At 71.2% G+C, this 55,803-nt stretch carries 53 protein-coding genes and 1 pseudogene (1 of these 54 only partly in view); 32 read left to right on the top strand and 22 right to left on the bottom strand.

From position 1 onward, the window contains the following. Together ACWDRB_RS44605 and ACWDRB_RS44600 are read right to left on the bottom strand one after the other, a co-directional pair. Nucleotides 1–700 carry the 5' portion of an exonuclease SbcCD subunit D gene (locus ACWDRB_RS44605; protein ID WP_449904667.1) on the bottom strand. Its footprint begins 440 nt before the window's first position, so only the first 700 of its 1,140 coding nucleotides appear in the window; the start codon lies at nt 698–700; its stop codon lies off the left edge, out of view. Between the two features lie 14 nt (nt 701–714). Next, a complete protein-coding gene (locus ACWDRB_RS44600) occupies nt 715–2,442 on the bottom strand; it encodes an ATP-binding protein (RefSeq protein WP_449904665.1) in 1,728 nt (575 codons plus the stop codon). Nucleotides 2,443–2,637: 195 nt separating this feature from the next. On the opposite strand from ACWDRB_RS44600, the gene ACWDRB_RS44595 reads away from it, so the two are divergent. From ACWDRB_RS44595 to ACWDRB_RS44550, 10 genes are read left to right on the top strand one after another with little or no spacing between them, the layout of a single operon-like run. Then, a complete protein-coding gene (locus ACWDRB_RS44595; RefSeq protein WP_350732207.1) occupies nt 2,638–3,405 on the top strand; it encodes a GntR family transcriptional regulator in 768 nt (255 codons plus the stop codon). 24 nt (nt 3,406–3,429) lie between these two features. Then, nucleotides 3,430–4,716 carry an ABC transporter substrate-binding protein gene (locus ACWDRB_RS44590; RefSeq protein WP_449904662.1) on the top strand — a complete coding sequence of 429 codons (1,287 nt, stop codon included), beginning with the start codon at nt 3,430–3,432 and terminating at the stop codon, nt 4,714–4,716. Continuing rightward, nucleotides 4,713–5,630, top strand: coding sequence for a carbohydrate ABC transporter permease (locus ACWDRB_RS44585; RefSeq protein WP_449904660.1), 918 nt, complete (start codon nt 4,713–4,715; stop codon nt 5,628–5,630). The genes ACWDRB_RS44590 and ACWDRB_RS44585 overlap by 4 nt, the downstream gene beginning before the upstream one ends. Beyond that, nucleotides 5,627–6,427 carry a carbohydrate ABC transporter permease gene (locus tag ACWDRB_RS44580; RefSeq protein ID WP_350732213.1) on the top strand — a complete coding sequence of 267 codons (801 nt, stop codon included), beginning with the start codon at nt 5,627–5,629 and terminating at the stop codon, nt 6,425–6,427. The genes ACWDRB_RS44585 and ACWDRB_RS44580 overlap by 4 nt, the downstream gene beginning before the upstream one ends. Then, nucleotides 6,424–8,400 carry a GH36-type glycosyl hydrolase domain-containing protein gene (locus tag ACWDRB_RS44575; RefSeq protein ID WP_449904657.1) on the top strand — a complete coding sequence of 659 codons (1,977 nt, stop codon included), beginning with the start codon at nt 6,424–6,426 and terminating at the stop codon, nt 8,398–8,400. Before ACWDRB_RS44580 ends, ACWDRB_RS44575 begins: the two co-directional genes overlap by 4 nt. Continuing rightward, nucleotides 8,397–9,260: an ROK family protein gene (locus ACWDRB_RS44570; protein ID WP_449904655.1), complete on the top strand. Its 864-nt coding sequence runs from the start codon at nt 8,397–8,399 to the stop codon at nt 9,258–9,260. Before ACWDRB_RS44575 ends, ACWDRB_RS44570 begins: the two co-directional genes overlap by 4 nt. Then, nucleotides 9,257–10,021 carry an SIS domain-containing protein gene (locus ACWDRB_RS44565; RefSeq protein ID WP_355202383.1) on the top strand — a complete coding sequence of 255 codons (765 nt, stop codon included), beginning with the start codon at nt 9,257–9,259 and terminating at the stop codon, nt 10,019–10,021. Before ACWDRB_RS44570 ends, ACWDRB_RS44565 begins: the two co-directional genes overlap by 4 nt. Continuing rightward, on the top strand, nt 10,018–10,710 hold the full coding sequence (locus ACWDRB_RS44560) for an SDR family NAD(P)-dependent oxidoreductase (protein ID WP_449904653.1): 693 nt from the start codon (nt 10,018–10,020) through the stop codon (nt 10,708–10,710). Before ACWDRB_RS44565 ends, ACWDRB_RS44560 begins: the two co-directional genes overlap by 4 nt. Beyond that, the gene (locus tag ACWDRB_RS44555; RefSeq protein ID WP_350732222.1) at nt 10,707–11,930 is read left to right on the top strand and encodes an FAD-dependent oxidoreductase; all 1,224 of its coding nucleotides are present in this window, start codon (nt 10,707–10,709) and stop codon (nt 11,928–11,930) included. Before ACWDRB_RS44560 ends, ACWDRB_RS44555 begins: the two co-directional genes overlap by 4 nt. Beyond that, nucleotides 11,927–12,874: a phosphotriesterase family protein gene (locus ACWDRB_RS44550; RefSeq protein ID WP_449904651.1), complete on the top strand. Its 948-nt coding sequence runs from the start codon at nt 11,927–11,929 to the stop codon at nt 12,872–12,874. The genes ACWDRB_RS44555 and ACWDRB_RS44550 overlap by 4 nt, the downstream gene beginning before the upstream one ends. Nucleotides 12,875–12,930: 56 nt before the next feature. Here the strand turns inward: ACWDRB_RS44550 and ACWDRB_RS44545 are convergent, their stop codons facing one another. Together ACWDRB_RS44545 and ACWDRB_RS44540 are read right to left on the bottom strand one after the other, a co-directional pair. Next, nucleotides 12,931–13,938, bottom strand: coding sequence for a HEAT repeat domain-containing protein (locus ACWDRB_RS44545; RefSeq protein WP_449904649.1), 1,008 nt, complete (start codon nt 13,936–13,938; stop codon nt 12,931–12,933). 46 nt (nt 13,939–13,984) lie between these two features. Then, on the bottom strand, nt 13,985–14,812 hold the full coding sequence (locus tag ACWDRB_RS44540) for a poly(ethylene terephthalate) hydrolase family protein (RefSeq protein WP_364256190.1): 828 nt from the start codon (nt 14,810–14,812) through the stop codon (nt 13,985–13,987). Between the two features lie 76 nt (nt 14,813–14,888). On the opposite strand from ACWDRB_RS44540, the gene ACWDRB_RS44535 reads away from it, so the two are divergent. Together ACWDRB_RS44535 and ACWDRB_RS44530 are read left to right on the top strand one after the other, a co-directional pair. Continuing rightward, nucleotides 14,889–16,193, top strand: coding sequence for a M28 family peptidase (locus tag ACWDRB_RS44535; RefSeq protein WP_363969351.1), 1,305 nt, complete (start codon nt 14,889–14,891; stop codon nt 16,191–16,193). 66 nt (nt 16,194–16,259) lie between these two features. Beyond that, a complete protein-coding gene (locus tag ACWDRB_RS44530) occupies nt 16,260–17,135 on the top strand; it encodes a dioxygenase family protein (RefSeq protein WP_449904646.1) in 876 nt (291 codons plus the stop codon). Nucleotide 17,136: 1 nt separating this feature from the next. On the opposite strand, the gene ACWDRB_RS44525 is transcribed toward ACWDRB_RS44530, so the two are convergent. Further along, entirely contained in the window at nt 17,137–18,390 is a 1,254-nt protein-coding gene (locus ACWDRB_RS44525; RefSeq protein ID WP_449904644.1) for an epoxide hydrolase family protein, read from the bottom strand. Between the two features lie 43 nt (nt 18,391–18,433). Next, nucleotides 18,434–19,513 (bottom strand): hypothetical protein, encoded by a 1,080-nt coding sequence (locus ACWDRB_RS44520; protein WP_449904642.1) that lies wholly within the window; start codon nt 19,511–19,513, stop codon nt 18,434–18,436. 77 nt (nt 19,514–19,590) lie between these two features. Here ACWDRB_RS44520 and ACWDRB_RS44515 point away from each other — a divergent pair, with 77 nt between their 5' ends. Then, nucleotides 19,591–22,182, top strand: a complete 2,592-nt coding sequence (locus tag ACWDRB_RS44515; protein ID WP_449904640.1) for a LuxR C-terminal-related transcriptional regulator — start codon at nt 19,591–19,593, stop codon at nt 22,180–22,182. On the opposite strand, the gene ACWDRB_RS44510 is transcribed toward ACWDRB_RS44515, so the two are convergent. Then, nucleotides 22,159–22,620 carry a GNAT family N-acetyltransferase gene (locus tag ACWDRB_RS44510; RefSeq protein ID WP_449904638.1) on the bottom strand — a complete coding sequence of 154 codons (462 nt, stop codon included), beginning with the start codon at nt 22,618–22,620 and terminating at the stop codon, nt 22,159–22,161. The genes ACWDRB_RS44515 and ACWDRB_RS44510 overlap by 24 nt on opposite strands. A gap of 252 nt (nt 22,621–22,872) precedes the next feature. Here ACWDRB_RS44510 and ACWDRB_RS44505 point away from each other — a divergent pair, with 252 nt between their 5' ends. From ACWDRB_RS44505 to ACWDRB_RS44485, 5 genes are all read left to right on the top strand, one after another. Then, a complete protein-coding gene (locus ACWDRB_RS44505) occupies nt 22,873–23,886 on the top strand; it encodes a LacI family DNA-binding transcriptional regulator (RefSeq protein ID WP_449904636.1) in 1,014 nt (337 codons plus the stop codon). 77 nt (nt 23,887–23,963) lie between these two features. Continuing rightward, the gene (locus tag ACWDRB_RS44500; protein WP_449904634.1) at nt 23,964–25,841 is read left to right on the top strand and encodes a DUF2264 domain-containing protein; all 1,878 of its coding nucleotides are present in this window, start codon (nt 23,964–23,966) and stop codon (nt 25,839–25,841) included. Between the two features lie 93 nt (nt 25,842–25,934). Beyond that, nucleotides 25,935–26,405 carry a MarR family winged helix-turn-helix transcriptional regulator gene (locus ACWDRB_RS44495; RefSeq protein ID WP_449904632.1) on the top strand — a complete coding sequence of 157 codons (471 nt, stop codon included), beginning with the start codon at nt 25,935–25,937 and terminating at the stop codon, nt 26,403–26,405. An 88-nt stretch (nt 26,406–26,493) separates the two neighbouring features. Beyond that, nucleotides 26,494–27,585: an NAD(P)/FAD-dependent oxidoreductase gene (locus ACWDRB_RS44490; RefSeq protein WP_449904630.1), complete on the top strand. Its 1,092-nt coding sequence runs from the start codon at nt 26,494–26,496 to the stop codon at nt 27,583–27,585. 56 nt (nt 27,586–27,641) lie between these two features. Continuing rightward, complete coding sequence (locus ACWDRB_RS44485) at nt 27,642–28,550, top strand: LLM class flavin-dependent oxidoreductase (RefSeq protein ID WP_449904628.1); 909 nt, start codon at nt 27,642–27,644, stop codon at nt 28,548–28,550. Here the strand turns inward: ACWDRB_RS44485 and ACWDRB_RS44480 are convergent. Further along, on the bottom strand, nt 28,486–29,046 hold the full coding sequence (locus ACWDRB_RS44480) for a hypothetical protein (protein ID WP_449904626.1): 561 nt from the start codon (nt 29,044–29,046) through the stop codon (nt 28,486–28,488). The two genes, ACWDRB_RS44485 and ACWDRB_RS44480, sit on opposite strands and share 65 nt — an antisense overlap. Before the next feature lie 376 nt (nt 29,047–29,422). Between ACWDRB_RS44480 and ACWDRB_RS44475 the strand changes: the two genes are divergently transcribed. Beyond that, nucleotides 29,423–30,619 (top strand): AAA family ATPase, encoded by a 1,197-nt coding sequence (locus ACWDRB_RS44475; protein ID WP_449904624.1) that lies wholly within the window; start codon nt 29,423–29,425, stop codon nt 30,617–30,619. On the opposite strand, the gene ACWDRB_RS44470 is transcribed toward ACWDRB_RS44475, so the two are convergent. The 4 genes from ACWDRB_RS44470 to ACWDRB_RS44455 form a co-directional block, all read right to left on the bottom strand. Further along, nucleotides 30,548–31,795, bottom strand: coding sequence for an MFS transporter (locus tag ACWDRB_RS44470; RefSeq protein ID WP_449904622.1), 1,248 nt, complete (start codon nt 31,793–31,795; stop codon nt 30,548–30,550). The two genes, ACWDRB_RS44475 and ACWDRB_RS44470, sit on opposite strands and share 72 nt — an antisense overlap. After that, the gene (locus tag ACWDRB_RS44465; RefSeq protein WP_449904620.1) at nt 31,792–33,111 is read right to left on the bottom strand and encodes a cytochrome P450; all 1,320 of its coding nucleotides are present in this window, start codon (nt 33,109–33,111) and stop codon (nt 31,792–31,794) included. Before ACWDRB_RS44465 ends, ACWDRB_RS44470 begins: the two co-directional genes overlap by 4 nt. A 384-nt stretch (nt 33,112–33,495) precedes the next feature. Further along, nucleotides 33,496–34,023: a hypothetical protein gene (locus ACWDRB_RS44460; protein ID WP_449904618.1), complete on the bottom strand. Its 528-nt coding sequence runs from the start codon at nt 34,021–34,023 to the stop codon at nt 33,496–33,498. Between the two features lie 79 nt (nt 34,024–34,102). Next, nucleotides 34,103–34,828 carry a LuxR C-terminal-related transcriptional regulator gene (locus tag ACWDRB_RS44455; protein ID WP_449904616.1) on the bottom strand — a complete coding sequence of 242 codons (726 nt, stop codon included), beginning with the start codon at nt 34,826–34,828 and terminating at the stop codon, nt 34,103–34,105. A 139-nt stretch (nt 34,829–34,967) separates the two neighbouring features. On the opposite strand from ACWDRB_RS44455, the gene ACWDRB_RS44450 reads away from it, so the two are divergent. Together ACWDRB_RS44450 and ACWDRB_RS44445 are read left to right on the top strand one after the other, a co-directional pair. Next, a complete protein-coding gene (locus tag ACWDRB_RS44450) occupies nt 34,968–36,851 on the top strand; it encodes a hypothetical protein (protein WP_449904614.1) in 1,884 nt (627 codons plus the stop codon). Nucleotides 36,852–36,989: 138 nt separating this feature from the next. Next, nucleotides 36,990–37,631 carry a class I SAM-dependent methyltransferase gene (locus tag ACWDRB_RS44445; protein WP_449904612.1) on the top strand — a complete coding sequence of 214 codons (642 nt, stop codon included), beginning with the start codon at nt 36,990–36,992 and terminating at the stop codon, nt 37,629–37,631. An 11-nt stretch (nt 37,632–37,642) separates the two neighbouring features. Here ACWDRB_RS44445 and ACWDRB_RS44440 read toward each other — a convergent pair whose 3' ends face one another. After that, the gene (locus ACWDRB_RS44440) at nt 37,643–38,623 is read right to left on the bottom strand and encodes a C40 family peptidase (RefSeq protein WP_449904610.1); all 981 of its coding nucleotides are present in this window, start codon (nt 38,621–38,623) and stop codon (nt 37,643–37,645) included. Between the two features lie 298 nt (nt 38,624–38,921). Between ACWDRB_RS44440 and ACWDRB_RS44435 the strand changes: the two genes are divergently transcribed. Both ACWDRB_RS44435 and ACWDRB_RS44430 read left to right on the top strand, forming a co-directional pair. Continuing rightward, nucleotides 38,922–39,320 carry a hypothetical protein gene (locus tag ACWDRB_RS44435; RefSeq protein WP_364256253.1) on the top strand — a complete coding sequence of 133 codons (399 nt, stop codon included), beginning with the start codon at nt 38,922–38,924 and terminating at the stop codon, nt 39,318–39,320. 92 nt (nt 39,321–39,412) lie between these two features. Then, entirely contained in the window at nt 39,413–40,030 is a 618-nt protein-coding gene (locus ACWDRB_RS44430; RefSeq protein WP_449904608.1) for a DUF305 domain-containing protein, read from the top strand. A gap of 71 nt (nt 40,031–40,101) precedes the next feature. On the opposite strand, the gene ACWDRB_RS44425 is transcribed toward ACWDRB_RS44430, so the two are convergent. Beyond that, nucleotides 40,102–40,572 carry a cytochrome P450 gene (locus ACWDRB_RS44425; protein ID WP_449904606.1) on the bottom strand — a complete coding sequence of 157 codons (471 nt, stop codon included), beginning with the start codon at nt 40,570–40,572 and terminating at the stop codon, nt 40,102–40,104. Nucleotides 40,573–40,601: 29 nt separating this feature from the next. Here ACWDRB_RS44425 and ACWDRB_RS44420 point away from each other — a divergent pair, with 29 nt between their 5' ends. Continuing rightward, on the top strand, nt 40,602–40,742 hold the full coding sequence (locus tag ACWDRB_RS44420; RefSeq protein ID WP_449904604.1) for a hypothetical protein: 141 nt from the start codon (nt 40,602–40,604) through the stop codon (nt 40,740–40,742). 42 nt (nt 40,743–40,784) lie between these two features. On the opposite strand, the gene ACWDRB_RS44415 is transcribed toward ACWDRB_RS44420, so the two are convergent. Continuing rightward, nucleotides 40,785–41,318: a MarR family winged helix-turn-helix transcriptional regulator gene (locus ACWDRB_RS44415; RefSeq protein ID WP_449904602.1), complete on the bottom strand. Its 534-nt coding sequence runs from the start codon at nt 41,316–41,318 to the stop codon at nt 40,785–40,787. 107 nt (nt 41,319–41,425) lie between these two features. Here ACWDRB_RS44415 and ACWDRB_RS44410 point away from each other — a divergent pair, with 107 nt between their 5' ends. After that, nucleotides 41,426–42,361 (top strand): NADP-dependent oxidoreductase, encoded by a 936-nt coding sequence (locus ACWDRB_RS44410; protein ID WP_449904600.1) that lies wholly within the window; start codon nt 41,426–41,428, stop codon nt 42,359–42,361. A gap of 43 nt (nt 42,362–42,404) precedes the next feature. Beyond that, nucleotides 42,405–42,689, top strand: a complete 285-nt coding sequence (locus tag ACWDRB_RS44405) for a hypothetical protein (RefSeq protein ID WP_449904598.1) — start codon at nt 42,405–42,407, stop codon at nt 42,687–42,689. Nucleotides 42,690–42,813: 124 nt separating this feature from the next. On the opposite strand, the gene ACWDRB_RS44400 is transcribed toward ACWDRB_RS44405, so the two are convergent. The 4 genes from ACWDRB_RS44400 to ACWDRB_RS44385 all read right to left on the bottom strand — a co-directional run bounded on the left by ACWDRB_RS44400 (nt 42,814) and on the right by ACWDRB_RS44385 (nt 48,048). Beyond that, nucleotides 42,814–45,057: a hypothetical protein gene (locus ACWDRB_RS44400; RefSeq protein ID WP_449904596.1), complete on the bottom strand. Its 2,244-nt coding sequence runs from the start codon at nt 45,055–45,057 to the stop codon at nt 42,814–42,816. 252 nt (nt 45,058–45,309) lie between these two features. Further along, nucleotides 45,310–46,134: an LLM class flavin-dependent oxidoreductase gene (locus ACWDRB_RS44395; protein ID WP_449904594.1), complete on the bottom strand. Its 825-nt coding sequence runs from the start codon at nt 46,132–46,134 to the stop codon at nt 45,310–45,312. Then, the gene (locus ACWDRB_RS44390; protein ID WP_449904592.1) at nt 46,131–47,018 is read right to left on the bottom strand and encodes an alpha/beta fold hydrolase; all 888 of its coding nucleotides are present in this window, start codon (nt 47,016–47,018) and stop codon (nt 46,131–46,133) included. Before ACWDRB_RS44390 ends, ACWDRB_RS44395 begins: the two co-directional genes overlap by 4 nt. A 136-nt stretch (nt 47,019–47,154) precedes the next feature. Continuing rightward, on the bottom strand, nt 47,155–48,048 hold the full coding sequence (locus ACWDRB_RS44385; RefSeq protein WP_449904590.1) for a LysR family transcriptional regulator: 894 nt from the start codon (nt 48,046–48,048) through the stop codon (nt 47,155–47,157). A gap of 85 nt (nt 48,049–48,133) precedes the next feature. Between ACWDRB_RS44385 and ACWDRB_RS44380 the strand changes: the two genes are divergently transcribed. After that, the gene (locus ACWDRB_RS44380; protein WP_449904588.1) at nt 48,134–49,357 is read left to right on the top strand and encodes an MFS transporter; all 1,224 of its coding nucleotides are present in this window, start codon (nt 48,134–48,136) and stop codon (nt 49,355–49,357) included. A gap of 661 nt (nt 49,358–50,018) precedes the next feature. Here ACWDRB_RS44380 and ACWDRB_RS44375 read toward each other — a convergent pair. Both ACWDRB_RS44375 and ACWDRB_RS44370 read right to left on the bottom strand, forming a co-directional pair. Next, nucleotides 50,019–50,432, bottom strand: coding sequence for a hypothetical protein (locus ACWDRB_RS44375; RefSeq protein WP_449904586.1), 414 nt, complete (start codon nt 50,430–50,432; stop codon nt 50,019–50,021). Nucleotides 50,433–50,543: 111 nt separating this feature from the next. After that, a pseudogene (locus ACWDRB_RS44370) lies at nt 50,544–51,068 on the bottom strand (class I SAM-dependent methyltransferase); the annotation flags it as partial. Nucleotides 51,069–51,453: 385 nt separating this feature from the next. Here ACWDRB_RS44370 and ACWDRB_RS44365 point away from each other — a divergent pair. From ACWDRB_RS44365 to ACWDRB_RS44355, 3 genes are all read left to right on the top strand, one after another. Further along, a complete protein-coding gene (locus ACWDRB_RS44365; RefSeq protein WP_449904867.1) occupies nt 51,454–51,711 on the top strand; it encodes a tyrosine-type recombinase/integrase in 258 nt (85 codons plus the stop codon). Between the two features lie 150 nt (nt 51,712–51,861). Next, nucleotides 51,862–52,080, top strand: a complete 219-nt coding sequence (locus tag ACWDRB_RS44360) for a hypothetical protein (RefSeq protein WP_449904584.1) — start codon at nt 51,862–51,864, stop codon at nt 52,078–52,080. Then, on the top strand, nt 52,077–52,664 hold the full coding sequence (locus ACWDRB_RS44355) for a hypothetical protein (protein WP_449904583.1): 588 nt from the start codon (nt 52,077–52,079) through the stop codon (nt 52,662–52,664). Before ACWDRB_RS44360 ends, ACWDRB_RS44355 begins: the two co-directional genes overlap by 4 nt. 394 nt (nt 52,665–53,058) lie before the next feature. Here ACWDRB_RS44355 and ACWDRB_RS44350 read toward each other — a convergent pair whose 3' ends face one another. Next, nucleotides 53,059–53,904, bottom strand: coding sequence for a glutamate ABC transporter substrate-binding protein (locus ACWDRB_RS44350; protein WP_449904580.1), 846 nt, complete (start codon nt 53,902–53,904; stop codon nt 53,059–53,061). Nucleotides 53,905–54,320: 416 nt separating this feature from the next. On the opposite strand from ACWDRB_RS44350, the gene ACWDRB_RS44345 reads away from it, so the two are divergent. Together ACWDRB_RS44345 and ACWDRB_RS44340 are read left to right on the top strand one after the other, a co-directional pair. Then, a complete protein-coding gene (locus ACWDRB_RS44345; RefSeq protein WP_449904577.1) occupies nt 54,321–54,470 on the top strand; it encodes a hypothetical protein in 150 nt (49 codons plus the stop codon). A gap of 439 nt (nt 54,471–54,909) precedes the next feature. Beyond that, nucleotides 54,910–55,641 (top strand): SPASM domain-containing protein, encoded by a 732-nt coding sequence (locus tag ACWDRB_RS44340; protein ID WP_449904575.1) that lies wholly within the window; start codon nt 54,910–54,912, stop codon nt 55,639–55,641. Nucleotides 55,642–55,803: the final 162 nt, after the last annotated feature.

The raw sequence follows: 55,803 nt of genomic DNA, 5'->3' as shown, positions 1-55,803 counted from the left end.
ACGGGCCGGGGATCTGCTGGCGGCGGTGCAGGTGGCCGAGGGCGGCGTACTGGGTGGCGGTCGGGAACGCGGTCGGCTCGAAGTAGTAGGAGAAGATCGACTGCGCCTCCCGCTCGCCGCCGCCGAACGCCCCGCCGGGCAGGGTGCCGTGGGTGGTGACCAGGTTGACGGTGTCGGCGTGGAAGCCGGCGGTGAGCGCGCCGATCAGCTCGCCGATGCGGGCGGCGTAGTCGCGGTTGTGGTCGGCGGCGGTGCCGGTGAGGACCTCGGCGGCGCGTACGACGTAGCGGTGCGACAGGAACGGCAGCACCGCCAGCCGCACCGGCTCGCCCGAGCGCGCCGTGAAGGCCAGCGTGCCGCCCGCGTCCGGGCGCCGGAACGAGCCGATGACGTGCAGGCCCAGCTTGCCGAGCACCGGCCGGTAGACCTCCAGCAGCTGCGGGTTGTCGTGGTTGCCGGCCAGCACGATCACGTCCCTGCCGTCGCCGCGCAGCGCCATGAGCGCGTTGAGCACCAGCGACTGGGCCTCGGGCGTGGGCGCCGAGGTGTCGAACAGGTCGCCGGCCACGATGACGGCGTCGACGTCGTGGGTGCGGGCGGCGGCGACCAGCTCGCGCAGGACCTCCCGGTGCTCGTCGAAGCGGGGGCGGCCCTTGAGCACCTTGCCCACGTGCCAGTCCGCGGTGTGCAGGATCTTCACGAAACCACCTGTGGTCAGAAGGGCGGGATGTCGTCTTCGACGCCGGGCAGGCCCTGGAACGGATCGGCCGAGACCTTCGCCGGCTCGGTCGCGGCCTCGGCCGGCCGGGTCGCCCAGGCCGGGAAGGGGAAGGCGACGGCCAGCGGGACCGGGATCTCCGGCTGGGCGACGAACATGGTGCCGGGCTTGGCGATCGTGGCGCGCTCCCTGACGGCCGGGGGCAGCCAGCCGTACTCGGACCGGGCGGCCTCGGCCGGGTCGAGGCGGCCGGCGACGCGTACGGCGCTGTTGGAGACGATGCGCCGCTCCACCTCCGAGGCGGTCTGCTGGGCGCCGATGAGGATGACGCCCAGCGAGCGGCCCCGCTCGGCCACGTCCAGCAGGATCTCCTTGATCGGGGAGTCGCCCTCGCGCGGGGCGTACTTGTTGAGCTCGTCGAGCACCACGAACAGCAGCGGCCGGGCCGTGCCCGAGGACTCCTTGCGGTGGAACTCGCCGCGCAGCACCACGCCCACCACGAACCGCTGCGCCCGCTCCGGCAGGTTGTGCAGGTCCACGATCGACACCTGCGCGTCGGAGGTGCGGACCGAGTGGTTGCGGTAGAACGGCAGGTCGCCCCGGACGATCGGGGACAGCGGCCGCACGGCGCTGCGGAGCCTGCGCAGGAACGCGTTGACGGTGCCGAGCGGCGTCTGCGCGCCGGTCCACTCGCCGCGCGTGCCCTCGTCCTGGAGCTCGTCGGACAGCAGCTCGACGAGGTCGGTGAACGTACGGCAGGACGTGCCCCGCACCATGATCGCGCCGCCGTCGCCGACCGGCTCGGCCCACGCCTTCAGCCGGGCGGCGACCTGGCCGACCAGCAGGGAGTAGCCGGCCCGCTCGTCGTCGGAGTCGGCGAACACGAAGCGCAGCAGCTCCTCCTGGCAGAACTCGACCAGCGTCCAGTAGAAGGAGCTCACCCCCTGCGTGCGCGCCGAGACGTGCGGCACGCCGTTGGGGTCGTTCGGCCGGGGCGGGGCGAAGACGTGGACGCTGCCGAACGCCCTGGCGGGCAGCCCCAGCCGGGCGTAGACGCCTCTGGCGCGCTCGTCGAGCCGCACGTTGTCGTGGTCGAGGAAGAGCAGGTCCTCGCCCTTGACGGAGAAGATCAGCGCCTTGGTGTTGGCGGCCTCTCCCTCCAGCACGCCCGAATTGAAGATCGAGTAGAGCAGGAAGGTCGCGAAGGAGGTCTTGGTGGCCACGCCGGAGACGCCGGAGATCGACACGTGGGCGCCGCGGGTGCCGTCGAGGAAGTCGAAGTTGACGTAAAGCGGCTGGCCGTCGCGGCCCATGCCCAGGGGGATGCGGCGGTCCATCACGTCGAAGTAGAGGGCCTGGTCGCGGTCGCCCGAGCCGGCCAGGAAGACCTTGGAGCCGGGCAGCGGCGGCACGAACACCTCCGGCTCGACCCGCGTCACCCGCACCTCCGCCACCTCGACCACGGCGGCCGGCAGCGCGCCGTCGGCGATCAGGAAGACGTCGGAGTCGTACGCGGCGCCCTCGTGCCTGGCCTCCACGGTCGTCACCACGCCCGCCACGAGCACGGTACCGTGGCCGGGCACCTCGCGCCTGGTCACCACCACGTCGTCGAGCTGGACGACCTTGCCCGGCTCCAGGCCGACCCAGAACGACAGCGGCGAGGCCGCCTGGGTGCCGAGCACCCGCCCGACGGCCTCACCCGCCGTGGCTGCCGCCTCTGTCACCTGATGGTTTACCGCCCCGTTGACCGTCACTCATCCCTCCGCCCCCACGAAACGCCCTTCTAAAGGAGCGTAGTGGCCCCGAGGTGTGCGTCCGGCGCATTTCACGTGCGCTCGCGTCCTGCGGGATCACATGGTTGACACTCGACCGGTGAGCAGAAAAGATACGGTCGTCCGTACAACTGAGGCGGAGACGTCATGACCGACTGGGAACGCAGGCTGGCGCTCGACCCGTCAGCCGCGGTGCCGCTCTACTACCAGCTGCGCGAGCGCCTGCGGGCGGTGATCCGCGACTGCGAGCCCGACACGATGATCCCCGCGGAGAAGGACCTGATGGTCTACGCGGGCGTGAGCAGGGCGACGGCCCGGCGGGCGATCGGCGACCTGGTCCAGGAAGGGCTGCTGGTGGCCAGGCAGGGGAGCGGCACCTACACCGCCCCGCAGGCCGTGGCCCCCGAGCTGGGCTCGCGGCCGGTCGGGTTCACCGAGACGATGGCGCGGCTGGGCCGCAAGCCCGCGACGCGGCTGCTCAAGGCCCACCTCCAGCAGGCCGGGTCCGACGCCGCCGCCGCGCTCGGCGTGCGGGAGGACCAGGAGATCGTCTTCGTCGAGCGGCTGCGCCTGCTCGACGGCGTGCCCTGCATGCTGGAGAGCGCCCACCTGCCCGTCGAGCTGGTCCCCGGCATCCTCGACGAGGACCTCACCGGCTCCCTCTACGACCTGCTGCGCACCAAGTACGGCCTCACCCCCGCGAGCGGCCGGGAGACGATCGGCGCGGTCAACGCCGACTACCGGCTCGCCGAACTGCTGCGCGTGCCCATGGCCGCGGCCCTGCTGGCCACCGCCCGCAGCACGTGCACCGAGAGCGGGATCGCCCTCGAATACACCATCCGCCACGCCCGCGGCGATCTCACCGTGTTCTCCGTGGAGCTCAACGACCCCAACAACGCACTCATGGGCCAGTAAAACCCCCATACCGGGAGGTCGAGCATGACCAGGTTGACCCGCCGTGCCCTGCTCAGAACCGCCACCCTCGCGACGGCGTCCGGCCTGCTCGCCGCCTGCGGCTCCGAACCGCCCGCCACGGTCCCCGCCGACGGGGTGCCGCGCGGAAAACTCTCCGTCTGGCTGCACCAGACCAAGGCGTACGACAAGGTCTTCAACCCGCTGCTGCGCAGCTACATGCAGGAGTTCGGCGGCGTCGACATCACCCCCTTGTACGTGCCGGTCGACAAGCTCGACGCCAAGCTGCTGACCGCGTTCGCCGGCGACGTCCCGCCCGACCTGGTCAAGATCGGCGGCTGGACGATCCCGGGCCACGCCCGCAAGGGCCGCCTCGCCCCGATCATCCCCAAGGCCATGGGCGTGGCCGACGAGAAGGCGCTGGTCCAGGCGTACGACGAGCACGCGATCGGCTCGCTGTCGTACGAGGGCAAGCTGTACGGCGTCCCCATCGACTACACGATCTGCTACCTCTACTACCGCAAGGACAGGTTCGCCGAAGCCGGGCTCGACCCGGACAAGCCGCCCACCACCTGGGAGGAGGTCGCCGAGTACAGCAAGCGGCTGACCTCGGCCGACGGCAAGAAGGTGGGCCTGCAGTGGATCCTGGGCAGCCCGCAGTGGACGCTGATGCAGCTGCTCGCCCTGGTCAAGGGCAAGGGCGGCACGATACTCAGCCCCGACGCCACCAAGGCCACGCTCGCCTCGGACGCCGGGGTCGAGGCCCTGCGCTACTACGGCAGTCTGGGCAACCCCAAGCTGTCGAACCCGCTGTCCGGCTTCGGGCTGTTCGCCACCGGTGAGGCGGCCATGCTGGTGTCCGGGCTGTTCGCGATGGACCTGTTCCCGACGCTGAACCCCAAGCTGACCTTCGGCAAGGGCTTCGACATCGCGCCGATGCCGCGCTGGGAGTCGGGCCGGCCGGTCGCCCCCGCCTACACCTGGGGCTGGGCGGTCGCCCAGAAGTCCAAGCTCCAGTACACCGCCTGGCACTTCATCGACTACCTCCAGCGCGAGGACGTCGCCGCCAAGCAGCTCAAGGACGCCAGCCTGCTCACCCCGGTCAAGGGCTGGGAGAAGCTGCCCGGGGCCGACCAGAAGGCCATCGACATCATGGCCGCCTCCGCCCCGCACGCCGACTTCGGCCCGCAGACGCCCGTCTGGAACGAGATGGCCAAGGCGCTCACCGACGCCGGCGACGCGGTGGCGTTCGGCAAGAAGACGCCCGAGCAGGCCGCGGCCGACTTCGACCAGGCGATGCGGATCGCCCTATGACGCTGTCGCTGGGGCTCGCACCTCGCGTCGCGCGGGTCTCGGGCCAGGGGCAGCGCTGGGCGGAGGCGCGCACCGGCGCCCTGCTGTCCCTCCCCGCCGCCCTGTACTTCCTGGTCTTCTGGGTCGTGCCGTTCGTGTCGGCGGTCTACCTCAGCTTCACCAGCTATGACCTCGCCGGCGCCCCCGAGTGGACGGGCCTGGACAACTACCGCAGGATGCTGGAGGACCCCGGCTTCTGGAACTCGGCCAGGGTCACCGCCGTCTACACCGCCGGCTCCGTGGTTCCGTCGATCGTGCTCGCCCTGGCGATCGCCGTGCCGCTGAGCAAGCCGGGCCGCTACAACGCCTTCCTGCGCGGGCTGATCATGATCCCGGCCGCGATGCCGCTGGTGGCCACCTCGCTGACCTGGTCGGTGATCTTCGCCGAGGACGGCCTGGCCAACGCGCTGATCGGGCTGGCCGGCGCGGAGCCGAAGCCGTGGCTGACCGACGAGGGCCTGGCGCTCTGGGCCCTGGTGATCATGACGACGTGGAAGCACCTCGGCCTGTTCGTGATCATCCTGACGGCGGGCCTCCAGGGGCTGCCGCTGAGCGTCTTCGAGGCCGCCGGGCTCGACGGGGCGGGGCCGGTGCGGATCTTCTTCCGCATCACGCTGCCGCTGATGCGCCGCACGCTGCTGTTCGTGCTGGTCATCGCGGTGGTCGGGGCGATGCAGTCGTTCGTGCCGGCCTTCCTGCTGACCAAGGGCGGCCCGGCGGGCGCGACCGAGGTGCTGCCGCTCTACATGTGGGCGACCGGCTTCACGTTCGAGCGCATGGGCTACGCGTCGGCCATCGCGATGGTCCTGCTCGCGGCCATGCTGGCGCTGTCGATCGCGCAGTTCCGCGTGCTGCGGGGAGGCGATGACGGGTGAAGGTCTTACGCGGGACCGTCTTGACGCTGGTCGTGGCCGTCATGTTGCTGCCGGTGTACGCGATGTTCGCGGTCTCCTCGGCTTCGGACGCGAGCGATCTCGGCGGGCTGTCGTTCGACGTCTCCCAGCTGGGCGCGCACGTGGCGCAGCTGTTCGGCCAGGGCGGCTTCCCGCTCTACCTGCGCAACAGCCTGATCCTCTCGCTCGGCATCGCGGTGCTCGAGGTGATCCTGTCCGCCGCCGCCGGGTACGCGCTCGCGCAGCTCCGTTTCCCCGGCAGCCGCGCGCTGTTCGCGGTGATCGTGGGGACGCTGTCGCTGTCGCCGATCGTGGTGCTCGTGCCGATGTACCTCATCGTCAAGGCGCTGGGCTGGATCGACACCTTCCAGGGCATGATCGTGCCGTTCATGATGAGCGCCTTCGGGGTGTTCCTGGTCCGCCAGTTCGCCCTGGCGCTGCCGCGCGAGCTGCTGCTGTCCGCGCGGGTGGACGGGGCGAGCGAGCTGCGCATCTTCGCCCGCATCGGCGTGCCCCTGCTGCGGCCCGCGCTGCTGACGCTCTTCCTGCTGCAGTTCCTCGCGCAGTGGGACAACCTGCTCTGGCCGCTCATCGTGGCCAACAACCCGGGGCTGTGGCCGCTGCCGGTGGGGCTGTCGCAGCTCCAGACCGAGTACGACTTCAGCATCGGCCTGGTCAGCACCGCCGCGCTGATCACGGCGGTGCCGCCGCTGGCGCTGATGTTCCTGCTGCAGCGCTACTACGTCGCCGGGCTGACCCTGGGAGGGGTGCGCAAATGAGCTCGTACGGGGAGTGGACGACGGCGTACGGGCTGCCCGCGTTCGCGTACACGCTGGACCAGGAGCGGGACCCGCGCGCCGAGTGGGACCCCGTGCTGGACCCGCCCACGCGGCGGCACTTCGCGCACGTGGGCAACCGGCGGATCACGCTGGTGTCGGACAACTACGGGCTGAGCGACCTGTTCGACGAGCACACCGGCCTGCTGTGGCTCACCCGGGGGACCGGCGTGACCCGCATCGGCGAGCTTTCCACCGATATTTCGGGATCTGAGCGGATCTTCGGGCCGACCTTCGCCGTCGTCCGGGTGGCCGACGAGCGGGTGGCGCTGGAACGCACGGTCCTCTGCCCGGAGGGCGAGCAGCCGTGGGTGCTGATCCGGCTGCGGGTGCGCAACCTGCTCGACGCGCCGGTACGGCTGGAGGCGACCGAGGAGTGGGCGGCCAGGCCGGCCCGGGTCGAGCTCATCACCGGCGCCGCCGACGCCGACGACCCCGGGCTCGAACTGGAGCTGGTCGGCGGCGCCAGGACGCGGACCGGGCGGCTCGTGCTCCCGCTGGAGCTGGCGGCGGGCGAGGAGCGGGTGCTGGACCTCCGTTACGGCCTGCTCGGCCTCTCGTCCGGGACCGCGACGTTCGAGGAGAGCCTGGAGGCCCTGCGCGCCCGGCTGCCGCGCGCGTCCGCCGCGCGGGCGCCCGAGGCCGAGCGGGAGATCCCTTGGCACGCAGCCCTGCTCACCGGCGCGGCCTGCGCCGACGGCGTGCTCGGCGGCCATACCCTCGACCAGGGATCCTGCTACTCCTTCCGGCACGGCTTCAACGGCGCCGCCCGCGACCCGCTCCAGCACGCGCTCCCGCTCGTCTACATCGAGCCCGACCTGGCGCTGTCCGTGCTGCGCAACACGTGCGCGTGGGGCGGACCCGACGGCGACCTGCCGTATGCGCTCGGACCGGACAAGCGGCCCTGGACCGACCTGTTCCGCCCGTCGGACCAGAACCTGTGGGCCCTGTGGCTGGCCGCCGAGTACCTCAGCGCGACGGGCGACGAGGCCGCCTTCCGCGCGGACGTGCCGTACCACCCGGTCCACGAGACCCCTGGCGTGCCGCTGCTGGAGAACCTGCGCAGGCAGTTCAGGTTCTTCGCCGAGGTGGTCGGACGGGGTGAGCACGGGCACGTCCGCATCCTCAACGCCGACTGGAACGACATGGCCATCACCGAGAGCGGCGTGCCGCGCGAGGTGATGATCGCCCAGGGCGAGTCCGTCCTCAACTCCGCCATGGCCGCCTGGGTCCTGCCGCGCTACGCGACGCTGGCCGAGCGGCTCGGCGACCACGCGACCGCCGCCGAGGCCCGCAAGCTCGGCGAGGAGCTGCGCGACCTGGTCGCGGGGGAGTGGAACGGGCGCTGGTACCGCCGCGCGTACGGCCCGGGAGCGGTCGTCGGCGACGACGATCTGTGGCTGGAGGTGCAGCCCTGGGCCATTTTGTGCGGCGCCGCCCCGCCTGAGCGGGCCGTGGAGCTGCTGCGCACGATCGAGCGCACTTCAGCCGCCGATTCCCCTTTGGGCGCCCGGCTGCGCTGGCCCGCCGCCGACGCGTACGGCCCCGGCGGGGTCGGCACGATCTGGTACGCGATCAACATGACGCTCGTCTGGGCCGCCGCCGAACACCTCCCCGACCTGGCCTGGGACTGGTGGCGGCGGATGACGCTGGCCGCGCACACGGCCGCCTACCCGGACGTCTGGGAGGGCACGCTGTCGGGCCCCGACGCCTACCTGGCCCCCGAGACCGGCCGCCCCGGGCGCACCTGGGACCTGGCCGAGGTCGGCGTCGCCATGCAGGCGTACCCGGTCGCCAACCTGCACAGCCACTCCCAGCCGCTGCTGGCCTACCTGCGGCTGCTCGGCGTCGAACCCTTCCGGCGGCCGCGCGGCGGGGCCCGCTTCGCCTCCCGGGCGCTGGAGGTCGGGCCGTGACCGCGCTCGGGATCGATGTCGGCGGCACGTACATCAAATGGGTGACGCTGGAAGGCGACGCGGTCTCCGGCTCGGGCACCGTCCCCACGCCGCCCGGCCCCGACGAGACGGTGAAGCTCGCGGCCTCGCTGGCCCCGCACGCCGGGTCCATCGGGATCGGGCTCCCCGGCCACGTGGACCGCGACACCGGGACCGCCCTGTTCGTCCCGAATCCGCCGGGTGACTGGGACGGCTACCCCGTGGGGGACCGGCTGCGCGCGCTGACCGGGGTCCCCGTCTCCGTCGTCAACGACGCCCGCGCGTTCGCCCGCGCCGAGCTGGCGCTGGGCGCCGCCCGCGGGCTGGCCGACGTGCTGTTCGCCGTGCTCGGCACCGGCGTGGGCGGGGCCGTGGCGTTGCGCGGGACCGTCCTCGTCGGGCCGCGCGACAACCTCGGCGAGATCGGCCACCTGACCGTCTCCCCCTGGGGGCCGGTCTGCTGCTGCGGCAACCGGGGCTGCGTGGAGACGTTCGCCGGCGGGCCGGGCATCGTGCGGGCCTTCCGCCCGGGGACGGCGACGGCCACCGCGGCGGAGGTCGCCGAGGCCGCCAGGGCCGGGGACGAGCGCGCGGCCCAGGTGTTCGAGCAGGCCGGATGGGCGCTCGGCGTGGCGCTGGGCGACGCGGCCGCGTTCTTCGGCGTCGGCTCGGTGGTCGTCGGCGGCGGCGTCTCCGGCGCGCTCGACCTCATGCGATCCACCCTGCACCACGAACTCGCGCGCAGACGACCGCTGATCGGAGACGTCACGGTGCTGCCCGCCGTACTCGGCCCGATGGCGGGGGCCATCGGCGCCGCACTCTATGGGAGGAGATCTGGATGAAGTGGATAAGCCGCGCCATGGAGCTGCTCGGCGAGATCGAACGGACACAGGAGGACGCCCTCGCCGAAGCCGCTCGCATCGCCTCTGAGGCGATCCTCGGCGGAGGAGTGGTGCACACGTTCGGAACCGGACATTCGCGGATGGGCGTGGAGGAGATGTTCCCCCGCTACGGCTCCTACCCCGGCTTCCACCCCATCGTCGACCTGTCCACGACCTTCTACACCCAGGTGGCCGGCTCGAACGGGATGCGCCAGGCCATGTTCATCGAACGCGTCGAAGGGCTGGCCGAGGCCATCCTGGGCAACTTCGAGCTGCGGCCGAGCGACGCGGCCATCGTCTTCAGCGTCAGCGGGCTGAACGCCGTGCCCATCGAGATGGCGATGGGCCTGCGCAAGGCGGGCCTGTCCGTCGTGGCCGTGACCTCGATGAACGAGACCATGGCCGTCGAGCCCGGACACCCCAGCGGCACCCGGCTGGCCGACCACGCCGACGTGGTGGTCGACCTGCGCACCCCGGTCGGCGACGCGCTGTGCCACGTCGAAGGGCTGGCCGAGCCGGTCGGCCCCGGCAGCACGCTGGCGGCCGTCTCCGTGGTCAACGAGATCAAGGTGCGCACGGCCGAGCTGCTGGTCGCGGGCGGCTGGACGCCGCCGGTCATCTCCAGCGCCAAGCTCGTCGGGGGACCCCGCTCCGAGGAGCTCTTCGAGGCCGCCTACCTCGAACACGCCCGCCGCGCCGCCGCCGTGCTCAGGAAGCCATGAGCGCCGTCCTGGTGGCGGGCTCGGACGGCGGCATCGGCCGCGCCTGCGTGGAGGCGGTCGAGGCGTCCGGCACGAGCGCGTACGGCGTGGACCTCGCCGACGGCGTCGACATCACCGAGCCCGGCGGGGTCGAGAAGGCGCTGGCCCAGGCCACGGCCCGGCACGGGCGGCTGGCCGGAGTCGTGCACGCGGTCGGCATGTCCGGCCGCAGGCTCGGCGACGGCGGCGTGACCGAGTGCACCGACGAGGCCTGGCACGAGGTGCACCGGGTCAACCACGAGTCGGTGTTCCGGCTGCTGCGCGCGGCGATCCCCGCGCTGCCCGAGGGCGGGTCGATCGTGGTGATCGGCTCGGCGCTCGGCACGTCGATCGACGACGACTTCCGCACCGTGGCCTACGCCTCGGCCAAGGGCGCGCTGATCCCGCTGATCAGGACCGCCGCCCGCGAGGCCGCGCCGCGCGGGGTGCGGGTCAACCTGGTCTCGGCCGGCCTGGTGGCCACGCCGATGAGCGTCCGCGCCCGCACGTCCGCCGCCGTCCAGGCCAGGATGCCCGCGCTCATGCCCCTCGGCGCGAGCCCCTGCGGGCCGGAGGAGGTCGCGCAGGCCGTGCTGTGGCTGCTCTCGCCCTCGTCGGGGCGGACCACGGGCGCGGTCATTCCCGTCGACGGAGGGTGGCATCTGCGGTGAACGTCCTGTGGGAAGGCGATGTGGTCGTCGCCGGCGGCGGCAGCGCCGGGTGCGCGGCGGCCGTGGCGGCGGTCCGCGCCGGCGCGTCGTGCCTGCTGGTGGAGCCGGCCGGCTTCCTCGGCGGCACCGGCGTCGCCGTGCTCGACACGTTCTACGGCTTCTACGCCCCCGGCCCGGTCTCGCGGCGGGTCGTCGGCGGGATCGGCTGGGAGGTGTGCGAACGGCTCTTCTCCGCTGGAGCCGCCTTCGAGCGACCCAACACGTACGGGGCCGGCACCGGCGTCACGTACGAGCCGGAGGAGCTCAAGCTCGTCTGGGACGAGCTCACCTCCGGCGCGGGCGTGCTGCTGCACGCGCGGGTGTGCGCGTACGTGCCGGGGACCGGGGTCGAGGTGGAGACCGTGGCCGGCCGGTTTCTGGTCAAGGCCCGGGTGGTCGTGGACGCGACGGGCGACGGCGAGGTGGCCTGGCGGGCCGGGGCCACGCTGGAACGGCCGAGCATGCGCTCGCAGCCGATGACGGCCACGTTCCGGATGGGCGGGGTGGACCTGTCGGCCACCAGCACGGCCGAGCTGCACGCGCTGATGGCCGACGCCGACCTGCCCAGGCGCGAGGGCTCCGTGCACAGGACCGTCAACGACGGGATCGTGCACACCAACCTGACCAGAGTGATCGGGCTCGACCCGACCGACCCGTTCGAGCTGTCGCGCGCCGAACGCGAGGGACGTGCGCAGGTGCGGGAGTACGTCCGTTTCCTGCGGGCCAAGGTGCCCGGGTACGAGTCGGCGGTGCTGCTGAGCACGTCCGTACGGATCGGGGTGCGGGAGTCGCGGCGCCTCGTCGGACGATATGTCCTGACTTCTGATGATGTGTTGGCCGGGAGGGATTTTCCGGACACGATCGCCCGGTGCGGCGCCCCCATCGAGGACCACGCCGCCGGGGCGGCCACCCGGTGGGAGTACGTGCACGACTACGGCACCTACGGGATCCCGTACCGGTGCCTGCTGCCGGTCGAGGTCGACGGGCTGATCGTCGCGGGGCGATGCCTGTCGGCCACGCACGACGCGCACGCCTCGGCCCGGTCGATGGGGCAGTGCATGGCGATGGGGCAGGCGGCCGGGACGGCGGCGGCGCTGGCCGTACAGGCCGGGGTGGAGCCCGCGGCGGTGGACGTGGACCTGCTGCGCGCCCGGCTTCGTGAGGAAGGAGCGCTCCTGTGACGGTTCGTACGGTGCTGGGGGACGTCGAGGAGATCGGCCTCACCTATGCGCATGAGCACTTTTTCATGACCGGTGACTGGCCCGTCCGCAACGAGCCCGACTACCGGCTCGACTCCCTGGACGCGGCCGTCGCGGAGGTGACGGCGGCCCGGCGGCTCGGGCTGTCCGCGGTGGTCGAGATGACGCCGCTCGGGTTCGGCCGCAGCCCGTCGCTGATGAAGGCGCTGGCCGAGCGGACCGGGCTGCACGTGATCGCGGTGACCGGCTTCCACAAGAGCACCTACTACAGCGACGCCCACTGGCTGCACCACTACTCGACCGACGAGATCGCCGAGCTGCTGGTGGCCGAGATCGAGCTCGGCATGGACGAATACGGGCTGGTCGGGCCGCTGGTGCGGCGGTCGCCGGCGCGGGCGGGGGCCATCAAGATCGCGACCTCGTACCACGCGTTCGGGCGCGGGGTGGAGCGGCTGATCGGCGCGGTGGCCGCGGCCGCCCTGCGCACCGGCGTGCCGGTCGTCACCCACTGCGACAAGGGCACGATGGGGCACGAGCTGCTGGACGCGCTGTCCTCGCACGGCGTGGAGGCCGATCGGGTGGTGCTCGGGCACATCGACCACAATCCCGACGCCGGATATCTCACGTCATTGGCGGAGAGGGGGGCGTACCTGGCCTTCGACCGCCCCGGGCGGATCAAGTACGGGCCCGACAGCGAGGTCGTCGCGCTCGTCGCCGAGCTGGCCGGGCGCGGGCTGGAGGATCGGCTGTTGTTCGGGATGGACCTGGCGCGGCGGTCGTACTGGCCGGGGCTGGGCGGCGGGCCGGGGCTGACGTACCTGCTGGAGCGGTTCGTGCCGCGGCTGGAGGCGGAAGGGCTCGGCGAGGCGGCCAAGTCCGCGCTGATCGCCAACCCGCGCGCCGCCTTCGCGCTACGGCCGCGCTGATCGCCAACCCGGCGCCGCCTTCGTGCTGCGGGCGGGCCGTCAGGCGAGTCGCGGGCTCAGGCGGCGTCGCTCGGGGACTCGCTTGGTGAGAGTTCGGCGGCGACGAGGTCGGCGGCGCGCACCGGGTCTCCGCTCACCCGGTCGCGCAGCCGCTCGACCGACCAGCTGTAGCCGGATGCCGCCAGGGTGAGCCCGGGCTCGCAGAGCTCGCCGTACACGCCGAAGTCGAGCTCGGGCAGGCGGGCGTGCAGGGCCTCGGCCAGACCGGCGGCGAAGGCGTCGCGCGCCGCGCGCCGCGCCGGATCGCACTCGCCCAGCGCATCGGTGACGCCCTGGTCCTCCTCGAAGTCCTCCAGGTACGGCACCAGCACCGGATCCCCGAGGCAGGCGATCGCCGTCAGCGTGTTGGGGCTGAACCCGCCGTTGTCCAGCAGGCGGGCGGCATGCGGCACGACGCGGCGATCACGACGGCGGGCCAGCCCGGCGATCGCCTCCTCACGCGCCTCGGTGTCCTGATCGCCGACCCGGGCCCACAGCGCCTCCCGGATCGCCCGGCTGTCCGCCTGGCACTGGGTCCCCAGGGCGAACGTCGCCCAGTCCCGTACCTCGTCCTCGGGGTCGGTGGTCAGCCGGATCAGCGCCTCGATCACCGCGTCGTCGTCCGCGCGGCCCAGCGGCAGCGACCACGCGACGTAGAAGCGCACGTCCTCGTCGGGGTGCTCGGCCAGGCGCAGCAGCTCGGGCACGGCCCGTTCGTCGCCCGTGCAGCCCAGCGTCCGCGCGATCGAGGCGTGCACGGCGTCTTCGGTCTCGGTCGCGACCAGCTCCAGGGCCGCGAGCAGCACCGGCTCCCGCAGGGACTCCTCGACCTGCGCCACGCTGCCCAGCAGGTCGCAGCCGATCCTGCGCTCGGCCGGATCGGGCGACCGCACCAGAGCGAAACCCCGCCCCGCCGCGGTCTCCCGATCCTGCGTGGCCTTGCCCACGAGCTCCCACGCCTGGTCGTAGTCGCCCGGACAGGTGGCGTTCCTGATCAACTCGACCGCTTCGGCGATGACGTCCATGGGAGGCATGGTCGCGCGCCGAGCGCCGTGCGGCCATCCGTTTTCCTCAAGGCAGGTTCTTCTCGACCTGGTTCTGCCAGTTGGCGTTGGTGTTGATCTCGGGCGAGGTGCCCGCGAAGGCGCCGCGCGCGTACGTGTCGCCCTGGAGCTGGTACATCAGCCACGCCGTCACGTAGCCGAGGAAGCCGCCGCCCGTGCCCTGGATCGTGTTGTGGCCGGCTCCCTTGAGCAGCGCCTTGGCCGCCGCGCCCGGGACCTGGTCGTAGTACGTCTGCAGCGCCGAGTTGGGGGAGATGATCGTGTCGCTGGACCCGCTGACGAACAGCACGGGGCAGGTCAGCTGGTCCACGTGGAACGCGTCGCCCGCGCTCACCCAGATCGGGGCGGGCAGCGCGATGGGGACGACGGTGTCGATGAGCCCGCCGGACTTGGTGGCGGTGTTCACCGAACCGCCCGCGCCCTGGGAGTGACCGACCGCGCCGACCTTGGTCACGTCGAGCTTGCCGTAGAAGACGCTGGAGCTGTCGGTGTTCCGGTCGATCAGGTACTGGGCCGCGGCGATCATCTCGGACCCGGTGCCCGTCGTGGTGTCGGTGGAGGCGACCACGGCGAACCCCCAGGAGGCCAGCTGGTTGAGCAGCCCCGGATACTGCGTGGGCACCGCGTTGGTCCCGTTGCCCCAGGTGATGATCGGGTGCTTGAAGCCGCCCGCCCCGAGGTCGGCCGGATAGTAGAGCTTGTATCCGGTCGCGTCGGCGGTCGCGACCGTCCACGGGCCCGCGACCTTGTAGTGCGCCTCGATGGTGTCCGCGGCCTGGGCGGGCCTGGCCAGGAGCCCGAGTACGAGCGCGACGGCGGCCACGACGAACTTCATACAGCCTCCATAATTTGTACGGATGACCGAAACTCTCGCTTCACAAGTGGGTCGTGTCAATGGTTGGATCGTGGCCATGGAGCACGTGCCCTCCGCGGCGGAGATGCTGGGCTGGATCGAGACCGTCGTGGGGCAGGGCGTCCGCCGCCCCGGCTACCCGGCGGACGCGTGGACCGAGCGCTGGCTGGCCGAGCGCCTGGCGGAGTTCGGCCTGGAGGTCACGCTCGAGCCGGTCGAGGTGCCGCGCTGGCAGCCGGGCACCGGGCTGCTGCGCCTCGACGACGGCACCTCGTGGACCGGCATGCCGCTGCCCCACACCGCGCCGACCGGCGGCCTGCGGGGCCGGATCGCGCGGCTCGCCGACGCCCGGCCGGGCGACATCGTCGTGGACGAGGTGACCTTCAGCGAGCTGCCGCAGTCGTACGTCAAGACGCTCGCCACCTCGGCGTACGACCCCGAGGGCGTCTTCGACACCCTCGTCCAGACGATCCCGTTCGGCCCGCGGATGATGGAGGTCGTCGAGCCCGCCCTGGCCGCCGGGGCCGCGGGCTTCATCGGCGCGCTGACCGGCCTCCCCTGGGAGACCCGCGACTACTACGTGCCGTACGACGCGGTCGAGCGGCCCATCCCCGCGCTGTGGCTGTCCGGGACGGACGCCCGCCGGCTCCTGGCCCGCCTCCCGTGCGAGGGGGAGCTGATCGCCGAGTCCGCCACCGACACCGTGATCACCCACAACGTGGTCGCCACCCTCCCGGGCAGCTCACCCCACACGGTCATCGTCGCCTCGCACCACGACGCCCCGTGGGCCTCGGCCGTGGAGGACGCCTCCGGCCTGGCCCTCGTCCTGGCCACCGCCCGCCACTGGGCCCGCGTCCCGGCCGAGGAGCGCCCGCACAACCTGACGTTCCTGCTCACCTCCGGGCACATGGCCCACGCGGCCGGCACCCGCGCCTTCATCGACCGCCACCGGCCGGAGCTGGCCGGCGTCGTGCTCGAACTGCACCTGGAGCACGCCGCGCTCCGCTGCGAGGCGGTGGACGGCACGCTCGTGCCGACCGCCGAGCCCGAGGTCAGATGGTGGTTCACGACACGAGCCCCCCGGCTGGAGAAACTCGTCGCCGCGACGCTGGAGGCGGAGGACCTGCGGCGGTCGTTCGTCCTGCCCCCGGACGTGTTCTCGCCGATGCCGCCGACGGACGGCGCGTTCTTCCACCCCGAGGGGGTGCCGCTGGTGCACTTCCTGTCGGCGCCGATGTACCTGTTCGACTCGGCCGACACGATCGACAAGATCGACGTGGCGGGGCTGGAGCCGCTGGCCCGCGCGGCCGTCCGGATCGTGGCGGGCACCGCCGGCTGGACCCCGGCGGACCTCCGCGGGTAGCGGCGCCCCGCCGGCCATGGTCATGCTGGGGGACAACGCCCCCACTGCCGCCAGGACGTGATCACGATGTCACAGACTCCCGTTCGGTTCTCCGAAGAGCGTTCCGAGGACGTCGTCGCGGCGTCGTTCGCCGGTGCCCGTGACGCCCGGCTGCGGCAGGTCCTCACCAGCCTTGTCCGCCACCTGCACGCCTTCGCCAAGGACGTCGAGCTCACCCAGGCCGAGCTCGACGCGGCCGTCGGCTTCCTCACCAGGACCGGGCAGACCTGCGACGACACCCGCCAGGAGTTCGTCCTGCTGTCCGACGTGCTCGGCCTGTCGATGCTCGTCGACACCATGGCCAACCGGGCGCCCGCCGGGGCCACGGACTCCACCGTCCTGGGGCCGTTCCACATGGTCGAGTCCCCGCCGCGGCGGCTCGGGGATCCGATCTCCCTGGTGCCCGGCGGCGAGCCGACGCTCGTCACCGGGCAGGTGCTCGCGGCCGGCGGCGACCCCATCCCGGGCGCGGTCGTGGACGTCTGGCAGGCCGACGAGAAGGGCTTCTACGACGTCCAGCGGGACGACGTCCCCACCGGGCACCTGCGCGGCCTGTTCACCTGCGACGACCAGGGACGGTTCGCGTTCCGCACGATCCTTCCGGCTCCGTACCCGATCCCCGACGACGGGCCGGTCGGGGAGCTCCTGGCGGCGGCGGGCCGTCACCCCTACCGGCCCGCGCACATCCACTTCATCGCCGGCGCCGACGGCCACGCGCCGCTCACCACGCACGTGTTCGTCTCCGAGTCGCCTTACCTCGACTCGGACGCGGTGTTCGGCGTCAAGGACAGCCTGGTGCTGGACTTCGTCCGCGCCGAGGACGCGGACCTGGCGGCGGCGTACGGCGTGCCCGTCCCGTTCCGCCACGCGCACGTGGAGCTGCGGCTGCGCGAGAGCCGGTGACCTACCGGCGGTCGCGGAACGTGCGCCGCAGGTCGTCGACCCACTCCCCGGGGATCTCCCACGGGATGAAGTGGCCGCCGTGGTCGTGCACGGTCAGGTTGACGTGGTTGTACCAGGCGCCGCGGTCGCTGCCGGCGAAGTGCCGCACGCGCTGGTCGGTGGTGACGCCGGGCGGGTTCTCGTAGCCGACGAAGGTGATGCCGGTGGGGGCCTCGACGGGCGGCTGTCGGTCGTGGGAGGGGGTCCAGGGGTAGCGGTTGTTGTTGGCGTACGTGCGGATCGAGGTGCCGATCGAATTGCTCACCCAGAAGATCATGGCGTGGGTGAGCAGGTCGTCCTTGGTGAAGACCGACTCCAGGTCGCCGCCGTGGTCGCTCCAACTGGCCCAGCGCTCCAGGATCCAGGCGAGCATTCCGGCGGGCGAGTCGGTCAGGCCGTAGGCGAGCGTGCTCGGGGCCAGGACGTGGGCGGCGAGATGGACGGCGAAGCGCCTGTCCAGGGCGACGATCCGGGCGTGGACGTCGGCGGGCAGGCCGTCGGGGATGGGCTGCCCGCCGCTGAGGTCCCAGGCCCGGTCGCCGTTGAACAGCGTGAGCTTCTGCCCGGAGCCGATGTGGATGCCGTGCAGCTCGGCGGCGTACTTGTGCCCGAGCTGCCCCGTGACCATGGCTCCGACGTCGCAGCCGGCGGCGGCGTACCTCTCGTGGCCGAGGACCTGGGTCATGAGGATGTGCCAGAGGTCGGCGACCTTCCAGAAGTTCATGTCCGGGTGGTCCGGCAGCGGCGTGGAGAAGCCGAAGCCGGGGAACGAGGGGACGATGACGTCGAAGGCCTCGGCCGGGTCGCCGCCGTGCGCGCCGGGGTCGGCCAGCGGGTCGATGACCTTGGACCAGTGCCAGAACGTCCATGGCCAGCCGTGGGTGAGGATCAGCGGCGTCGGGCTCGGGCCCACGCCGGGCTTGCGCATGAAGTGCACGGGGACGCCGTCGACCTCGACGCGGTAGTGCTCGTAGGCGTTGATCGCGGCCTCGGCCTTGCGCCAGTCGTAGCCGGTGTGCCAGTAGTCGACGAGCTCCCGCAGGTAGTCGCGGTTGACGCCGTAGCGCCAGTCGTCGTTGCCCGCGTCGTCCGGCCAGCGGGTCAGCTCCAGGCGCCGCCGCAGGTCGGCGAGCACGTCGTCGGGCACGTGGATCGGCTCCGGCGCCAGCGGGCTCCGGGTCTCGTCGCTCATCGTCGTCTCCTGCTCAGGTGCCATCGACGGGAAAATATATCAGAGATTTATTTAATTTCGTGATGCATCAGAGCGCGAGGCCGAGGTCGGCGATGAAGCGGGCCAGGCCGACACGCTTGCGGAACAGTTCGCGCAGGTCGTCGGTGACCGGCTCGCCGAGGCGCTCGGCGGGGATCGCGGTGAAGGCGCTGCGCAGGACCAGCGTCGTGACATACCCGGCCGCGGCGTCGCCGTGGGGGACGCCTTCGTCGGCCAGCCCTCGCTGGTACGCGGCCAGGATCGCGCGATGGATCACGGGCAGCTCGCCGGGCTCGGTCAGGCCGTCGTGCGCCAGGCCCACGAGCAGCTGGCCGAGGTCGAAGCCGATCGGCACCGGGTCCTGCCAGCCCCAGTCGATGGCCACGAACCGGCCGGGGTCGTCGGCGGGCACGAGGAGGTTCTGCGGCCCGGCGTCGCCGTGCGCCATGGTGTGCGGCAGGCGGTCCGCGGCCGCGAGCAGCGCGGGGATGCGGCGGGCCAGGGTGTCCAGGTCCATCTGCAGGAGCGGGTCGGCGTGCGCGGCGACGAGCGGGTGCCGCCAGAGGGCGGGGTCGCGCAGGATGGGCAGCGAGTGCTGGGTGAGCAACTGGCCGACGTAGGTCCGCAGCGCCGTACGGGGGCGGGAGTCGTCGGCGGGACGCTGCCCGGCGAGCCGGCCCAGCGCGCGGGCCGCGGCGGCGTACCTGGTCAGGTCCCACTCCCCGGGGGCGGTGCGGACGTCCTCCAGCCACAGGTCGAGGCGTTCGTCGCCGAGGTCGTCGACCAGGAACAGGCGGGGCAGCCGCAGCCCGGGCGGGAGGGGCAGGCCGGAGGTGTACACGTCGGCCTCGGTCCGCCACGGGAACCCGGCGACGAACTCCGTGCGGGCGGGCTCGGGGATCACGTCGATGTTCGCCCAGTGCCGGGCGGAATGCAGGGATTTGACGAAGAAGGACCAGGTGCGGCCGGACGCGGTCGTGCCGCTGACCCGGCGCAGGCCGCCGGTGGACGGGGTGCCGGACGTGTGGTCGATCGGCTCCACGCGGATGGACTCCACCTCGGCGCCCTCATCGTCCAGATATTTCCGTACAAGAGGGGTGAGGTGGGCGCGGGATGGCATCGCGGTCATGTGCAGAACCGTCTCCCGCCCCGCGAGGTCCCGCATAGAGCATGGCCTACTCAAACGTTCGCCCGTACCATCCCTCTGTGCGTCATCTGTGGCCCTTCGCCGGTCGGGAATCCCAGCTCGCGGCGATCCGATCGGCGGTGGAGGCCGGCGGCGCCGTCGTGGCCGGGCCGGCGGGCGCGGGCAAGAGCCGCCTGGCGGCCGAGGCACTGTCCGGCGCCGGCGACGTGACCTGGATCCTCGCCACCGCCGCCGCCTCGGACCTCCCGCTGGGCGCCATGGCGCACCTGCTGCCCGCCCAGCCGCCGCACGGCAACGTGATCCGCTGGGCCGCCGACGCCCTGGACCGCGAGCGGCTGGTGCTCATGGTCGACGACGCCCACCTGCTGGACCCGGTCTCGGCCGTACTGGTGCACCACCTGGTGACCGGCGGCCGGGCACGCGTGCTGGCGACGACACGCAGCGGGGAACGCGCGCCCGACGCCGTGACGGCGCTGTGGAAGGACGACCTGCTCCCGCGTCTGGACCTGGCCCCGCTGACGCTCCGGGAGGCGGGCCTGGTCCTGGCCGGAGCGCTGGGCGGGCAGGTCGAGGCGCCCACGGTCCGGCGGCTGTGGCGGGCCAGCGAGGGCAACGCGCTGTTCCTGCGCGAGCTGGTGCTGGCCGGCGAGTCGGGCGGCGCGCTCGCCGAGCGGCGCGGGGTGTGGCACTGGTCGGGCGAGATCTCGGTGACGACGCGGCTGCGCGAGCTGATCGAGAGCCGGATCGGCGACGTCGACCCCGGCGAACGGGCCGCGCTGGAGCTCGTCGCCCACGGCGAGCCGCTGTCCGTGGACGCGCTGTCCGCGCTCGCCCCGCTGGACACCCTTCGGCGTCTGGAGGATCGCCAGCTCGTCACGATCTCCCCGGAGCCCCTGCCCGCCAGACCCCTGGAACCCTTGTATTTTCCTGAGCCGCTGTCCGTACGGCTCGCGCATCCGCTCTACGGAGAGGTGATCCGGGCCGGGTGCGGCACGTTGCGTACCCGCGAGGTGCTCAGGAGCCTGGCCGACGAGGTGGGCGGCCGCACCGGCGCGGACCCGCTCCGCGTCGCGGTCTGGCGGCTCGACAGCGGGACGGCCGGCGACCCCGCCGCGCTCGTCGAGGCGTGCAACATCGCGCGGAACGTCCGTGACCTGCGGCTCGCGGCCCGGCTCGGACGGGCCGCGCTGGCGGCAGGGGGTGGGTTCACGGCCGCCCTGGCGCTGGCGTCGGTGCTGTTCTACGACGACCGGTACGACGAGACCGAGACCGTCCTGCCGGACCTGGCCGACGCCCCGACGGACGACATGACGCGGGCCGACCTGATGTCCGTGCACGCGCTCAATCTCTTCTGGGGGCTGGGCCGCGCAGCCGAGGCCCGGGCCATGCTGACGGACGCCTGCGCCACGATGACCGCTACGGAGCCGCGCCAGGGCCTCCTGGTGATGCGCGGCTCCATCGAGTACATGATGGGCATGTTCGACCAGCTCGGGCGGTCGGTCGCGGAGATCCGCCGGATCGCCCCGCTCAGCTCCCGGTTCGAGCTCGGGCTGGCCCCGCTGGAGGGAGGCAGGCTCGTCCACGAAGGACGCGCCCGGCAGGCCGTCGCCCGCGTGGACGAGGCGCTCGGCAGCGTCGGAGACCTGCCCGGAGGGCTGCCGTCGGTCACGGCCACGCTGGCGGAGACGGGGGTCGGCGCCGCCGTTCTCGCCGGCGACCTGGCCGCGGCGCACCGGTTCGCCGACGTGGGGTACCGCATCGGCGAGGACTATGTGGGCTGGGACCGTGCGCTGATCATGTTCGGGGCGCTGCGCGGCCGAGTGGCCAGGCTCCAGGGGCGGCCCGCCGAGGCCGTCCGGCTGTGCAGGCAGGCCGCCGTGCGGCTGCGGGGCCGTACGCTGCACGGCGGGCTGTGCCTGGCCGAGCTGGCCCACGCGTACGCGCTCACCGGCGACGTGGCCGCGGTGCGGGCGACCACGGAGCTGGCCGGAGAGCTGGGCCTGCGGGTCGGTCACCAGGTCGAGTTCGCCTTCCGGCTGGCGCGGCCGTGGGCGCTCGCGGCCGACGGCGACCTGGCCGGGGCGGTCGAGGCGGCGCTCGAGACCGCCGACGCGGCCGGGGAGCTCCGAGCGTACGAGCTGTACGCCCTGCACGACGCCGTCCGGCTCGGCGCCTCCGGCCTGGTCGCCGACCGGCTCGCCCGGCTGGCCGCCTCCGTGGAAGGCGACCTGGCCCCGATCCTCGCCCGGCACGCGGCGGCCGAGGACGCTCCCCAGGAGCTCGACGCGGTGTCGCTGGCCTTCGAGTCGCTCGGCATGCTGCTGCACGCGGCGGAGGCCGCCGCCCAGTCCGCGGCCGCGTACCGGAGGCAGGGGCTGCCGCGGCGGCAGCGGGCCGCCGAGATCCGCGCGTGGCGGCTGGCCCGCCGCTGCGAAGGCGCCCGCACCCCGGCGCTGACCGGCCTGGCCGCGCCGCAGCTGACCGCCAGGCAGCGGCAGATCGCACAGCTGGCCGCCTCGGGCCTGAGCAACCAGGACATCGCCGACCGGCTGGTGCTCTCCCGCCGGACGGTCGCGAACACGCTGGTGCAGGTCTACGAGCGGACCGGACTGAACAGCCGGGCCGAGCTAGCCGACCTGCTCTTCACCTGACCGGGGCGGGCTCACGTAGTGGTACACCAGCGCCGGCTCACCGGCCGCGTTGAGCCAGCGGGCGCGGCCGCTGCCGACCCTGCGCCAGCCGGAGCGTTCGTAGAACGCTATGGCGGCCGTCCCCTCGGAGGAGACCTCCAGCTTGAGAGGGGTTTCGACGGCGGCGCGCACGGTGTCGAGGAGCCGGGCGGCCAGGCCGCGCCCGCGGGCGGCGGGGGTGACGAACAGGCGGGTGACCTCCATGCCCCGAGTGAGCGCCACGTGGCCGAGCACCGCCTCCGCCTCGACGGCTATCCACGCCCCGATCAGGCCGTCCGGCGTCAGCCAGCCGGCCGGGTCGCGCGGCCAGTCCACGGGGTAGCGGTCGCTGGCCTGGACCTCGGCGAGGGCCTTCGTGCAGGCGTCCAGGTCGTCGGGGGTTCTGTCGCGGATCTCCACGCGGGCCAGCCTACGAGGCCCAGGGGCGGGCGCTGCCATCAGCGGCCGGTCACGGGAGCTGGGGGTGAGCGGCTCCTCGCGATCGGTGCGGCTCTTCGTTGCCGGAGTCGGTCGGGCGGGCTTGCGGCGTACGCGCCGGAACCGCGGTCGTGCGATATCGTTAAACCGCTTTAACAGCGGGGATAAGGGGGATGGATGCCTCGCCGGGCCGTTCCTGAGGATGGTCGGCCCCGTCCCTCGACGATCCGGGACGTGGCCAAGCACGCCGGTGTGTCGGTGGCGACCGTGTCGCGGATCCTGTCGGGCTCGTACCCGAGCGCTCCCGCCACCCGGAGCAAGGTGATGCGGGCGGTCCGGGAGCTCGACTACGTGGCCAACGCGCACGCGCGAGGGCTGGCGGGGGCGCGGCCGAAGAGCGTGGCGATCGTGGTGAACTCGGTGGTGTCCCCGCATTACGCGCATGTGGCGCAGGGCGTGCAGGACCAGGCGGTGCGCGAGGGCCGGCTGTGCATCGTGGGCACCACGGGCGGGGACGCCGAGCGGGAGCTGGCCATGGTGCGGCTGCTGCGGGAGGAGCACGCCGAGGCGGTCATCCTGGTCGGCAACATGCCGATCGACGACGCCTACCGGGAGCGGATGGCGGACTACGCGCGGGCGCTGGCGGTGGCGGGGTCGCGGCTGGTGTTGTGCGGGCGTCCGGCGCTGGGGGAGGAGGTGCCGGCCATCGTGGTGGAGTACGACAACACCGGTGGCGCCCACGCGATCACCAGTCATCTGCTCTCGGCCGGTCACCGGCGGATCCTGTTCCTCGGGCGGCGGGCCGGTTACACGACGCCGGAGAGCCGGATCGCGGGCTATCGGGCGGCGCTGGCCGCGCACCGGGTGGAGCATGACCCCGGGCTCGAGGTGGACAGCGTGGTGATGGACCGGCGCGACGGCTACCGCATGATGCGGGAGCGGCTGGAGGCGGGGCCGCGTGACTTCACCGCGGTGTTCGCCGGGAACGATCTGCTGGCGGCCGGGGCCCGGGCGGCGTTGCGGGAGCGCGGCCTGCGGGTGCCGGACGACGTGTCGCTGGTCGGCTTCGACGACCTTCCGCCGGCCGACGACATCGACCTGACCACCGTGCACGTGCCGCACGAGGAGCTGGGCCGGACCGCTGTGCGGCTGGCCCTGGACACCGACACGGCCGGGATGAGCCGGCACGTGATGCTCGGCACGCACATCATCGTCCGCGACTCCGTCCGCCCTCTTCTGCACGTCTGAGACAGAGTTAAACCGTTTACAGGGACGGTGCCACTCCGTCGAAGGTATGCCCAGGTGGATGCCGTAGTATCCGGTTCATGTCCTCCCCCCTGCGCCTCCCGCCTGCCGACCCGCAGCTGTCCGATTTCACCGGCTGGACCCGTGCTCACTGGGAGAGCGTGGCGGACCACCTGCTCGACTCCGTGGCGCCGTACGCCACGGACGGTTTCGCCCAATACCGCCTGCCCGGGCGGGCGAGCCGGTCGGGCACCGTCAGCGACGGGCTGGAAGGGTTCGCCCGCACGTTCCTGCTCGCGGCCTTCCGCATCGCCGGGGCGGGTGGCGACGTGCCGCCCGCCCTGCTGGAGCGCTACGCCGCGGGGCTGGTGGCCGGCACCGATCCCGCGCACCCGTACGCCTGGCCGCCCCTGACGGACATGTCGCAGCCGCTCGTGGAGGCCGCCTCCATCGCGCTCGCGCTGCACGAGACCCGGCCCTGGCTGTTCGACCGACTGTCACCGGAGCAGCGGGAGCGGGTGGTGGCCTGGCTGGCCGGGTTCGTCGGGCGGCGCACGCCGGACAACAACTGGGTGCTGTTCCAGGTCGTCGTGGAGCAGTTCCTCGCCGAGGTGGGCGGGCCGCACGACCCCGGCGAGATCGCCGGCGGGCTGGAGCGGATCGAGGAGTGGTACGTCGGCGACGGCTGGTACTCCGACGGCAAGGGCAAGAACTTCGACTACTACTCCGGCTGGGCGATGCACCTGTATCCGTCGCTGTGGGCGCGGATGGCCGGCGACACCGCCCGCGGGCGGCTCTACGCGGACCGCCTGCATCGGTTCCTGGAGCACTACCAGCACCTGTTCGCCGCCGACGGCGGGCCGGTGCACCAGGGGCGGTCCCTGATCTACCGGTTCGCCACGGTCGCGCCGCTCTGGCTGGGCGCGCTGACCGGAGCCTCGCCCCTGCCCCCGGGGCGGACCAGGCGGATCGCGAGCGGCGTGCTGCGCCACTTCGTCGAACGCGGCGCCCCCGACGAGCGCGGCCTGCTCACCTGCGGCTGGTACGACGCCTTCCCGCCCGGCACCCAGGACTACTCCGGCCCCGCCTCGCCGTACTGGGCCAGCAAGGCCTTCCTCGGCCTGCTGCTGCCGCCCGGGCACCCGGCCTGGACGGACGCCGAGGCGGCCGCGCCGGTCGACCGCGCCGACCAGGTCGTGGCGATGTCCCCGCCGGGCTGGCTGCTGCACGCCACCCGCGAGGACGGCGTCGTCCGGCTGGTCAACCACGGCAGCGACCGCGACCGCGTCCAGGACCCCGCAGGACCGCCGGACCCGCACTACCTGAGGCTCGCCTACACCAGCCACACCGGACCCGACATCGGCGAGCAGGCGGTCGACGGGCAGCTCGCCGTCGTCTCACCGCAGGGGGCGCCCTCCCGGCGGCGCCGCATCGAACCCCTCGCCGTGAGCGAGCGCTTCGCCGCCTCGGCGTACCAGGACGGGCCCGTCCGCGTGGTGACCGCCTCCGTGGTCGACGGCGCGGCCGAGATCCGGATCCACCAGGTCACGGCGCCCGCCGGACACCAGGTACGCGACGGCGGCCACGCGGTGGCCGGTCCGCGGCCGCCCGAGGCCCGGTCCGGGGACACCTGGGCGCTGGCCCGGCGCGCGGACGGCCTGACCAGCGTGGTGCGCGGGCTGCACGGCTACACGGGGGCGGGCGTGGCGAGCGGGCACGGCGTGAACGCCTTCGGAGCGCACTCCGCCACGCCGTACCTGATCCGCGACGCCCACCCGGGCGGGACCGCCGTGTACGTCAGCCTGGTCCTGCTCACGGCGGCCGAACGGGAGCCGGCGACGCCGGAGGTGCTGGTGAACGGGGACGAGGTCACCCTGCGTCCGCCCGCCGGGGATCCGATCACGGTCCGCCTCGGCGCCGGCACCCTGGTCATGCCCGCGGGCCGGCAGGGGGAGTAGCACGTGCACGAGACCTATGTGACCACCCGCCTCTGACCCGAAGGGGTAGTTCGCCCTACGAATTGTCAGGCATTTGAATGTTACCCTGAACGCGTGGAAAAGCATGATGAGGGGCGGATCGGGGTGGTGGCCGCGCTGGTGCGGTCCACGTTCCTGACGAACGCCGTGTACGCCGAGTCCGCCAGGGAATATGGCCTCACCTCGCAACAGGGGCAGTTGTTGTGCGTGCTGATGGCGCAGCCGTACGGCATGAGCGAGCTGGGCGCGATGCTGGGGCTGGCCAAATCCAGCCTCACCGGCCTGGTGGACCGCACCGAGCGCAACGGCCTGGTCCAGCGCAGACCGGACCCGCACGACTCGCGCGCGCTGCGGATCGCGCTGACCAGGAAGGGTTCCGAGCTCGCCGCGGAGTTCTACACGGAGACCTGCGCGCGGATCGAGAACCTGACGGCGGGCCTCGCCGCCGCCGACCGTGACGCGCTCGCAGACCTGCTCGGCCGGGTCGTGCAGGACAACAAGGTCCCCGTGGTCTTCCTGGAGCCCGGCGAGGGGGCCCACTCGTAAAGCCGCCCCCCGAGTTGCAGTTCGTGTAGCGAACTAATATGGTTCGTAGCACGAACTCAACCTATTCTGTTGATCGGGGCGTGCAATCATGAGTCGTAAAGTTGTGGTCGTCGGCGGTGGTTACGGCGGTTCGGCGCTGGCCAAGGCGCTGGACGCCGAGGCCGAGGTCGTCCTCGTCGATCCCCGGGACGCGTTCTTCAACACGGCCGGGTCGCTGCGGTCGGTGACCCGGCCGGAGTGGGGGAGCAACATGTTCTTTCCCTACAGCGGGTTCCTGACCCGGGGCACGGTGATCCGCGACCGTGCGGTCTCCGTGGATCCCGGCGGCGTCACCCTGGCCTCGGGGCAGCGGGTCGAGGCCGACTACCTGGTCCTGGCCACCGGCTCCAGCTACACCTACCCGGCCAAGCCCGTCGCCGACTCCACCGAGCAGGTCCTGGACGACCTCCGCGCGACCCACAAGGAGCTGGCCGGCGCCGAACACGTGCTGATCCTGGGCGCCGGCCCGGTCGGTCTGGAGCTGGCCGGGGAGATCAAGGAGGTCTGGGCGCACAAGCACGTGACCGTCGTCGACCCGGCCGGGCAACTCCTGCCGGCGTTCGAGCCGGAGCTGCGCCAGGACCTGCACCGCCAGCTCGATGAGCTCGGCATCCACCTGCGGCTGGGCACCCACCTGACCGTGCCGCCGGCGACCGAGCCCGGCGAGGCCGGGACCTTCACCGTCACCACCGCCGATGGGGAGGAGATCACCGCCGACATCTGGTTCCGCGCCTACGGCGTGCGCGTCAACAGCGACTACCTCGCCGACGGCCGGCTCACCACCCGCACCCCGCAAGGGCAGGTGCGGGTCACCGAGACGCTCAACGTCCACGGGTACGACCACGTCTACGCGATCGGCGACATCACCGACGTGCCCGAGGCCAAGATGGCCGGGTACGCGATGCAGCACGCCGAGGTGGTGGCGGGCAACATTCTCGCCCAGCTGCGCGGCGAGCGGCCCACCGCCGCCTACCGGCCCCTGCCCCACCCCATGATCCTGCTCCCGCTCGGACCGCGCGGCGGCGTCGGCCAGCTGCCCAGCCCCGACGGCCCGGCCGTCGTCCCGGCCGAGACGGTGTCGGCGTACAAGGGCGCCGACCTGTTCACCGGCCGCTTCACCGAGCAGTTCGGCGCCGCCTGAAAGGCCTCCCGGCCGCGGCAGGTGTGATCATGAAATTCGATAGGAAAGGCAGAACCTTGTCCGGACACGACGTAGTCTTCGGCTTCGGCGCGCACAGCGGCGTCGACGAGGGGCCGGAGCTGCTGCGCATGGCCCAGCAGGCCGACCGCGACGGTCTCGACCTCCTGTCGCTGTCGGACCACCCCTACATCGGCAGGCGCCTGGACGCGTACGCCGCCCTCGGGTTCATCCTGGGGAGTACGCAGCACGTCGCCGGCCTCGTCAACGTCACCAACCTGCCGACCCGCCCCGCTCCCATGCTGGCCAGGACCGTCACGTCGTTGTCGGCGCTGTCGCGGGGCCGGGTCGTGCTGGGCATGGGCGCGGGCGGGCTGTGGGACCGGATCGCCGACATGGGCGTGCCCCGGCTGTCGCCGGGCGCCGCCGTGGACGCCTTCGAGGAGGCGATCGTCCTGGTCAAGAAGCTGTCGGGCGGCGGCCCGCCGGTCACCTTCGAGGGCCGCCACTACCAGGTGCACCAGATCGAGCCGGCTCCCGTGGCTGCTCCTCAGGTGTGGACGGGATCGAACGGCGCGAAATCCCTGGCCGCCACCGGCCGGGTGGCCGACGGCTGGCTCCCCGGCCACGCGGCGGACTGGCTCAGCGAGCGCTACCGGACCTCGCGACCGATCATCGACGAGGCGGCGGCGGCCGCGGGCCGGGATCCACGCGAGATCCGTACGATCTACAACTTCCCGGGCCGCATCACCGACCGGCCGCTGCCCGCCACCCGTGACGGCGACGGCCGCTGGATCGGCGGCTCCGTCGGCCAGTGGGTCGAGGAACTGACCGGGGCCGTGCTGGAGCACGACGCGTCGGGTTTCATCCTCTTCTCGGCCGATCACGGCGTCGCCGATCTCGTCACCCTCGGCCGCTGGGCCGGGGAGATCGTCCCGGCCGTGCGCGAGGCGATCCGGGCCTCCTGAGGCGGCGCGTCAGCCGTACGCCCGGGAAGAACGTGAGGGCGTAACCCGCGAAGAGCAGGTCCACCACGAAGAACGCCCCCAGGGCCCAGAGGTCGTGGCTTCCCGGGGCGTGGACCTTGCCGCCGCCGTGGCCCGCGTACAGGGCCGGAGCCTGGTCACCGGCGGACAGCTCGTCCTCGTCGCGGCCGTGGAGCCAGGCGTCGGCAAGGCGCAGGCCGCCGTCGTCCGAGCGGAACGAGCCCTGCCACGAGCAGATGCCGTAGATGGAGCATTCGAGATGCTCGGCCGTGAACGTCCCCGTGGTGCCCTCGCCGCGCGCCGCCCGGATCTCCGGCGCCGCCGCGAGCACGGCGAAGTACGCGCTCACCACGGCCAGCGCCAGCATGCCGAGGCCATAGAGCTCGACGACGCCGAGCCGGAGCCCGCCCCCACGGGCCCCCGCCTTCGCCCTGCGTGTCTTTCCGGCCGATCCGCCGGGCCCCCGTCCTTGCCGCAACGCCCACCTCCCGGTCGGGTGTGTGCTTCCCCCTTCAGCATGCACCCGCCGGGAGGACGGGGGTGGCTCAGCCGAGCAGCTCGGAGCCGGAACTTCAACTGCCGCACGGTCGACGGTGCGGCGGCATTCGCGCGGCGCTCCCCGCGGAATTCGCCCGGCGATATACGGAGAGTGGTCACCTGAACGCGTATCTTTTCCGGGCCGCCCACGGTAATTCCAGGCCGAACTCGAGAAAGAAACGGGCGCGGCGGAGAAGTCAAATTCCGGACATCGGACTCCGGCATAAGTCGTGACTCGGCGGGGGACAAAATGCTCATGCGAAGCACGCCGGGGCCCTATTTACGCGCATTCCCCACGACGTTATCAGTCGGCCGTAATGCGCGCGCCGACGCCCGGTAACGCCGTTTACCCGGAAGACCCCGACCAGGAAATTCCGGGTCCCGAGGGCTGCTCGGTCGCGGAGCAGCTGTTACAGCGCCTGGTGGCGCTGCGCCGATGGTCGGGGCAGCCGTCGCTGCGCAGGCTCCGCATCCTCGGCGGCTCGGTGGAGCTCGCGGACGGCACCTGGGTCGACGTGCTCCCGGAGACGACGGTCTCGGCGGTGCTGCGCGGTCACGGCCCGCGCGGCCTGCCGCGGCTGGCCCTGGTGGAGGCGTTCGTACGGGCCTGCCTGATGTCCTGCGGCCAGCAGCGGCACGCGGCCGAGCAGGTGCGGCGGTGGCGCCGGGCCTGGCGGGCGCTGGCGGCGGGCGAGGAGGGGGCGCCCGGGCCGGCCGAGCGGGATCCGGCGCCACCGCTGGCGGACGAGGAGGGGGCGCCCGGGCCGGCCGGGCGGGATCCGGCGCCACCGCTGGCGGACGAGGAGGGGGCGCCCGGGCCGGCCGGGCGGGATCCGGCGCTGCCGGTGCCGCGCCAGCTGCCGCGCCCGATCCGCGGGTTCGCCGGGCGGGAGCCGCAGCTGGCCCAGCTGGAGGAGTGGTCGCGGCGGCCGTACGGCGACCTGGCGGCCGGCCCGCTCGTCCTCGTGACCGGGCCGCCGGGGATCGGCAAGTCGGCGCTGGTCGTCCAGTGGGCGCACCGGTCGGCGGCGCGGTTCCCCGACGGCCACCTTTACGCGGATTTATCGGGAGACGCTGGGGCTCATCCGGTGATCGTCAGGTTTCTGCGGGCGCTGGGTGTGCGGGTGGCGCCCGACGACGAGGAGGAGGCCTCCTGCCTGTACCGGAGCGTGCTGGCCGGCAAGCTGATGCTGGTCGTGCTGGACAACGCCCGGTCGGTACGGCAGGTGCGCCCGCTGCTGCCCGGCTCGCCCACCTGCACGGTCGTCGTGAGCGCGCGGACGTACCTGAGCGACCTGGTGATCCGGGAGGGCGCGCTGCCGATGGAGCTGAGCGCGCTGAGCGACCACGACGCGTTCCGGGTGCTGTCGGCCGCGCTCAACGTCGAGTTCGCGCACCGGGACCGGGAGGCGTGCCGCCGGTACGTGGTCGAGGCCGGAGGCTCACCGCTCGCCCTGCGGATCCTGGCCGAGAGCCTGATCCGCGAGCGCAACGTACCGAGGCTGAACGCCTGAGAGCGCGAACACCCCGGCGGCCAGCAGCCCGCACAGCGCCGCCCCCGTGATCACGGCCGTGGTCGGCGCGAACTCGGCCGCCAGCCCCGCCACGGCGAACCCGAGCCCCTGGAAGAACATCATCCACGAGGCCCGCACGCTCAGCGCCCGCCCCAGCAGCTCCTTCGGCGCGGCGTCCAGGAGCATGCGGTCCAGGCCGAGCTGGAACGACGCGCCCAGGCCCGCGACGAACAGCACCCCCGCCGCCACCGGGATCGGCGGCCGGAACGCGAAGGCGAGCAGGGGCGCGAAGCACAGCGCGGCCAGCGCCGCCATCAGCCTGACCTGCCGCCCGGCGGACAGCGTCCAGTTCCCGGCGAACTCGGCGGCCACCGTGCCCAGCGGCAGCGCGGTCAGGAGCAGACCGGCGCCCACGGTGTCGTCCGCCGACAGCTCCGCCGCGTACGGCACCGCCAGCGCCTCCGGCGCGACCGCGAACGCGGGCACCGCCCAGGCGAACACCAGCAGGCGCCGCAGCGGCCGGACCGCCATGAGCCGGCCGATCCCCGACAGCGAGTCGCGCACCAGCGACTGCCCGGAGCCCGCGGCCGCCGGGCGCTCCCGCGTGCCGAACCGCAGCAGCGCGGCGGACAGGCCGAACGACACGGCGTCGGCCAGCAGCAGCGTGCCGGGCGAGACCACGGTCAGCGCGATGCCGCTCACCGCGAAGCCGCCGATCTGCGCGACCTGCGCCACCACCCGCATCAGGCTGCGCCCCGGCACGTACGCGTCGCCCGGCAGCACCTGCGGCATCGTGGCGGCCCGCGCGCCGCCGAACACCGGCCGGATCAGCCCCAGCGCGAACCCGAGCGCCAGCAGCGCCGCCGTCGGCGCGCCGGGCACCGCCATCGCCGCCGCCAGCACCGCCGAGATCAGGTTGCAGCCGACCAGCAGCCGCCGGTTCGGCACCCGGTCCACCAGCGCCGACAGCAACGTCCCCGCGACCAGCTGCGGCAGCATCGGCAGGGCGAACGTCACCGCGGCCAGCAGCGGCGAGTCGGACCGCAGGTAGACCAGCACGGTCAGGGCCAGCTGGGCCAGGACGCTCCCGGTCATCGACACAGTGTGCGCGGCGAAGATCGCGCGGAACTCGCCGATGGCCAGGGCGTCCCGGAAGCGGCCGGCCTTGGCCGTCATGCCCCCACCACGGTCCGTCCCGCGTGGGTGCGCCTCAACCTGACCCGCAGCGCCAGCGGCTCCAGCACCGGACCGGCGACGGCGTCGGAGTCCTGCAGGTCGAGCCCCTCGATGTCGTAGTGGGCCGCGATGTGCGCGGTCCCCACGATGGCCTGGTAGATGCCCAGGTGCATGCCGAGGCAGACCCGCGGCCCGGCGCCGAACGGGAAGTAGGTGAACCGGGGCTGCTGCGTGGGTTCGAGCCAGCGTTCGGGGCGGAACTCCTCCGCGTCCGGCCAGAACCGGGGGTCGCGGTGGATGAGGTACGGGCTGAAGCGCACGTCCATGCCGGGCCGCAGGGTGTAGCCGCCGAACGTGCAGGTCTTGCGCACCTTGCGCCCCATGAGCCAGGTCGGCGGATAGAGCCGCATGACCTCCTTCGTCACGGCGTCGGCGTACGGCAGGCTCCGCTCGTTGGCGAGGCCGCCGGAGTCGGCGATGACGGCCAGCGCCTCCTCCCGCAGCCGCTCCCGCACCTCCGGCCGCCGGGCCATCTCCCTGATCACCCACGCCATCGTCGCCCCCGGCGAGCCGAACGACGCGAGAATCATCGACGTCAGGAAGTTGATGGCCTCCTCCTCCGACGGCATGTCGGGATCGTCCGCCAGCAGCAGGTCGATCAGGTCATCCGGCGTTTCGTGCGGCGCGGCCTTGCGCTGCCGGAACTTCTCGGTGATGGCCGCGTTCACCCCGGCCTCGGCCCGCTGCACCCGTTTGATGGACGGCAGCGGCAGCCAGCTCGGGAAGGTCAGGCTCGAGTCCATGAACGGCAGCGCCAGCCCCGAACGCCGCTCCGCGGCATCGAAGACGGCCTCGTTGTCCAGGCCGAAACAGAACATCGCCGAGAGCTTGGCGCTGTAGCTCCGCATGAACGGCACCACGTGGAAGGCCCGGCCGGAGAGCGACGCGAGGCGTTCGTCGAGCAGGTCCGTCACCCGGTGCCCGTGGGACCTGACGACGTTCCTGGTCATGCCGTGCCAGGCGCGGCCCCGGGCCCGCATCCAGCCGTCCAGGTGGTCGCTCACCTCCTGGTCGGAATGCCAGGCCGGGAACAGCGACTCCTCGGTGAGATAGAGCTCGTTCGACTTCTTGAACAGCTCGCCGATCAGCTCGGGGTCCGCCACGAAGATGGTGGCCGGGCTGAAGGTGAAGATGTCGCCGTAATCGGCCTGGCAGCGCCGGAGAAATCCGATCCGGTCCCGGTCGTAGTCGTAGGAGTTGCCGACGGGCCAGCGTCCGCGCGGCCCCGGCGGCATTGTGTCGGCAGGCTTTCTCATCGCTCTGACCCTTTCGGTGGTGGCCGGCAATCGCGAACGCGGCCCACGCCGGCACGCGCCGAGGGCTCGCACCGGCGCGGAAACCGCGGTCATTCACCTGGGGTATTCGCCCGCCCACCGGGCGGGCACCCGTTCTTTAGAAGTCAGCCCAGGGGTAGCGGCCGCCCATCCGGCCCTTGTTCAGGCCCAGCAGTGTGGCAGCGGTGTGCTTGGCGAATGCCATTCTCCGACACCTCCTTTCTGCGTGAAGACCGACGCGGCTTTATTCGCCCGGTCGCGAACCCCATTTGATTTCCCCGGTAACCGGGGCGCAAGGGCTCGCACGAAATGGCAGGCATCCGCACGGATCAGCACACATTTCATAAAGGCGCGGCATTGCGCGGGCTAGGCCGTTCGCGCCGTCACGCTGCGCCAGCCGAAGGCGACGGCGCCGGTCAGGAGCGCCACCCCGGACAGCACGCCGCTGACGAGCGGCACCCAGGCGACCGCGCCCGTCGGGGCCAGGAGCAGGCCGGCGACGCCGAGCACGGTGAGGACCACACCGGGTACGGCGATGCCCCGGTCCTTCCAGATCGGCGCCAGGGCGATGAAGTGCACGCCGACCACGAACGCGACCCAGGCCACGTTGGCCTGCTCGGGGAGCCCCCAGGCGGCCAGCACCCGGAGCCCGCCGAAGAGCAGGAGCGCCTCGGCGGCGACGACGATCAGGTAACCGCGGCCGAACATGTTCCGCCGCGGTCCCCCGCCGGTGTGCTCTCTCCGGGCCGCGACGAACCACATGGCGATCACACTCGCGGCCGCCAGGCAGGCGGCCGCCCGCAGGACGTTCACGGTCAAGGTGTTCAGCGGGCTCTGCGCGTTGACGACGACGAAGACCGCGCCGAAGACCGCGCCGACCAGCAATCCAGTCATACGTTGCATGACATTCATTGAAGTGCGCGCCGGATCCCGCCTGCAGGGGGGCTGGGACGAGGGCAGGGTAGTCCTGGCCCTACCCCGCTGCACCGCGCAGGTAGGCGAGCACGGCCAGCACCCGCCGGTTGTCGTCGGCGGTCGCGGGCAGTTCGAGCTTGGCGAACACACTGGCCACGTGCTTGCCGACGGCCGCCTCGGTGATCGACAGGGCGCGGGCGACGGCGCTGTTGGAGCGCCCTTCGGCGATCAGCGCGAGCACCTCGCGCTCCCGCTGGGTCAGCCGGTGCGCAGGTTCGGTGGTCTCCCTGGCCCTGGCCCAGGTCTGTTCGAACAGGTCGATGAGGATGGCGATCAGGCTCTGCTGCCTGATCACGAGAGCCCCCGGAGAGTAGGGGACGGGGGTGATCCGGACGAACGCCACCGCGCGGTCGAAGACGAGCAGTTGCTGGATCGGTTCGTCGATGACCCGGTGCAGGTCGCCGGTGGCGTGCAGCTCCCTGATCCGGGCCGCCTTGCGGGGGTCATCCAGGACGCTCGCGTGGACGATCGTGCGCATCGTCATGCCGCGCCGCAGGGCGTCCAGCACGCGGAGCCGGCTCTTCTGCTCCTCGCGGCCGTGCTCCGCCGAGCCCACCGGGTGCATGGCGCGCAGTTCGCGGGCCGTGGCGGCGGCCTGCGCGATCTGCTCCCGGACGAGCTCGTTGTCCTCCACCCGCTCGACGTCGACGGGGATGCCGCGTAGCTCGCCCACCACCTCCTCCAGCCGCTGGGCAAGCTGGGCCAACGCCACGCTCTCGTTCACACGCCCCCTCATCCGTATGGGGACATTCTGACCGATCCCTTGGCGGCACTTGTGGCGGAGGTTACAAGAGAGGTCCAAGTGAGTCCCAAGACGGGCCGGGGAGCATGGTCCCTCTTCTGTGGAAAGAAAGGGACCCCCGATGAGAAGGACAGCGTTGCTGCTGGGTGCCGCGCTGCTCAGCAGCCTGCTGGCCGCCCCTCCGGCGCTCGCCGCCCCCGCCGTCAGTTCGGCCGCCTCTGCGGTCAGGACGGCCGCGCCTGCGGTCAGGACGGCCGCGCCTGCGGTCAGGACGGCCAAGGTCAAGGCGAGCCCCGCCAAGCAGTCCGGCGCCTGCCCCACCACGGTCGGCTTCTCCGCCGTGGTCGCGGCCAAGGGCCGGGGAACCGTGCGTTACCGCTGGGTACGCGGTGACGGCAGCAAGGGCGCCATCAAGAGCTTCCGCGTCAACGGCACGCGCAAGGTGGTCGTGACCGACCGCCAGACGTTCGACCGGAGCACCTCCGGCTGGCAGGCCGTGGAGATCCTCGGCAGGAAGGGGCTGTCGGCCAAGGGCCGCTTCAGCGTCGCGTGCGCGGGCCCCGTCGTGGTGTGGGACGGCGCCCACCCGCTGCCCGCCGAGCCCGGCAGGCCGCTGGTCGCCGCGGCCGACGTCGAGGCGAGCCCGGCGACCTACCGCGGCGCCTGCCCCACGACGGTGTTGTTCACGGGCACCGTCCAGGTGTCGCGCACGCCCGCCAAGGTCGACTACCAGTGGATCGACAGCAGCGCAGGGGAGGGGCGGCCCGAGTCGCTGTACTTCGCGGCGGGCGGGCCCCGTACCCGGCAGGTGACGCTGCCGCTGTCCGTGGGCAGCTCCACCGGCGGCTGGAAGGCCATCCGCATCCTCAACGCCGGCGGCCGCGACTCCGGACGCGCCACCTACCAGGTGACCTGCTCCACCACACCCACGACGCCTCCGCCCACGACACCTCCGCCGACGTCGCCGCCTCCTACGACGCCTCCGCCCTCCTCGCCTCCGCCTACGACGCCGCCTCCCACGACGCCTCCGCCTACGACGCCTCCGCCCGCGCAGAAGCCCGTGCCGCAGATCGTCGACGTCACCCCCGGCGACTACGAGGGCAGCTGCCTGGAATCCGTCTCGTACCAGGCCACCGGCCGCATCGCGCTCCCGGCCGGCCCGGCGCGCAAGGTCACGTACTGGTGGATCCTCGACGGCGTCAAGTGGACGCCGCAGACCGTCGACTTCCCCGCCGGCGACCAGCCCCGCACCCGTGACGTGTCCGCCACCTGGAGCCTCGACTCCGGCCGGAACGGCACCCACACGCTCGGCCTCGCGGCCGAGGGCGGCGGCGAGCCGGCCGAGCGCGAGTTCTCCTTCACCTGCGTCGACGAGGGCGGCGACGCCAAGCTGACCGCCGAGTACATGCTGACCTCCCACTTCACCGGCCAGTGCGACGGCTCCTTCACCCTGCGGGCGGACGCCATGGTCGTGACGGACCGCGAGGCGGACGTCAAGTACCGCCTGGTCGTCGACGGCAAGCCGGGCCGGCTCAGGACCGCCACGCTCAAGCCCGGTGTACGGAGCAGGATCGGCGACTTCTGGTACAGCAACGCCAGGTCCAGCGGCTCCGGCGTGGTCCGCCTGGAAGTCCTGAACCACAACAAGCCGGCCAAGCAGGAGCCCTACACCTGGACCTGCACGCAGCCCGACCCGTCGCCGGGCACGGTGCAGATCACCGAGATCGAGTCGGTCGGCTACTACGGGGACTGCGTCGCCGACCCGTACCTGACGGCCTTCGGCGAGTTCAAGGCGCCGGCGGGCACGGAGGTCAGCTACCACTGGGTCATCGACGGCCAGGCCGCGGAGACCTTCACCCACAAGATGCCGGAGGGCGGGGTCCTCGGCATCCAGGCGTTCAGCTGGAGCCGGCCGGCCAGGACCGACGGCACGATCAAGATCGAGGTCCTGAACCACAACAAGCCGACGGCGCAGACCACCTACCCCATCCGCTGCGAGAAATGACGACCCGTGCGTGCCGTCGTCCCGGCGACGGCACGCACACCGCCCGCGCCGACCGGGGCCCGCGAGTGGCTAGCAGGCCGTTTTCGGCCGCCATGAGCCAGTCTGGAAGACGGTAGCCCGCTAACAGAGGTGATCGTCGTGACTGACCTGTCCGGATTTCAGCATCCCCGCCTGGCCCGCGTCTACGTCCAGGCCTCCGCCGCCGCGGACCTGCGCGGCGGGCGGGAGCACCGGCAACGGCTCCTGGACGGGCTCGAGGGCCGGGTGATCGAGATCGGCGCCGGCAACGGCCGCAACTTCGCCCACTATCCCAAGACGGTCAGCGAAGTCGTCGCGGTCGAACCGGAGGACACCCTGCGCCGCTTCGCCGAGGCCGAAGCCGCCTCGGCGCCCGTGCCCGTGCGGGTCGTGGCCGGCCACGCCGAGGCTCTGCCGGGCGAAGCCGAGGCCTTCGACGCCGCGGTGGTCTCGCTCGTGCTGTGCAGCGTGCCCTCACCACCGGCGGCGCTGGCCGAGATCGCCCGGGTGCTCAGGCCGGGCGGGGAGCTGCGCTTCTACGAGCACGTACGATCGTCCAACCCGGCGCTCGGCCTGCTCCAGGACGCGATCACCCCGGTGTGGCGGCGCATGGCCGGAAGGTGCAGTCCCAACCGCGACACGCTCGCCGCGATCCGGCGGGCGGGCTTCGCCGTGGACGAGGTCGAGCGGTTCGCCTTCGCGCCGCAGCCGCCCATCCCCGCCCTCGCGCACGTCCTCGGCCGGGCTCACCGGACCACGTAGAGCACCCCCGGTCAGGGGCGGACCGCGCCGAGCAGGCGGGTGCGCCAGTAGTCGTCCAGATCGACGACCTTGATGACGTCCCCGGTCTGCGGCGCGTGCACCATCTTCCCGTTGCCGGCGTACATGCCCATGTGTCCCAGCCCCTTGCTGAAGAGCAGGTCCCCGGGCTGCAACGCGTTCAGGGGGACGCGGCGGGCGGAGCCCCAGCTCCACTGCGTCCAGGTCGTACGGGGCAGCTCGACCCCCGCCTGCCGCCAGGCGGCCTGGGTCAGGCCGGAGCAGTCGTAGGAGCCCGGTCCCGTGCCGCCGAACCGGTACGGCTTGCCCACCTGCGCGAAGGCGAACTGCAGCGCCAGGCGGGCGTTGCCGGAGGCCGGGCCCGTGTACTTGATGCCGGCGCTGTTGGGGTCGCCGGCATTGAAGGCGCCCAGCCTGCGCAGCAGCTTGGTCTGCTCGGCGATCAGTTTCTCGATCTTGGACTTCTCGTCGCTGACCTTGTCGCGTGCGGCGTCGGACTCGGCCAGGGTGCTCTTGGCGTCGTTGCGCCGGTCGCGCAGCTCCTTGGTGGCCGCCTCGTAGGCGCGGACCTTGGCCGCCCGGGACTCGGCCATCTCCCGGAAGGAGGCCATGCTGTTCAGGATCGCCGTGGGATCGGCCTGGCCTGCGAGCCCCTCCCACCCCCTGATCGGGCCGAACTGGTAGTCGTTGACGGCCAGCCGGACGAGGTCGTCGCGCAGGGAACCGGCTCGGGCGTCCTTGAGGCGGAGCTCGGTATTGAGGGTGTCGTACTTCTTCTTGGCCTTCTTGTACGCCTCCGTAGCCTGGTTGTACCGCTCGACCACCTGGTCGGCCTGCTCGTTCAGCTTCACGAGCTTGGCTCTGGCCTTGGCCGGCGACGGCTCGGCCACGGCGGCGCCGGGAGTGACGGCCAGTGCGACCAGGGACAGGGCCGCGGCCGCCGCTGTTCGTCCAAGCCTTGTCGGCAGGGCCACTACGACGCCTCCTCGTAAATCTCCAGAACCTGGGGCGAAATAGTACAGAAGTGAAAGGGCTGTCTGGCCTGTTTGCGGCATCGAGAATCCGGAACGGCGGGTACTACCTGCGCTAGGGGAGTGTCACGCCGGTCCAAGAGGAGATACGCACGCAGTGCCTCCGGCGTTCAACGGGAGACTCATGGTGTTGGGACGTCTACTACTATGGCTTGTAGTTGTTCTGTTGTCCGGGTGAGCAGTGACGTCGCTGGCTATCCTGGCGCGAATACTAAGGTCGGCAGCTGTGAGGGGGGAGCGCGTGGCACGGCGGTTGCTCCTGCCCGGCCTCCCCTGGCTGCTGCCTCTGCTGATCGCGTTCGGCGTGGCCGGCATGCACACGCTGGGGCATCTCGGCTCTCACCATGGTGGCGCCGTCGTTCAAGGCTCGCACGTTCACGCCTCTCCCGTGGAGTCTTTCGGGATGGACCGGGGTGAGGTCGCGATCTGCTCGCGGGACGCGGCCGGGTTCGATCCGAGCGACGTGTGCCTGGCCGTGCTCACCTCGGTCATCGCGCTTCTGATCGCGGTCGTCTGGGCCGCCACACTCTACTGGCGCGCGGGGATGGGCGGCTGGGGGTCCCCGGCGCGTACGGCGGCCAGAGCGCCGCCGCGCCGCCTGGCGCCGAACCCCGCAGTGCTCTCGGTGATGCGCATATAGGCCGAAATATCGGCGGACGGGCTGAAAAGCCCGGTTCGCGATGACGGCCTGCGTACCTCCATCACCGAAGGAAAAACACCATGTTCACGAATATGAGGATCCCGGCTGCCACCGCGGCGGCCGGAGCCGTGCTCGCGCTGGTCGCCGGCTGCGGCGGCACCGACAGCGGCTCGATGGGGCCGGACATGGCCGGCATGTCCAGCAGCGCACCCGCCGCGACGACGGCGAGCGCCTCGCCCGCGGCGGCGTTCAACGACGCGGACGTGATGTTCGCGCAGATGATGATCCCGCACCACCAGCAGGCGGTCGAGATGGCCGACCTGGCCGGGACCCGGGCCGCCGACAAGGAGGTCAAGGAGCTGGCCGCGAAGATCAAGGCCGCTCAGGACCCGGAGATCCAGACCATGCAGGGCTGGCTCACGGCGTGGGGCAAGCCGATGCCGTCCGAAGGCATGGACCACGGGATGGGCCATGACATGCCCGGCATGATGTCCGAGGACGACATGAAGAAGCTGGAGAAGGCCAAGGGCGGCGCGTTCGACCGGCAGTTCGCCGAGCTGATGATCGCCCATCACGAGGGTGCGATCCAGATGGCGCGTACCGAGCAGACGCAGGGCTCCAACGCCGAGGCCAAGGAGCTGGCCAAGACCATCGAGACCGCCCAGCAGGCCGAGGTCGCCCAGCTGCGGGAGATCCTCGACCGCCTCTAGGAGACGGCCTTCAGGAGCCGGTGGCCCGCCGCACGGCGCGGCGGGCCCCGGGACCGACCGGCTACCGCCTCTTAGCGACGGCCGCGGCGAGCTTGGCCACCTCCGCGTCGTAGCCGCGGCGCGGGTCGATCGGCCGGCGGATCTCGCGGCGGTGGCGTCAGATTCATGCGGATCCCGTCCGCGGCCCACAGCACGAACCGTTCGACGGGGACGACGTCGTGTCCGGTGGCCGGCTGGAAGCGGAATCTCCTCAGAAGGATCGCCGGCACCAGTTCGGCCTCGACCATGGCCAGGCTCGCGCCCTCGCAGCTGCGCGGACCGAGGCCGAACGGGACGTGGGCGTAGCGAGGTCGGTCGGCGACCTGGTCGGGGGTGAAACGGCCAGGGTCGAACGTCTCGGGATCGGGCCAGTACCGCGGGTTCATGTGGACGGCCCAGAACGGATAGAAGATGGTCGTCCCGGTGGGGATCTCGTAGCCGGCCAGGACGAGATCCTCGGTGGTCTCGCGGGCCCCGTACGGACCCGGCGGATACAGGCGCATCGATCCCGCTGATCGTGCTGTCGCACGGGATGGGTGACACGCGGGAGGCTTACCGGTTCCTCGCGCCACTCCTGGTGGAGGCGGGCTACCGGGTGGCAGCGCGGTCCGCGGCGATCGCCGACGCCGTAGACCCGGACGCCCGAATCCGCCGCTCGCGCCTGCTCGGATGATCCCGCGGCGCTCGTTGTCCCGGCGATGGGGCCGGGGCGCGATCAGGCTCCGCCGCCAGTGGGGCTCTGACGTGCGGCGCTCTTCCGGCGCGGCTTCGCCGACCGAGGCGGGATGGAGCGCATGTGATCGCGGACGACGGTGAGGACACGAGCGAGGCTGTCGATGTCCTCGCGCGCGAGCGGTTCGAGGAAGAGTTGCCGCAGGACGTCGATGTGACCGGGGAACACCCTGGCGAGCACGTCCCGTCCCGCCTCGGTGATGGTCACCGTCACGCCCCGGTCGTCCTCCGCGGACGGGCTGCGGGCGACGAGTCCGGCCTTCTCCAGCAGCCCCACCTGGTAGGTCAGGCCGCTGCGGCTGTACACAACCCCGTCTGCCAGCTCGGTCATGCGCCGGCTGCCGTCTGCCGCGTCCCCGAGTGTGGCCAAGAGCTGGAACTGGACGTAGCTGAGGTCGCCGGCGTCGCGCAACTGCTGCTCCACCGTGTGGCGCAGCAGGCTGCTCACCTCGATCAGCGCGAAGTAGGCGCCGAGTTCGGCGGGATCGAGCGGCAGAGGGGACTCTTCTTCGGTCATGCCGCAATCGTAGTTGCTTCGAACTCGAAGCAGTGCTAGCTTCACTTCAGTGCTTCGAATTCGAAGCATATAGCGTCTCTCGAAGAAGGAAGTTCGTCATGAAGGCAGTGCGATTCCACGAGTACGGCGATGCCGATGTCCTGCGCTACGAGGACGTGGCGCGGCCCGTCCCCAGCGCTGGTGAGGTTCGCATCCGGGTCGCGGCGACGTCGTTCAACCCGGTCGACGCCGGTATCCGCGGCGGTGGTCTCCAGGGCCCGTTCCCGGTGACGCTCCCGCACACGCCTGGCATCGACGTCGCCGGAACGGTCGACGCGCTCGGTGACGGCGTCGATGCGGTGGCGGTCGGTGACGAGGTCGTCGGATTCCTCCCGATGATCGGCGACGGCGCAGCTGCTGAGTACGTCATCGCGCCCGCCGAGGTCCTGGCGGCCGCGCCTTCGAGCGTGCCGCTCGCTGACGCGGCGGCCCTGCCGCTGGTGGGCCTGACCGCATGGCAGGCACTGTTCGAACTCGGCGAGCTCACCGCCGGGCAGCGCGTGCTCATCACCGGCGCCGGAGGCGCTGTCGGTGCCTACGCGGTGCAGCTGGCAAAGACCGCCGGCGCGCACGTCATCGCCACGGCGAGCCCGCGCAGCGCGGACCGGGTCCGGGCAGCCGGTGCCGACGAGGTCCTTGACCACACCACGACCGACGTGGTGGATGCGGTGACCCAGCCGGTCGACCTCTTGCTCAACCTCGCACCGATCGAGCCCTCGCAGCTCGCCGACCAGGCCGCTCTCGTGCGGTCCGGCGGGGCCGTGGTCAACACCACGGTGTGGATGCAGGCGCCGAGCGACGAAGGGCGCCAGGTGCGCGGGCTCAACGTCTTCGTCCGGAGCGACGCCAAGCAGCTCGCCGGCCTCGTGGCGGCGATCGACCGAGGCGAACTTCACATCGACATCAGCCGCCGTATCCAGCTCGAGGACCTCCCGGCCTTCCATGCGGAAGTCGCCGCCGGTGCCGTGTCCGGCAAGGTCGTCGTCCTTGCGCCGACCGCCTGACCCCTCTCATCCCTCACTGGACTTGAATCGAACGGAACCGAACATGTCCCTCGCCCTGGTTCCTGAAGCCATGGCCCCAATGGGCGAAGCGATGGCCGCCATGACCCCGCCGGCCGTCGGCGACGTCGGCACACGACGTGTCATGCGGGAACCGATCCTTGACGCGTCAGGGAAGGCCCAGCCGATCCCGGAGGACGTCACCACACACGACGGCGCCCAGATCACGATGCGCTGGTACGCCAAGAACGACACCACCCCCGGCTCGGCCGCGCTGTTCTTCCACGGCGGCGGCACCACTCACCTCGCGCCGCCCCGCCGTACCCACTGACCAGCTCTTTTCCCTGAGGTGAAGGCCACTGCCCCTTTCAGGCGTGCTTGGTCTGCCCCCCTTGAAATCCCAGAGTTCGCGCGAACTGAAGGGTCTTCAGAATGAACCCAAGGGTCTTCACGTTTTATGGATGGTTTCGACCCTTGGGTTCGCTGGAACCGGCGGGGTCTTGTTCCTCGGCAGCCGTGATCAGGAGTTGCCGGGCTGAGTCGGCATAGCGGATGGCGGTCTTGGTGTCGAGGCCGAAGACCGAGGCGAGATGCAGTGGGTCGCCGCCGCAGGCGAGGGCTTCTTCGAGGATCCGATCGATGCGCAGGCGTTCGAGGGTGGCGGCCTGTTTGTGCAGGATCAGCGAGGCGCCCTGGCCGCTGGCCGGCGCCGTAGTCGTGGCGGTGATGTGGTTGATGAGCAGGTGTGGGTTGGCGGTGTCGGGCCAGCGGGCGGCGCGATGGCGGAGCCAGTCGAGGAGCAGCCGATGCGTGAGGTCGTCGAGCGGGCGGGCCCGCCCGGCGATGACGACGCGGCGGTTGCCGAGGTCGACGTCGTCCAGGCGCAGCGCGAGCATGTCGGCCGCGCGGGCGGCGTGGACTCCGGCGAGCGCGACCATGACCCGGGCTGCAGGGGTGGTGGCGGCCCGGACGGATCGGTCGATGTCGTCGGCGAGCAGCGGCTGCAGGACGCCGTAGGGGTGCTGGCCGACTCTGAGGCTGCGGGTGGGATCGCGGAAGATTGTGCCGTTCTTCTTGGCGCGGGAGAACAGCGACCGCAATGCGATCAGGGCGTGGTGGCGCTGGTGGCCGTGGAGTTGGTCGAGCGCGGCCAGGACGTCGTCGTGGGTGACCTCGCGGAGGTGGTCGTAGCGGTCTGACCAGGCAAGCAGGATGGGCCGGATCCGGCTCATGTATCCATAGATAGTCGCCTGGGCTCGTGCCTTGTTGCGTGGGCCGCCGTCGTGCAGGACTCGCAGCCACGCCTCGACTTCCCGGCCGATTCCGGGAGCCAGGCCGTCCAGCTTGCCGGTGAGCCAGTCCTCGAACGGGGGTCGGCGGTCGTCGCGGAACAGGCCCATGCGTGTGAGCACGTCGATGGTGCGGCCGACGCCGATCACCCGCTTGCGCAGGACGGGGGACATCTCCGAATGCAAGACGGGCTCGCCATCGACGCGGCCGGCCAGCAGAGTGGTCAGGCCCTGCTCGATGTTCTCACGGACTCCGCGTTTCCAGCCGCGGGCCTCGCCGAGGAGGTGGATGGTCCAGCGGGCCCAGGCCATGAGCGGGTCGTTCAGCGTGAGGCGATCGCGCCGGTCGAATCGTGTGTAGTCGCGGGGCAGGTCGAACAGCCGCAACGGCGTTCCCGCGGATGGCGGGCGTCCTGCGGGGACGGGATCCGGTTTGGGCGGGCGCCCGATCCGTCCTCCTGGATTACGGTTCCGGCCGCCTTCCTTCCGCTCACGACCCCAGAGTGGATTCAGGTGGGCCAGGAAGAGCTGGTGGTGGCGGACCTGAGACAGGAACGGCTGGACTCCGATGGCCGCCTGGCTTGTCTCCGCGTCACGACGAGCCTGGCACCAGCACAACCGGCAATAGCCCTCACGTGCGGGCAGACGCCGAGAGCATCCGGCGCAGCGATCGGCCGGCAGCAGCGGGACGCCGGGACGGGTGTGGTCGTCACCGAACTGGCCCCACACGTCCTCGACGAACCACCGCAACGTCGCCGCGGCGTTGTTGATCAGCGGCACCATCCGCTCGCGCGGACCGGAGCCACGGGCGCCCTTACCATGCCGGACGTGCAGCTTGCCGAACCGGCCCAGGTCCCACTTGATGTCGGTCAGATCAAGCTCGCAGGTCTCGTTGACGCGCAGCCCGACCTCGCTCATCAGCTTGGCGGCGGTGTAGTTGCGGGCGCCCGGAGCGAACTTACGGCAGGTCACCAGATCTTTGCGCCACCCGGCGAACAGCCGACCCACCTGATCGGCGGTGGGCGGGATGCGCAGCCGGCCCTCCTGCCGGCCACGGGGCCGGTTCATCTCGTCGATCGGGCACTCGACGACGCGGCCGGTCATCTGGTGAATTTCGATCTTGTGGCGGAGCTCGAGGAACAGGAAGTACGTCTTGATCGCCTGGGCCCGGGCCAGGCGGGTGCCCTTGGCGGCGCCACGCAGCACCTTGCCGAAGTACGCGTCGGCGTCGGCGGGCTCCATCTCCCACAGTGGCCGCCCGAACCAGGCCCGCACCTGCTCCAGATGCACCACATCCGAGGAGATCGTGCCGTCCGACAGCCCCGCCGCCGCCCGGGCCAGCACGAACCCGGCCAGCACATCGGTCTCCAGCGCCTCCAGATCCTCGGCGGTGGCCGGGGCCCGCGCCACGCGAAGATCTTTCACTACAGCCAGCGCCAACTCCGGCCTCCTCGTCTTCGCCATTTGTGCAAGACGAACGACGAGGACGATAGACCTTCAGAATCTCTGAAGTCTCATCAATCTCGAAAGAACCAGGGATCCCAGGAGATAAGCCCAGGTCCTGCGGCTATGGCCATGCTGAACTACTCAACGAACTCTGGGGTTATTACACAGGCGGATAGGAGGCCACGGCGGACAGCTTTTTGGACCGCCTGCCGCGGCTCAGTCGCCGCCCGGATTCGCTGGGCCATCGCGGAGTACGCCGCGCACCGTGTCGAGCCGTACACCCGGGTCGAACTCCGTCAGCCACCAGGTCGCGCCGGCGGCGGCGTACGGCAGTGGGTCGACGTCGAAGGGCAGGCTGATGGCGATGTCGTACGAGGCCATTTCGCCATGTCGCAGTTCGGTGAGGGTGGCGACGACCTCGGCGAGCTGGTCCGGGTGCTCCAGATTGATCGGAAAGAAGCCGTCGAGCCGGGCGGCCCGGCGGATCGGCTTGACGTTGCCGGGGAATCCGGCGGCCCACACCGGCACGCCGGGCCGCTGAACCGGCCGCGGCAGGAACGTGATGTCGTCGACGGTGTAGTGCTCGCCGCGATGGCGCACCGGCTCGCCGGACCAGGCGGCGGCCAGGATCGCCAAGGACTCGTCGAGCATCCGCCCGCGCTGCCGGTCGTCGAGTTGCTCGCCGGTCTTGGACAGCTCGCCGCCGAACCGGTCGCTTCCGAGTCCGACGCCGAGGGTGAGACGGCCGTCGCTCAGCTGATCCAGTGTCGCGGTCTCCCGCGCCACTTTGGCCGGCCGCCGGCGAGCGAGCGTCGACACCATCGGGCCGAGCCGCAGCCGCTCGGTCGCGGTCGCGATCGCCGCCAGCGCGATCCACGAGTCGGCGACCTGCTGGACCGGCGCCCGCCAGGACAGGTGATCCCACACGAAGCAGCCGTCCCACCCGGCTTCTTCCGCTTCGGCGGCCAGGTTCGCCACCGCCCGCGGGTCGGCGAGCTCGTCGAAGAGCGGCAGCCAGAGTGCCGATCGCAGCCGGTTCACGGGCGCTCTCCTTCGGAAACTGAAAGGATCTCCGCAATCGTGATGTCCCAGAGCTCCGGCGGCGGCATCTGGTGCCCCATGCCTTCGAGCGGGACGAGCCGTGCTCCCGGGATCTCCCGTGCCAGCGCCTCGCCGTGCCCGTATGGGAGCAGCGGGTCCGCGGTGCCGTGCAATACCAGCGTGGGCACCGCGATCTCACCGAGGCGGGCGCGGACGGGCTCGCCGCCGGCGAGCTGCCAGTGATTCTGCGCCGACGCCGGGGACGGGCTGCGGTCCCAGACGCGGCCGACGACGTGGCGCAGCCGCTCCTCGTCGACGGGGATGGTGCCCGCGAAGGTGCGCTCGCCGTCGATGTAGTACCCGATGACGGCCTCGCGGTCGGACCAGTCGGGCGCCTCGTCACCGCCCTCGGCGAACCGCTTCGCCAGCTCGGCGCTCATCGGCGGCAGGTCAGGGCGATTGGGGTCGCCGGGCCCGCCCGGGCTGGTGGCGATGAGCGTCAGGGAGGCGACCCGGCCGCGGTGGTGCACGGCCAGGTGCTGGGCGATGCCGCCGCCCATGGAGACGCCGACGATGTGCGCGGCCGCGATGCCGAGTTCATCGAGCAGGCCGACGGCGTCGTCGAGCAGGGCGTCGCTTCCGTACGGCGGTGCGCCGGGCGGGAAGGTTGTGGAGCGGCCGGTGTCCCGGGTGTCGTACCGGATGACGTGCCGCCCGCCGGCGGCGAGGCGCTCGCAGAACTCGTCGTCCCACCAGTCCATCGACGCCTCGGCGCCGCCGATGAGCAGCAGGGCGGGTGCGGCAGGGTCGCCGAATGTCTGAGCGCAGAGCTCTACGCCGTTGATTTTGAGGAGTTGCTCGGGGTGATCTTGACGACCGTTCATGTCCGGCACGCTAAGCCTCGCGGCCTCATCGCGAAAAGCCATGATTTCCGATTGAATCAATCGCCTACAGCGATATAGTCACTGCCGCTGAGCCCTTCCACGCCGAGAGTCGCGCTCTCCCGTGACTCGTCCGATGTCACATCTGGCCGGCCAGCTCAGTGGCGGCTTCGACGGCGATGTCGATGGCTCGGGCCGCGAGGGGCGACTGGGTGCGCCCGGCCGGCCAGTACAGGTACCACGTGCAGGCGGGCGACGGTCGCAGTCGATGGATGCTGAGCCGGTCGTCGGACCAGACATCGGATCCCTGGAGGGCGAGCCAGGGCAACACCGCTGAGCCCAGGCCCACCCGTACCATCGACACGACGGTGTCGTGGCCGGCCGTGCGGAACACGATCCGCGGCCGGGCGCCCGCGCCGGCGAGCTCCCGTTCCAGCCATCTTTGGTGGACGTTGGGCGGCCAGGCGACCATGGGAGCGTCGTCGAGTCGCTTCACCGGTACCGGACCATCGGGGAACGCACCTGCGGCGGCCACCAGGAGGTACGGCTCGTCGAGCAGCTCGACGTGCTCGACGTCGCCGTCGATCCGATCGTAGTGGAACAACAGGTCAAGATCTCCGATCCTCGGATCCTCCGGTCCCACCTCCGACAGCCGGATGTCGCAGCCGGGGTGCTCGCTCAGCAGCCGGCGCACGACGGCCGGCAGGATCAGCTTGGTCGCGCCCTGGAAGGTGCCGATGTCGATCCGGCCGTTACCCGCCTTGAAGCGATCGACGGCGTCGGCCAGCGCCTCCGACCTCGTGAGCAGATCGCGCCCGTGGGCCAGGACCACCTCGCCAAGAGGAGTGGTCCGTACCGGCCTGGGACCTCCGGGCCGGTCGAAGACGGCGCCACCGACGGCCTTCTCCAGCGCGGCGATCTGCTGGCTTACCGACGACTGGGTGTAGCCGAGGCGAACCGCCGCTCGGCCGAACGTTCCCTCCTCGGCGATAGCGGCCATCGTCCTCAGGTGGCGCAGCTCAACGTCAGCCATAACGTCAGAGTATCGCGAATTGCGATTGATTTGATCGAAAGTAATCGCTTTTCTTGATGTCCTAGGTGATCCTAGTGTCATCGGCATGACGACCTACGACACACCCGCTCCGACCGCGATACCGCTGGGCCGCCGCCTGTCCCGCCTGCGATTGGACCTGCCTGGCCTGGTCTGGTCCCTGGCGGCGACTCATTTCGTGAGCCGCGCCGGCGGAGTGGCGCAGTCGTTCCTCGTGCTCTATCTGACGCAGGAGCAAGGGCTGACGCCGACAACCGCGGGCGCGGTGGTGGCGGCGACGGGAGCCGGAGGCATCGGATCCCAGGTGCTCGGCGGCTGGCTGGGCGACCGGATCGGACGACGCCACACCATGCTGGTGGGGTTCCTGGGAACCGCCGTGACGCTTGTCGCGCTCGGCTCGGCCGACACGGTGCCGGTGATCTGGGCGGCGGCACTCGGTGTCGGGCTGATGGCGGACCTGTTCCGCCCGGTTGGGTCGGCTGTGGTGGCCGACCTCCATCCGAGCCAGCGGGTCCGGGCCTTCGGGTTGCTGTTCTGGGCGGCCAACCTCGGCTTCTCCATCGCCACGATCACCGCGGGGGTCCTGGCCCAGTATGGGTATGGACTCTTGTTCTGGATCAATGCCACGGCCTCGATCATCGCGGCGCTGATCGTCTGGCGCCGGATTCCCGAGACCCGGCCGGCGACACCGAATCAGCCCCGCCGAGCGCTGCTGCCGGTGCTCCTGCGCGACCGGCTGATGATCGTCATGGTGTTGATCTACGTCGCCTATTTCACCCTGTTCCTGCAGACCTTCGCGACGCTACCGCTCGTCATGACGGCAGATGGTCACGGCCCCGCGACCTACGGCGCGGTGCTGGCTCTGAACGGGATCGTCATCGTGGTAGGCCAACCACTGGCGGTACGGTTGCTTGCCGGTCGCGACCCCAGCTCGGTGCTGGCCGTGTCCATGCTCCTGGCCGGTGCCGGCGTCGGTTTGGGCACCCTCGTAGAGAGTGGTGTCGGCTACGCGGGATCGGTCCTGGTTTGGACCCTCGGCCAGATCGGCATCGCCGTGATGTTCGGCGCCACCTTCGCCGACCTCGCACCGGCGGACCTGCGCGGCAGGTACATGGGCATCGCCTCCGCCACCTGGAGTGTCGGTGCCGTGTTCGGCCCGCTGGCCGGCACCGTACTGCTCGACCATGCCGGACGAACGACTCTGGCAGCGGCATGCGCGATCACCGGGATCGCTCTCTTCGCCGCCCAGCAGGCGCTCGGCCCGGCACTCCGCCGCCGAAGCGGACGCTGACCCACGCCCGTCTGTCCGCTGTGAAAGCCTCGGTTTTCGGTAGGGGTACCACTCTCGCTTCGGCGGCAAGGCTCCTCATGGCACAAACGCGGATGACATCCGAGCCCAGCCCTCTTCCACGGAAAGATCCCGAGGTGCGCTGTTCTGTAGTGGAGATCGATGCCGCACAGAAGTGCCTGACCGACGAGCTCGTGGTTGGTGAGTTCCATCGACCGAGAGGCGGGCGGCGTCATCGGTTGGATCGGCGACGGCGTAGGGCCAGGCGGGCCAAGCTGGGTGGGATGGAATCGCCTCGAACGGAGTCTGCCCTCGACCGGGTCGCGATGTCCGCGCAGAGCTCGGATTGCAAGAGGGAGACGGCTGCCTCGTGTCGGGCTCGCGGCCCGACTCTGTCTCCGCGTAGCATCCACGTTTCTCTTCCACCCGGCGTGTGATGACCGACAGAGGTGTGAGGTCTGGCGCGGGACCGCACGTCGAGGCCGTTGACGTGTCGGTGTCGTCAAGGTCGGGTGGGCCGAAGCCCAGAACACGTGAGTCAACCTCATCGAGCCGGACTGCCACCGCTTGGACGGGCGCCCTGTAGGCGGTGGCGTTCGCATCGGTCCAGTTCGGTGCCCTTCGCGTGTCGTCTCGGGCTTGTAGGGGATGGCAGCGGTGACGGTTAGGCCTGGGAGAGTGGCAGGCCTTGATGGTTGAGGTAGGCCACGATGCGGTACGTGTCGTCTGCGTCCCGGTGGAGCAGGTACGACGATGACAGGTGGACGGGTTCGCCGCCGGCGGTGCGAGGTGCGGTCCATTCGGTGCGGACGAGCACGTACCGGTCGTCGAGATGCTGGTGGGTCAGGGTGTCGAGGGCGGCCGGGCCAATGCCCGCATCGGCGAACATCTGCGCGCGTCTGGGCAGGGCCTGCAGGAACGCGGGGCGGGGCACGGGCCGGGCGCCGCCGGCGTCCCCGGCCAGGAACACCTCGGCGAAGCAGCCCGCCAAAGTGTCCACATCCAGACTGTCGCCTGCCTGGGCGAAGACGTCGAAGAAGCGGCGGAGCTCGTCAGCGTGGGAGGTGGCCTCGGACATGGGATGGATCCTCTCCTGTTGGAGGTTCGGTGTGACACGTAGGTCTAGAAGGGGCGCTGACAGCGTTGTAGGCATGGCGAGGCCGCGCCGGTGTACGGAAGTTCGGCCGGTTCAGGTCGTGCTGGGGACGGTGGCACGGACCAAGCGGCACAGATCGCCGGGGCGCAGCGCGTCCGAACGCCGCCACAGCTCGGGAACGAGGCAATCGGCCTGCCGGGCGTAGGCGTTGCCTCGATCGCCACGCAGAGCGGCCGGCACGGCGTACTCCATCACCAGTTCGCTGCCGGGCGCCATGCGGCCCACGGCGGCCAACGTAGCGGCGATCGCCTCGTGGGTGAGGTACATGGTCACGCCGAGCCAGGTGACCAGGGCGGGCTTGCCGGGGTCGAACCCCGCTTTGTGAAGGGCGCCCATCAGATCGTCGGACTCGAAGTCCACCGGCGCGAAGGCCAGCCCATCGGGCACAGCGATGCCGGCCGCGGCCATCGCGTCGCGTTTGCCCTGCTGGGTGATGGGATGGTCGACCTCGATCACGCGGACCGGCCGGGCAGCCGAGTCACGGCGGCAGGCGAAGGTGTCGAGCCCGGCGCCCAGCACCACGTACTGCTCCAGGCCGTTGCGGAACAGCTCTGTGGCGCGGCGCTCGGCGTAGTGGCCGCGGGCGGTAGCCGGCGTGCCCCTGCGAGTACGGGGTGATCGTCGTGCGCTTGGTGGTAGCCGATCAGTTCCTCGGCCCGGTCACCGAGCAGGGAAGCGGCCAGGGTGTCGCAGAGGATGAACGGCTCGCTGTCCACGACAAGATGGGCGGCACGGTCCGCCGCGGTCATGATGGCAGTCTGACTGGGATGCGAGTTGCGCATGGAGGGGCGTTCCCTTTCTTCCTCGCCGGGAACACCGATGCTAAATGCACTCCGCAAATATGTATAACCATCATAGCAATTGGAAGTTAATTTAAAATAATGAGCCCATAACGATATTGAACCATTCTTCTGGCGCGTTTGTGGGCTAGGGCTAACCCGAGATTGGGGACACCTGCCCGCTCCATTCGCCGCGCGTCCGGCTGCACGACCTCCGGCACGGAGCCGCCTCACTGATGCTGGCGGCCGGGGTCGATCTGAAGATCGTGCAAGAGACCCTCGGGCATGTCTCCTCCATCTTCGCCCGTGACACCTGCACCAGCGTCTACCCCGAGGTTGCCCGCGCCGCCGCCGAATCCACCGCCGCCCTTATCAGCACGGCTCCAGACGCCCGGCAGGCTCGCCTGATCACCACTCGGTAGCCAGGCAGGCCGGCGGCTCATGCTGCGGGCCTGCCTCGTCTCATGGGGCAATCGACCAGCGGACTGAAAGTCTGCTCGGCCACGGGGGAGCGCGGACGAAGCAAGCACAGGAACCGATTCTTGACCACACGCCAACTGCGGCATGGCTGAGTGGGCCATCGCCTGGTCATTTGCGGCTACAGGCAGGATGGCTCGCAACGGACCTCGGATGCGATGCATGGTCTGCCTGACGTGCATGGACGTGATTTTCGGCAGGCGCAGGGCGCCGCGGCCTTCACGTTCGCCCACGACAGGATCGTGAAGATCGAACGCATCTCCGCCCGGGACCGCCTCCGCCGCGTCGAAGCGGAAGGCACGGCCGGTCGATGAACCGGCCGCTTGACATGCCGGTGACGGAGTGGATCAATGGCGGACTTGTGCGCATCATTGCCGGAACGTTAGTCCTCGCCACCATGATCGCCGGGTGCTCGGGCGAGCCCGTGGACACGACCCAGCACGTCGCAGTCGCGCCCCCTTCACCCACGACCGCGACCCCCTCGCCACGGGCGACGCCGAGCCGGACGAGGTTGACCGACGATCAGGCGGCCCGGCGTTATCTGGGCATCGTGCGCCCGTACAACATCGCCCTCGAACGACTCGAACAGGCGATCAACGGCGGCCAGTCCGTCACGGTGCTACGCCGCCGGGCGGCGCAGGTCGCCACCACGAACCAGACACAGATCCGGCAGTTGACCGATACCGCCTGGCCCAGGGCACTGCGCGGTCCCATGGGCCGGCTCAAGGCCGAATCGCTGAAGGCGCAACGCCACTGGCTCGGGGCCGCCCGTGCCCGTACCCGCGACGCACTCGTCCAAGAGGTGCTGAACGCCATCCGTTACGACGGAAAACCAGCGGTGGGAAAGATCCGCACCCTGCTGCACCTGGAGCAGTACGACGAGGACGACTATTCATAGGCCGGGCGCCCCGGTAGACCACCTCGGCGGGGCGGCACTCCAGCCGTGGACGGCGCCCGCCGCCTCATCACGCCGGCAGGGGCGAAGCGTTCTCGGCTGGTAGGACCCACACGGGCTCGACCAGGCCGGGTGACTAAGGGTAGCCCTTGAGGTGTACATGACAAACGCGACCCCTGGTACACCGTGGACATGACCACGAAACATGATCCCAACCGGCCCGGGCCGGCCGCTCGCCGCCCTCACCCCTTCGCGCAACCGGACGAAGGGCTCTGCGCTGGTAGTGATTCGAGTTATTGAGCCCCACAGCATCCGGCCCGACATGATTGTGATCTTGGAAGGACGGCTGATCACGGAAAGTGGGCCAGACCCAAAGGCGTGGGGCGGTCCCCACAGTTCAGGAGCACCCTACGGGCTTCGGCAGGGACGACGGCAGCTTGAACCCCGACTTGCCGAACCACCTGTGCAGCAGCCGCGTGGCCGTGCCGTCGTGCCACATCGCGGCGATCGCCTGGTTGACGGCCTTGCAGGTGGCGGTGTCGCCCTTCTTGATCCCGACTCCCCAGCCCTCGGTGCTGACAGGGTCGTTCAGCAGCCTGAAACGGCCCGGCTCCTGCTCGGCGAACCCCGCCAGAATCAGGTCCAGGGTGCTGATCGCGTCGAGCCGGCCGTCGGCCAGCTTGCGTACGCAGTCGGAGTAGTTGGCCGCGGGCACCAGTTGCATGGGGAGGTTCAGATTGCCGTTGGGCGGGGGGTCGACGATCCGGCGGTAGGAGTTCGAGCCCTCCGCCAGGCAGAGCCGCTTGCCCCGCAGGTCGGTCACCTTCTTGATGCTGGTGTCGCTCGCGCGAACCATCGTGTCCTGCGGGGTGACGATATAGGGCCCGCCGAAGGTCACCATGGGCCGGCGCGAAGGGGAGATGCTGTAGGTGGCGACGATGAGGTCCACGCTGCCGTTCTGGAGCAGGGCCTCGCGGGCGGACGAGGCTGACTCCCGCCACGTGATCTGCACCTGCCGGCCCTTGGCGATGTGGTCGACGATGTACTTGGCCACGTCCGCGTCGAAGCCCTCGGGAGGGCCCTCCCCGGTCTTCAGGCCCAGGCTCGGCTGGTCCCACTTGGTGCCGACGACGACCCTGCCGGCGTTCCTGATCTTGTCCACGACGGTTGTGTACGAGCCCGCGCCTCCGCACGCGGCGACCAACGCCGCCACCGTCAATCCCGCGAGCGCCACCCCACGCATGGACACAGTCTGGGGGCTGGGCAAACGATACGGATCGGCCTTGGGGCGGTTTCAACAGAGAAATGGGGCCTTCTTGGAGATTTGCGGACGTACGGGCACCGCAGTACCCGTACGTCCGGTCACTCCACGGGACGGTCGGGGCCAGCCCTGCGCCTTCAGTGGGCGCGCGAGTTGATGCCCCTTTCGTCCTTTGCCTTGGGGAAGGTGGGCTGGGCTGGGGGCGTGGCTGAGCGGACAATCCTGGCTCGGTCTCGACGAGAATGCCCTGGCTGATCAGGCGCTTGAGCTTGTCGGTTCGCAGCACGTTGACGCTCATGCTCTCATCGCCTTCATCAGTCCCAGCAGCCGCGGGACATCGATCTGGTTCTACACCGCGCAGCAGGGCTGGGGACAGGTTGGTGCCGAGGAAGTCGCGCGTGACCGGCGGGCCCCACTGCGCCGGCCCCGAGGCCGACATGGGCGCCCAGCCGGGCTCCACCGTGCAGTCGAACAGGTCCCCGTCAGCGAAGTGCTCCACCATCAACCGGTCGGGGTCGCGCCAGTGGTCGAAGATCTGGCTGTCCTGAATATGCCTGCCGATCCCCCACACCCGCGGGGCACCACGTGGAGGCGGAGGTGGAAGACGCTCGCCGGACCGTGGCCCCTCAGAGGTTCACGCCAGGAGCCCCGAGCGCGCCGGCCCCCGCCGTGGCGATGATTGAGGCGCCATCTCCGACCTCCGTTGGACCTGCGTCAACGCGGCGGAACGCGCGGAAGCTCCGCCATGGTGGCGAGTGAGCTCACAGACGGCCGTGAGATCACGGGTTGGACGACAGATGGCACGCCCGTGACGCGCGCCCCGTTCCGGAAACGATCATCCGGTGTCCGGATCGCGCCGCAGGCCGCTCGCCTACCGGATAGTCCTGCATTGCAGCGCTCCGTACGATCCACCGCAGGAATCAGCAACATCACTCAATCCTTGGTGGCTCGTAGATGGGAGAAGGAATGAGGTTCCGGCGAACCATCATGATTCTCACAGTGGCACTACCGGCTCAGCATGCTGATCGGCGACCGGCCCACGATCTCCACGTCGAGGCACCCGCCGATCAGCTGATTTCATTACTGCAGAAAGCACGCGGGTTACGCAAACTCCGCACCGTGAGAACGTCCGGCGGCATCCCGGGGGAGCAGACGAGCCCTCTCCCACCGTTGACCGGGCCGGAGGCCGGGCGCGGCCACTCCCCGTTCCGGCTCCTGGAGCTTCCCTCCCTGCAGATGCTGGTGAGCCAAATTCGCTTGGTCAGGCCGGAGTTCACGTTGACTGCGGCCAATGCGGAGACGGTCGCGGAGCTCGTCCGCCGGGCGCGGGAGCGGACATGGCAGGTCGAACTGCTCATGGTGGCGGTACCATCCCGACATCCACTGAGCATGAGCACCTTGGCCTCCGCTGAACGCACTGAGCTGCTGCGCGTCATCGACGAGTCGGCTGACGTCTTCAAGAGCCGGGTCTACTTTGAGAGATTGCGACATTTCCTGATTTCCGGCCGGATCTCGATGATCCGGTCGTGCGTGACGGGCCAGGAAGGTGTGTTCGTGAACTCCGATGGCGACATTTGGGTCTGTGCCCATCGTGGCGAAACGTCGTTGGGGAACATCAAGGACGTGTCGCTGCCGGAGCTCCTGATCGGCAAGAGAGCGGTGCTCGCGCGCCGGCCGGCTGGACCGTGCGCCAGTACGGGATGCCTCTCACTCACCTGATCGCTGGCCGGTCGGCTCTCCGTTCTGCCGGCCTGCCCCGCTCGGAAATAGGGTGTGTCCAGTCAGTGGCTCTGGCCCACTTTCGGTGGTGACGGAGTGTGGTTAGCCGAGCAGGATGCGGTGGCGAAGGAGAACGAACCCGGCGCGGCCGTACATCTGCCG

Source organism: Nonomuraea sp. NPDC003707, assembly GCF_053587055.1.
Note: the sequence above shows the minus strand (reverse complement) of the source record. Positions and strands in the feature narration are given on the sequence as shown.

Bases quoted from the DNA above. Each gene is read 5' to 3' on its own strand.
- ACWDRB_RS44595 (WP_350732207.1), top strand. From the start codon at position 2,638: ATGACCGACTGGGAACGCAGGCTGGCGCTCGACCCGTCAGCCGCGGTG.
- ACWDRB_RS44590 (WP_449904662.1), top strand. From the start codon at position 3,430: ATGACCAGGTTGACCCGCCGTGCCCTGCTCAGAACCGCCACCCTCGCG.
- ACWDRB_RS44585 (WP_449904660.1), top strand. From the start codon at position 4,713: ATGACGCTGTCGCTGGGGCTCGCACCTCGCGTCGCGCGGGTCTCGGGC.
- ACWDRB_RS44575 (WP_449904657.1), top strand. From the start codon at position 6,424: ATGAGCTCGTACGGGGAGTGGACGACGGCGTACGGGCTGCCCGCGTTC.
- ACWDRB_RS44565 (WP_355202383.1), top strand. From the start codon at position 9,257: ATGAAGTGGATAAGCCGCGCCATGGAGCTGCTCGGCGAGATCGAACGG.
- ACWDRB_RS44560 (WP_449904653.1), top strand. From the start codon at position 10,018: ATGAGCGCCGTCCTGGTGGCGGGCTCGGACGGCGGCATCGGCCGCGCC.
- ACWDRB_RS44545 (WP_449904649.1), bottom strand. From the start codon at position 13,938: ATGGACGTCATCGCCGAAGCGGTCGAGTTGATCAGGAACGCCACCTGT.
- ACWDRB_RS44540 (WP_364256190.1), bottom strand. From the start codon at position 14,812: ATGAAGTTCGTCGTGGCCGCCGTCGCGCTCGTACTCGGGCTCCTGGCC.
- ACWDRB_RS44535 (WP_363969351.1), top strand. From the start codon at position 14,889: ATGGAGCACGTGCCCTCCGCGGCGGAGATGCTGGGCTGGATCGAGACC.
- ACWDRB_RS44530 (WP_449904646.1), top strand. From the start codon at position 16,260: ATGTCACAGACTCCCGTTCGGTTCTCCGAAGAGCGTTCCGAGGACGTC.
- ACWDRB_RS44525 (WP_449904644.1), bottom strand. From the start codon at position 18,390: ATGGCACCTGAGCAGGAGACGACGATGAGCGACGAGACCCGGAGCCCG.
- ACWDRB_RS44520 (WP_449904642.1), bottom strand. From the start codon at position 19,513: ATGACCGCGATGCCATCCCGCGCCCACCTCACCCCTCTTGTACGGAAA.
- ACWDRB_RS44500 (WP_449904634.1), top strand. From the start codon at position 23,964: ATGTCCTCCCCCCTGCGCCTCCCGCCTGCCGACCCGCAGCTGTCCGAT.
- ACWDRB_RS44490 (WP_449904630.1), top strand. From the start codon at position 26,494: ATGAGTCGTAAAGTTGTGGTCGTCGGCGGTGGTTACGGCGGTTCGGCG.
- ACWDRB_RS44475 (WP_449904624.1), top strand. From the start codon at position 29,423: ATGCGCGCGCCGACGCCCGGTAACGCCGTTTACCCGGAAGACCCCGAC.
- ACWDRB_RS44470 (WP_449904622.1), bottom strand. From the start codon at position 31,795: ATGACGGCCAAGGCCGGCCGCTTCCGGGACGCCCTGGCCATCGGCGAG.
- ACWDRB_RS44465 (WP_449904620.1), bottom strand. From the start codon at position 33,111: ATGAGAAAGCCTGCCGACACAATGCCGCCGGGGCCGCGCGGACGCTGG.
- ACWDRB_RS44460 (WP_449904618.1), bottom strand. From the start codon at position 34,023: ATGACTGGATTGCTGGTCGGCGCGGTCTTCGGCGCGGTCTTCGTCGTC.
- ACWDRB_RS44450 (WP_449904614.1), top strand. From the start codon at position 34,968: ATGAGAAGGACAGCGTTGCTGCTGGGTGCCGCGCTGCTCAGCAGCCTG.
- ACWDRB_RS44430 (WP_449904608.1), top strand. From the start codon at position 39,413: ATGAGGATCCCGGCTGCCACCGCGGCGGCCGGAGCCGTGCTCGCGCTG.
- ACWDRB_RS44425 (WP_449904606.1), bottom strand. From the start codon at position 40,572: ATGCGCCTGTATCCGCCGGGTCCGTACGGGGCCCGCGAGACCACCGAG.
- ACWDRB_RS44420 (WP_449904604.1), top strand. From the start codon at position 40,602: ATGGGTGACACGCGGGAGGCTTACCGGTTCCTCGCGCCACTCCTGGTG.
- ACWDRB_RS44415 (WP_449904602.1), bottom strand. From the start codon at position 41,318: ATGACCGAAGAAGAGTCCCCTCTGCCGCTCGATCCCGCCGAACTCGGC.
- ACWDRB_RS44405 (WP_449904598.1), top strand. From the start codon at position 42,405: ATGTCCCTCGCCCTGGTTCCTGAAGCCATGGCCCCAATGGGCGAAGCG.
- ACWDRB_RS44390 (WP_449904592.1), bottom strand. From the start codon at position 47,018: ATGAACGGTCGTCAAGATCACCCCGAGCAACTCCTCAAAATCAACGGC.
- ACWDRB_RS44385 (WP_449904590.1), bottom strand. From the start codon at position 48,048: ATGGCTGACGTTGAGCTGCGCCACCTGAGGACGATGGCCGCTATCGCC.
- ACWDRB_RS44380 (WP_449904588.1), top strand. From the start codon at position 48,134: ATGACGACCTACGACACACCCGCTCCGACCGCGATACCGCTGGGCCGC.
- ACWDRB_RS44375 (WP_449904586.1), bottom strand. From the start codon at position 50,432: ATGTCCGAGGCCACCTCCCACGCTGACGAGCTCCGCCGCTTCTTCGAC.
- ACWDRB_RS44355 (WP_449904583.1), top strand. From the start codon at position 52,077: ATGAACCGGCCGCTTGACATGCCGGTGACGGAGTGGATCAATGGCGGA.
- ACWDRB_RS44350 (WP_449904580.1), bottom strand. From the start codon at position 53,904: ATGCGTGGGGTGGCGCTCGCGGGATTGACGGTGGCGGCGTTGGTCGCC.
- ACWDRB_RS44340 (WP_449904575.1), top strand. From the start codon at position 54,910: ATGATTCTCACAGTGGCACTACCGGCTCAGCATGCTGATCGGCGACCG.